50 protein-coding genes (2 of these 50 only partly in view) are annotated in these 57192 nt (G+C 72.4%); 15 read left to right on the top strand and 35 right to left on the bottom strand.

Annotated features, from left to right (window positions below):
• From ACILRH_RS12895 to ACILRH_RS12875, 5 genes are all read right to left on the bottom strand, one after another.
• On the bottom strand, nt 1-704 hold the 5' portion of the coding sequence (locus ACILRH_RS12895; protein WP_395693873.1) for a hypothetical protein. The gene continues 355 nt to the left of window position 1, outside the view; only the first 704 of its 1059 coding nucleotides appear in the window; the start codon lies at nt 702-704; its stop codon lies beyond the left edge, outside the window.
• A 70-nt stretch (nt 705-774) separates the two neighbouring features.
• Nucleotides 775-1809, bottom strand: a complete 1035-nt coding sequence (locus ACILRH_RS12890) for an endonuclease/exonuclease/phosphatase family protein (protein ID WP_395693872.1) — start codon at nt 1807-1809, stop codon at nt 775-777.
• A complete protein-coding gene (locus ACILRH_RS12885; protein ID WP_395693870.1) occupies nt 1802-2902 on the bottom strand; it encodes a hypothetical protein in 1101 nt (366 codons plus the stop codon). The genes ACILRH_RS12890 and ACILRH_RS12885 overlap by 8 nt, the downstream gene beginning before the upstream one ends.
• Nucleotides 2895-3137, bottom strand: coding sequence for a DUF6752 domain-containing protein (locus ACILRH_RS12880; protein WP_395693869.1), 243 nt, complete (start codon nt 3135-3137; stop codon nt 2895-2897). Before ACILRH_RS12880 ends, ACILRH_RS12885 begins: the two co-directional genes overlap by 8 nt.
• Nucleotides 3128-4660: a hypothetical protein gene (locus ACILRH_RS12875; protein ID WP_395693867.1), complete on the bottom strand. Its 1533-nt coding sequence runs from the start codon at nt 4658-4660 to the stop codon at nt 3128-3130. Before ACILRH_RS12875 ends, ACILRH_RS12880 begins: the two co-directional genes overlap by 10 nt.
• 304 nt (nt 4661-4964) lie before the next feature.
• Between ACILRH_RS12875 and ACILRH_RS12870 the strand changes: the two genes are divergently transcribed.
• The 5 genes from ACILRH_RS12870 to ACILRH_RS12850 are packed head-to-tail and all read left to right on the top strand — an operon-like array spanning nt 4965 to nt 10238.
• A complete protein-coding gene (locus ACILRH_RS12870) occupies nt 4965-6863 on the top strand; it encodes an alkaline phosphatase family protein (protein ID WP_395693865.1) in 1899 nt (632 codons plus the stop codon).
• Between the two features lie 57 nt (nt 6864-6920).
• On the top strand, nt 6921-8177 hold the full coding sequence (locus ACILRH_RS12865) for a magnesium transporter MgtE N-terminal domain-containing protein (protein ID WP_395693864.1): 1257 nt from the start codon (nt 6921-6923) through the stop codon (nt 8175-8177).
• Nucleotides 8174-8707 carry a DUF1003 domain-containing protein gene (locus ACILRH_RS12860; protein WP_395693862.1) on the top strand — a complete coding sequence of 178 codons (534 nt, stop codon included), beginning with the start codon at nt 8174-8176 and terminating at the stop codon, nt 8705-8707. The genes ACILRH_RS12865 and ACILRH_RS12860 overlap by 4 nt, the downstream gene beginning before the upstream one ends.
• A gap of 22 nt (nt 8708-8729) precedes the next feature.
• A complete protein-coding gene (locus ACILRH_RS12855) occupies nt 8730-9893 on the top strand; it encodes an Mrp/NBP35 family ATP-binding protein (protein ID WP_395693861.1) in 1164 nt (387 codons plus the stop codon).
• 9 nt (nt 9894-9902) lie between these two features.
• A complete protein-coding gene (locus tag ACILRH_RS12850) occupies nt 9903-10238 on the top strand; it encodes a sec-independent translocase (RefSeq protein WP_395693859.1) in 336 nt (111 codons plus the stop codon).
• A 19-nt stretch (nt 10239-10257) separates the two neighbouring features.
• Here the strand turns inward: ACILRH_RS12850 and ACILRH_RS12845 are convergent, their stop codons facing one another.
• The 3 genes from ACILRH_RS12845 to ACILRH_RS12835 are packed head-to-tail and all read right to left on the bottom strand — an operon-like array spanning nt 10258 to nt 12955.
• Nucleotides 10258-10788, bottom strand: a complete 531-nt coding sequence (locus tag ACILRH_RS12845; RefSeq protein WP_395693857.1) for a hypothetical protein — start codon at nt 10786-10788, stop codon at nt 10258-10260.
• A gap of 29 nt (nt 10789-10817) precedes the next feature.
• Nucleotides 10818-12218, bottom strand: coding sequence for a DUF2252 domain-containing protein (locus ACILRH_RS12840; protein WP_395693856.1), 1401 nt, complete (start codon nt 12216-12218; stop codon nt 10818-10820).
• Nucleotides 12215-12955 carry a hypothetical protein gene (locus ACILRH_RS12835; protein ID WP_395693854.1) on the bottom strand — a complete coding sequence of 247 codons (741 nt, stop codon included), beginning with the start codon at nt 12953-12955 and terminating at the stop codon, nt 12215-12217. The genes ACILRH_RS12840 and ACILRH_RS12835 overlap by 4 nt, the downstream gene beginning before the upstream one ends.
• Nucleotides 12956-13123: 168 nt before the next feature.
• Between ACILRH_RS12835 and ACILRH_RS12830 the strand changes: the two genes are divergently transcribed.
• On the top strand, nt 13124-13735 hold the full coding sequence (locus ACILRH_RS12830) for a LysM peptidoglycan-binding domain-containing protein (RefSeq protein WP_395693852.1): 612 nt from the start codon (nt 13124-13126) through the stop codon (nt 13733-13735).
• Between the two features lie 11 nt (nt 13736-13746).
• Complete coding sequence (locus tag ACILRH_RS12825; protein WP_395693851.1) at nt 13747-14280, top strand: Rv3235 family protein; 534 nt, start codon at nt 13747-13749, stop codon at nt 14278-14280.
• A gap of 188 nt (nt 14281-14468) precedes the next feature.
• Here the strand turns inward: ACILRH_RS12825 and secA are convergent, their stop codons facing one another.
• Nucleotides 14469-17279 carry a preprotein translocase subunit SecA gene (gene secA, locus ACILRH_RS12820; RefSeq protein ID WP_395693849.1) on the bottom strand — a complete coding sequence of 937 codons (2811 nt, stop codon included), beginning with the start codon at nt 17277-17279 and terminating at the stop codon, nt 14469-14471.
• Between the two features lie 140 nt (nt 17280-17419).
• Here secA and ACILRH_RS12815 point away from each other — a divergent pair, with 140 nt between their 5' ends.
• Nucleotides 17420-18007: a TetR/AcrR family transcriptional regulator gene (locus tag ACILRH_RS12815; protein ID WP_395693847.1), complete on the top strand. Its 588-nt coding sequence runs from the start codon at nt 17420-17422 to the stop codon at nt 18005-18007.
• 13 nt (nt 18008-18020) lie between these two features.
• On the top strand, nt 18021-19130 hold the full coding sequence (locus tag ACILRH_RS12810; RefSeq protein WP_395693845.1) for a glycosyltransferase: 1110 nt from the start codon (nt 18021-18023) through the stop codon (nt 19128-19130).
• Here ACILRH_RS12810 and ACILRH_RS12805 read toward each other — a convergent pair.
• The 14 genes from ACILRH_RS12805 to ACILRH_RS12740 form a co-directional block, all read right to left on the bottom strand.
• A complete protein-coding gene (locus ACILRH_RS12805) occupies nt 19084-20280 on the bottom strand; it encodes a winged helix-turn-helix domain-containing protein (protein WP_395693843.1) in 1197 nt (398 codons plus the stop codon). The two genes, ACILRH_RS12810 and ACILRH_RS12805, sit on opposite strands and share 47 nt — an antisense overlap.
• Before the next feature lie 218 nt (nt 20281-20498).
• Nucleotides 20499-21182, bottom strand: a complete 684-nt coding sequence (locus tag ACILRH_RS12800) for a response regulator (RefSeq protein ID WP_395693842.1) — start codon at nt 21180-21182, stop codon at nt 20499-20501.
• A 115-nt stretch (nt 21183-21297) separates the two neighbouring features.
• On the bottom strand, nt 21298-21930 hold the full coding sequence (hpf, locus tag ACILRH_RS12795; RefSeq protein ID WP_395693840.1) for a ribosome hibernation-promoting factor, HPF/YfiA family: 633 nt from the start codon (nt 21928-21930) through the stop codon (nt 21298-21300).
• A gap of 361 nt (nt 21931-22291) precedes the next feature.
• On the bottom strand, nt 22292-23074 hold the full coding sequence (locus ACILRH_RS12790; RefSeq protein ID WP_395693838.1) for a ComF family protein: 783 nt from the start codon (nt 23072-23074) through the stop codon (nt 22292-22294).
• An 83-nt stretch (nt 23075-23157) separates the two neighbouring features.
• The gene (locus ACILRH_RS12785; RefSeq protein ID WP_395693836.1) at nt 23158-24888 is read right to left on the bottom strand and encodes an LpqB family beta-propeller domain-containing protein; all 1731 of its coding nucleotides are present in this window, start codon (nt 24886-24888) and stop codon (nt 23158-23160) included.
• 44 nt (nt 24889-24932) lie between these two features.
• Nucleotides 24933-26564 carry an MtrAB system histidine kinase MtrB gene (gene mtrB / locus ACILRH_RS12780; RefSeq protein ID WP_395693834.1) on the bottom strand — a complete coding sequence of 544 codons (1632 nt, stop codon included), beginning with the start codon at nt 26562-26564 and terminating at the stop codon, nt 24933-24935.
• Nucleotides 26565-26571: 7 nt separating this feature from the next.
• Complete coding sequence (gene mtrA / locus ACILRH_RS12775; RefSeq protein ID WP_395693833.1) at nt 26572-27297, bottom strand: MtrAB system response regulator MtrA; 726 nt, start codon at nt 27295-27297, stop codon at nt 26572-26574.
• A 235-nt stretch (nt 27298-27532) separates the two neighbouring features.
• On the bottom strand, nt 27533-28975 hold the full coding sequence (gene ahcY / locus ACILRH_RS12770; protein WP_395693829.1) for an adenosylhomocysteinase: 1443 nt from the start codon (nt 28973-28975) through the stop codon (nt 27533-27535).
• 54 nt (nt 28976-29029) lie between these two features.
• Nucleotides 29030-29959, bottom strand: a complete 930-nt coding sequence (locus ACILRH_RS12765) for a DUF808 domain-containing protein (RefSeq protein ID WP_395693828.1) — start codon at nt 29957-29959, stop codon at nt 29030-29032.
• A gap of 24 nt (nt 29960-29983) precedes the next feature.
• Nucleotides 29984-31072, bottom strand: coding sequence for an acyltransferase family protein (locus tag ACILRH_RS12760; protein ID WP_395693826.1), 1089 nt, complete (start codon nt 31070-31072; stop codon nt 29984-29986).
• A gap of 76 nt (nt 31073-31148) precedes the next feature.
• A complete protein-coding gene (locus ACILRH_RS12755) occupies nt 31149-32180 on the bottom strand; it encodes an SIS domain-containing protein (RefSeq protein ID WP_395693824.1) in 1032 nt (343 codons plus the stop codon).
• Between the two features lie 11 nt (nt 32181-32191).
• Nucleotides 32192-32356, bottom strand: coding sequence for a Trm112 family protein (locus tag ACILRH_RS12750; RefSeq protein ID WP_395693822.1), 165 nt, complete (start codon nt 32354-32356; stop codon nt 32192-32194).
• Nucleotides 32353-33726 (bottom strand): phosphomannomutase/phosphoglucomutase, encoded by a 1374-nt coding sequence (locus tag ACILRH_RS12745; protein WP_395693820.1) that lies wholly within the window; start codon nt 33724-33726, stop codon nt 32353-32355. The genes ACILRH_RS12750 and ACILRH_RS12745 overlap by 4 nt, the downstream gene beginning before the upstream one ends.
• Before the next feature lie 34 nt (nt 33727-33760).
• Nucleotides 33761-34120, bottom strand: coding sequence for a DUF3499 domain-containing protein (locus tag ACILRH_RS12740; RefSeq protein WP_395693818.1), 360 nt, complete (start codon nt 34118-34120; stop codon nt 33761-33763).
• A gap of 49 nt (nt 34121-34169) precedes the next feature.
• Here ACILRH_RS12740 and ACILRH_RS12735 point away from each other — a divergent pair, with 49 nt between their 5' ends.
• Nucleotides 34170-34598, top strand: coding sequence for a metallopeptidase family protein (locus tag ACILRH_RS12735; RefSeq protein ID WP_395693816.1), 429 nt, complete (start codon nt 34170-34172; stop codon nt 34596-34598).
• Between the two features lie 526 nt (nt 34599-35124).
• Here ACILRH_RS12735 and ACILRH_RS12730 read toward each other — a convergent pair.
• From ACILRH_RS12730 to ACILRH_RS12720, 3 genes are all read right to left on the bottom strand, one after another.
• Nucleotides 35125-36546 (bottom strand): DUF5719 family protein, encoded by a 1422-nt coding sequence (locus ACILRH_RS12730; protein ID WP_395693814.1) that lies wholly within the window; start codon nt 36544-36546, stop codon nt 35125-35127.
• Complete coding sequence (locus tag ACILRH_RS12725; RefSeq protein ID WP_395693812.1) at nt 36543-39407, bottom strand: glycosyltransferase family 2 protein; 2865 nt, start codon at nt 39405-39407, stop codon at nt 36543-36545. The genes ACILRH_RS12730 and ACILRH_RS12725 overlap by 4 nt, the downstream gene beginning before the upstream one ends.
• A 108-nt stretch (nt 39408-39515) precedes the next feature.
• Entirely contained in the window at nt 39516-39806 is a 291-nt protein-coding gene (locus tag ACILRH_RS12720) for a WhiB family transcriptional regulator (protein ID WP_395693811.1), read from the bottom strand.
• Nucleotides 39807-39975: 169 nt separating this feature from the next.
• Here ACILRH_RS12720 and cofD point away from each other — a divergent pair, with 169 nt between their 5' ends.
• The 3 genes from cofD (at nt 39976) to ACILRH_RS12705 (ending at nt 42793) form a co-directional block, all read left to right on the top strand.
• Nucleotides 39976-40989 carry a 2-phospho-L-lactate transferase gene (cofD, locus tag ACILRH_RS12715; RefSeq protein WP_395693809.1) on the top strand — a complete coding sequence of 338 codons (1014 nt, stop codon included), beginning with the start codon at nt 39976-39978 and terminating at the stop codon, nt 40987-40989.
• Nucleotides 40986-41960 carry a coenzyme F420-0:L-glutamate ligase gene (gene cofE / locus ACILRH_RS12710; protein ID WP_395693807.1) on the top strand — a complete coding sequence of 325 codons (975 nt, stop codon included), beginning with the start codon at nt 40986-40988 and terminating at the stop codon, nt 41958-41960. Before cofD ends, cofE begins: the two co-directional genes overlap by 4 nt.
• Before the next feature lie 65 nt (nt 41961-42025).
• Nucleotides 42026-42793, top strand: coding sequence for a DUF3105 domain-containing protein (locus ACILRH_RS12705; RefSeq protein ID WP_395693805.1), 768 nt, complete (start codon nt 42026-42028; stop codon nt 42791-42793).
• 175 nt (nt 42794-42968) lie between these two features.
• Here the strand turns inward: ACILRH_RS12705 and ACILRH_RS12700 are convergent, their stop codons facing one another.
• Nucleotides 42969-44060, bottom strand: a complete 1092-nt coding sequence (locus ACILRH_RS12700; protein ID WP_395693803.1) for a mannose-1-phosphate guanylyltransferase — start codon at nt 44058-44060, stop codon at nt 42969-42971.
• Between the two features lie 17 nt (nt 44061-44077).
• Between ACILRH_RS12700 and ACILRH_RS12695 the strand changes: the two genes are divergently transcribed.
• Entirely contained in the window at nt 44078-44803 is a 726-nt protein-coding gene (locus ACILRH_RS12695) for a TIGR03089 family protein (RefSeq protein ID WP_395693802.1), read from the top strand.
• A 30-nt stretch (nt 44804-44833) separates the two neighbouring features.
• Here ACILRH_RS12695 and ACILRH_RS12690 read toward each other — a convergent pair whose 3' ends face one another.
• From ACILRH_RS12690 to ACILRH_RS12660, 7 genes are all read right to left on the bottom strand, one after another.
• A complete protein-coding gene (locus tag ACILRH_RS12690; protein ID WP_395693800.1) occupies nt 44834-47677 on the bottom strand; it encodes an FG-GAP-like repeat-containing protein in 2844 nt (947 codons plus the stop codon).
• A 388-nt stretch (nt 47678-48065) separates the two neighbouring features.
• Nucleotides 48066-48857 carry an ABC transporter ATP-binding protein gene (locus tag ACILRH_RS12685; RefSeq protein ID WP_395693798.1) on the bottom strand — a complete coding sequence of 264 codons (792 nt, stop codon included), beginning with the start codon at nt 48855-48857 and terminating at the stop codon, nt 48066-48068.
• Nucleotides 48857-49768 carry an ABC transporter permease gene (locus ACILRH_RS12680; RefSeq protein ID WP_395693796.1) on the bottom strand — a complete coding sequence of 304 codons (912 nt, stop codon included), beginning with the start codon at nt 49766-49768 and terminating at the stop codon, nt 48857-48859. Before ACILRH_RS12680 ends, ACILRH_RS12685 begins: the two co-directional genes overlap by 1 nt.
• Nucleotides 49761-51809, bottom strand: a complete 2049-nt coding sequence (locus ACILRH_RS12675; RefSeq protein ID WP_395693795.1) for a glycosyltransferase — start codon at nt 51807-51809, stop codon at nt 49761-49763. The genes ACILRH_RS12680 and ACILRH_RS12675 overlap by 8 nt, the downstream gene beginning before the upstream one ends.
• Nucleotides 51806-52996 carry a UDP-galactopyranose mutase gene (gene glf / locus ACILRH_RS12670; RefSeq protein WP_395693793.1) on the bottom strand — a complete coding sequence of 397 codons (1191 nt, stop codon included), beginning with the start codon at nt 52994-52996 and terminating at the stop codon, nt 51806-51808. The genes ACILRH_RS12675 and glf overlap by 4 nt, the downstream gene beginning before the upstream one ends.
• A gap of 6 nt (nt 52997-53002) precedes the next feature.
• Nucleotides 53003-53905, bottom strand: coding sequence for a glycosyltransferase family 2 protein (locus tag ACILRH_RS12665; RefSeq protein ID WP_395693791.1), 903 nt, complete (start codon nt 53903-53905; stop codon nt 53003-53005).
• Nucleotides 53902-54861, bottom strand: coding sequence for a glycosyltransferase (locus tag ACILRH_RS12660; RefSeq protein WP_395693790.1), 960 nt, complete (start codon nt 54859-54861; stop codon nt 53902-53904). Before ACILRH_RS12660 ends, ACILRH_RS12665 begins: the two co-directional genes overlap by 4 nt.
• 245 nt (nt 54862-55106) lie before the next feature.
• Here ACILRH_RS12660 and ACILRH_RS12655 point away from each other — a divergent pair, with 245 nt between their 5' ends.
• Nucleotides 55107-56330: an IS110 family transposase gene (locus ACILRH_RS12655; protein WP_395692498.1), complete on the top strand. Its 1224-nt coding sequence runs from the start codon at nt 55107-55109 to the stop codon at nt 56328-56330.
• Between the two features lie 75 nt (nt 56331-56405).
• Here ACILRH_RS12655 and ACILRH_RS12650 read toward each other — a convergent pair whose 3' ends face one another.
• Nucleotides 56406-57192: the 3' portion of an LCP family protein gene (locus ACILRH_RS12650; RefSeq protein WP_395693788.1), read on the bottom strand. The gene runs 659 nt beyond the window's last position; only the last 787 of its 1446 coding nucleotides appear in the window; its start codon lies off the right edge, out of view; the stop codon is at nt 56406-56408.

Here is a 57192-nt window from a genome sequence, read left to right as displayed (position 1 = left end):
AACGGCCGGACCGCCAACCGGTACTTCTTCGGGGCGACGTCGGGCAGGTGCTCGTTGAGCCCGCGCAGGTAGTCGCACGACGCATAGCCGAGCGAGGGGTTCGCGCGCAGCGCCCCGAGGTCGATCTGTGGGACCGCGATGCCGGCCGCCTCGCAGAACCTGGACCAGAGCACGTCCGGAGCAGCACCCGGCGGTGGGACGGTCACGACGGTGACCGCGGTGCGGGTGCACCACTCGTCGAGGATCTCGGGCACGTCCTGCGCGCGGTGGAAGGTCCGCCAGGCCCGGGTACGGCGCTTGCGCCTGATCGCGCGCAGGTACTCCGCCCAGGAGTCCGTGCCCATGTTGCGCACCAGGGTCTGCCACTGGGCCGGCAGCACCCGGGTCTGGTCGCGCACCGTGAGGAGCACCCGGACGTCGAGCCCGGCGAGCTCGGCGAGCGCCCGCTCGACCGGTGCACCCCGGGCGAAGCTGAGGAACTCCATCGAGACCAGCACGGTCTCCGCGTCGCTCTCGCGCGCGGCGCGGGCCAGCTCGGACCACCGGTGGGGTCGCTTCGGCGGGTCGGCGCTCCCGAACCGCAGCAGGTCCAGGGTGGCCCGGGTCTGCACGCCGAAGTTCTCCAGGAACTCCACCCCACCGTGCGCGAGCGCCGCAGGGTCGGCCTTGAGCGCGGACTGGACGAAGCTGGTCCCCGTCTTCATGGCACCGATGTGCAGGACGATCCGGTGAGCCATGGGGTGCTGTCGCTGCCTTCCTCGACGGGTTCGGGGGTCAGGGCCCCTCGACCTGGGACGGACCGACCGAGACGTCAGCGTAGAGGAACGGGTGGTCGGAGGTCCGAGCGACGAGACCGCCGCGCTGCACGACGAACCGGTCGAACGAGACGTCCGGCGTGCCGAGGATCCAGTCGACCCCCACGCCGGCCGGCGGGTGGCAGCCACCGTCGTGGTCGCCCCCCGCTGCGGCGTGCAGCTCGGTGAGGGCGGTGATCGCGCAGAAGAAGTCGGCGCGGTCGTTCATGTCCCCCGTGAGCACCACGGGGATGTCCGTGGCCGCCAGGGACGTCACCAGGTTCGCCTCCCGTCGCACCGCCTCGGCGCGCCACTGCTGCGCCGGGCCGTGCGCGTCGGCCGGGTTGTGGGCGTTGACGAACCAGACCGGGAGCCCGGTCGCCCGGTTCTCCAGCAGCACGTAGGGCATCTGCACCGGGTGACCGAAGAAGTACGGCACGGGGAAGGTGTGTCCCTGCAGCAGGCTCCACCTGGTGGAGTCCCACGTGATCGAGTTGGCCCGCGAGATCCGAGCGGCGCCAGCGGTCGGGAACAGGTCCCAGCCCGGGGCCAGTCGGCGCAGGACGTCGATCTGCGGAGGCTGCAGCTCCTGCAGCCCGGCGACCTCCACCCCGGCGGACCGCAGCAGGCCCAGCGCCCACGGCATCCGGACCTGGCCCGCCGCGAAGCCCGAGTGCCGGCCACCGGCGACGGTGTGGCTCGCGCCGAGGACGTTGAACGTCGCGACGCGGAACGACGTCGTGGTCATCCCGTCGGCCATCGACTGGGTGAGGTCCCGCAGCTGGCGCAGGGACTGGCGTGAGCCCTTGCCCGGCAGGGTCACCGGCGACGGCGGCGCACCACCGGGTGCCCCCGTGGCCGGGCCGCCCGGTGCGCCGGGAGCGCCCGACGCCGGCGCGGTCGACCCGACGGGTGACGGCGGCTGCTGCGAGGCCTGGCTCACCGACGCGGGCGAGCACCCCGCGGCGACGGCGACCACGGCCACGACGGTGGAAAGCGCGCGGGCACTACGCACGCGTCCTCCCCCGTCCGGGGCGCAGCCGACGTGCGAGGCCGGACACGCCGGTGGTCGGCGGCGGCGCAGGCGCCGGAGCCCGGTGCGGGCCGGCCGGCGAGCGCTCCCGCAGGTCGGACATCAGCTGGGCGATGACCCGCGTGGCCGCCTCCAGCATCTCGCCGTCGGTGACCTCGCCGGGCTGCCGCCGGTCGCTCACGTCCGAGGGCCGCAGCCACTCGACCTCGCCCCGCAGGTCGTAGCCGTCGGCGAGCCGGGCGACCGCCCGCTCGCCCCGCAGCTCGAGCTCGGCGAGGGTGTCGTCACCGGGTCGGATCCGCTCGCGGCCCGACGCGATCACGCCCGCCAGGTAGCCGCGGATCCAGGTCCCGCGGTCCGACGCGCTGCGGAAGCCGCGGAGGTGGCGGTTCACGCGCCGGAGCAGCTCGACCTCGACCAGGCCGAGGGTCTCGTTGGACGGCCGGTCGCGCAGCCGCAGCCCGGCCGGGTCCTGGCCGAGCACCCCGAGGAAGCGCTCGAGGAGCTCGACCGGGGGGCTGCCGGGCGCGAGCGGGAGCACGTGGATCCGGTCGTGGTCGATCACCGACCCCCACCGGCGCAGCACGTCGTCGAGGTCGAAGCTCCCCCAGCCCCACTCGTCGGCCGGGTCGTAGCCCGCACCCGGCGGGTAGTCGTCGATGGCGCCACGGGCGCCGTTCTTGATCCACTCCTGCCAGCGGGAGATCCCGAGGTCGACCATCGGGCGGGCGGTGACCAGGACCTCGACCCGCGACCCGGGGAAGGCCGCCACGGCCCGGCGCACCTGCTCCTGCGAGGCGGCGCCGAAGAACTCGTGCGTGACGAGGACGTCACCGTCGAAGCGGCCCGCCTCGGTGACCAGGTCGGTCCAGGGTCGGGCGTCCGGACCGGCCCGGCGAGCCAGGCTCGGGTCCTCGCGCAGCTCGAGCGAGGCGAGCAGGTGGGCCCGGTGACCCGAGCCCGGCAGCAGCAGCCCCCGCTCGCGCAGGAGCTCCCGGTTCGCCCAGAGGGACCGCTGGAGGTACGTCGTCCCGGTCTTGGGGAGCCCGATGTGGAGGAAGACCCGGTCAGGCATCGCCCGAGGAGCCCGAGTCCGGGGACAGCCCGGCCCGGTAGCGGGCCAGGAGCTCGCGGGCCTTCTCCTCGTCCCGGTCGGCGATCGGGATCAGCAGCTCGGTGACGACGTCGTACAGCTCGGCGAGCCGCAGCTGGAGCTGACGGCACTCCTGCACCTCGCCCTCGAGCCGGGCGATCCGGGCGTCCACGTCGCCTCGCGGCAGCAGCCGCCGCGCAGCACTCTTCACTCCCATGTGATCACCAATCTGCAGACGGACGCCTCGTGCGGGTCGTCCAGGAGCCGGTCGTCCTCGTCGAGCCACGCCACGTGCTCCACGCGCCCACCGGACTCGTCGACGAGCTTGCGGAGGACCTTGATCCTAACCGGGCGGACGTCGGTCGCCGCCGCGGCCGGCGTGGCCCGGACCTGCACCTCGGCGTAGAGGCGGCCTCCTCGGCGGGTCGCCATCCGCGCCAGACGCAGCAGGTTGCGCTTGCCGGTCCGGTCGGTGGCGTCGAGGACGTGCCGGGCGGTCACGATGCACGGCCCGGGCTCCCGCGCCAGCCAGGCCCCGGTCGAGAGCGTCGAGCGGAGCTCGCTGAGGTTGAGCCACCCAAACCGCGCGTCCAGTCCGCGTCGCCGCGCGACGCTCGCCGACCGGCGGTAGAGGCGCGGCATGTAGTCCAGCCCCGTGGCCGCGGCACCGCGGCGCGCCAGCCACAGGACGTCTGCTCCCGACCCGCACCCGACGTCGACGAAGCGGGTCGCGTCCGGCTCCTGGCGACGCACCCAGGCGACGAACGCGCTCGGCTTGCGCCCGACCTCGAGCTGGCGCTCGCGGCGCAGCTCGTAGCGCCGGTCCAGCCCCACGCGGGTGCCGCGGAACCAGCCGTTGAGCCGACGCACCGTCTCGGGGGGCGTCTCGAACTTGTACGCCGGGTCCGGCACCCTCCAGCTCGGTCCGTACATGGCCTCGAGCAGGCGTTCGGGGACGGCCGGCGCCGGCAGCTGCCGGTCGGCCAGCGTGACGGTGCGCAGCGGCCAGATCCACTCGGTCCGGAACGGGTGGCCGACCTCGCCCATCAGGTAGAGCTTGCCGTCGGTGACGAAGCCGCCGAAGACGTCCAGGCCGCGGGAGCGGCCGTCGGACTCGCGCACGACGACCTTGAAGGCCAGGCCGCTGTAGCGCACGACCGGGAAGCCCTGGTCCTGCAACAGCCGCTGGAGGCGGAACGACTCGATGATCACGTCGACCGGGGTCTGGTGGTGGCTGACGTAGCCGATGTCGGCGTCGGAGTCGTGGCCGATGAAGTTCTGCTCGCGGACGGCCCCGAGGAGGGTCCCGTAGGCGATGAAGGGCTCGACACCGGCCTCCCGGAGCGCGGCCAGCACCGTCTCGGTCGCGTCCAGCAGCGGCACCAGGTGGGCGCTGCTGCGCTCGCCGAACAGGCGCATCAGCTTGCCGGCCTTGTCCAGGCCCAGGGGGTTCCCGCTGGAGTCCTCGACACGGATCCGTCCCGTGCCGGTGCCGATCCGGGCGGTCGCCGACACCCACGTGCTGCCGTCGTCCGGATCGCGCAGGGAGACCTCGGTCTCGCCGTCCAGGTAGGGAAGCAGCACCGGCGGCCAGGCGAGGAACCGCCGGCTGCGGCGGGCCACCGTGTCGCGGCGCAGCCAGAAGGAGAAGATCCGGCGGTCGTCGAACCAGACGTCGACGGGGAAGTCACCGGATCCGGCGACGACCAGCCCGTCGGTCTCGACGACGACGTCGGTCACCGCACCGTCTCGTCGACCCACCCGGTCCCCTCACTCGATCGCGCACCCCGCGCGGACTGCCCCGAGGGTAGCCGAACCGCCCGGCGCGCCCGACCGCGGGCAGCACCGCGGGTTGCGCGCCGATCTTCTAGCACTCCTAGCGAATTACATCGGTGTAAGACACGCAATGGAAAGGTCACGAATCGATAACGATCGGCCTGCGCCGTAGGCCGGGGCTCAGGCAGTTCTTAGGGTGACTCGTGTGACTGGCGGGTCTGATGTGACTCGTCGTGCTCGGACGATTCTGACGACGAAGGACCTCCTCATGCCGCTTCCCCAGCTCCGGTCCGCCTCCACCCGACGCCTGCGGCGGGGGGTGCGCGCGACGGTCGTCCCGGCCCTCGCCGCCGGCGCGGTCGGGGTCGCCGGAGTGCTCGCCTCGACCGGTGCCGCGGTCGCCACCGTGCCGGCCGCTCCCGGCACGGCGCCGTCCTACGACCGGCCGACCACGGTGCGCGTGAGCTCCTTCAACACCCTCGGCGCCGGTCACACCGGCAAGGGCGGCCGGAGCAAGTTCGCCGACGGCGTCACCCGCACCGGCTACATGGTGCGGATCCTCGACCAGCTCAAGCCCTCGGTGGTGGGCCTCCAGGAGTTCCAGAAGCCTCAGTTCCAGCGGTTCAAGCAGCTCACGAAGAGCACCTGGGGCATCTTCCCCGGCGACCAGCTGTCCAGCGCGGCCATGCAGAACTCCATCATCTGGCGCCGCAGCAGCTGGACCCTGGTCGAGTCCCACACGATGAAGATCCCGTACTTCCACGGCAACGAGCTGCCGATGCCGTACGTCCTGCTGCGCAACGTGCAGACCGGCCGCCAGCTCTGGGTCTACAACTCCCACCAGCCTGCCGACGCCCGGGGCAACGCCCAGAAGTGGCGCAACATCGCCGCCGCCCGGGAGGTCGCCCTGGTCAACCGGTTGCGCGCGCAGTACCCGCTGATCCCCGTGATCGTGACCGGGGACAAGAACGACCGCGACGCCTACTTCTGCCGGGTGGCCCGGGACGCCCGCATGAGCGCGGCTGCCGGAGGCGGCCTGGTCGGCGACCGGTGCCAGATGCCCACCCAGGCCCGCGTCGACTGGGTGATGGGCTCCCCCGGCCTGCAGTTCGTCGGCTACCAGATGGTGCAGACGCCGCTGGTCAAGCGCACCACCGACCACCCGGTGATCATCGGCGACGCCCTCCTCCCGTCCGCGGAGTCCGAGGCCGCCGGCATCACCAACGTCGTCGTCGTCGACGCACCCGGACTCACCGCCCAGGCGGTGCGGAGCACCAAGATCGCCTCCACCCCGGCGCTGCACGACCTGATGGCCGAGGGAGCGTTCGCGCTCAACGCCCGCTCCGACGCGACCAGCGCGTCGCCGCTCGGCGGCGCGGTCAGCATCCTCACCGGTCGCCCGACCGAGCTCGCCGCCGGCGGCACCGGGGTCGGCACCTCGACAGACCCCGGGACCACGGTCGCCGCGGCGGCCGGGGCCTACGTCCCCAGCGTGTTCGACGTGGCGCACGACCACGGCATGCGCACCGCGTTCTTCGGTGACGTCCCGGGCGACGAGCGCATCGTCTCGAGCTACGACGTCACCAACGGGGCACCGGACACCAGCGGCGTCAGCAGCGGCACCAACAAGATCGACACGTCCTACGTCGGGACGTCGGACGCCGACGTCGTCTCCCAGGCCACCGCCAGCCTGACCGACGACCCGGCCCACGTGACGTTCGTCCACCTGCGGGGCCTGATGAGCGCCGGCAACAACGCGGGCTACACCAGCGCGACCTACGGCAGCGCGGTCGCGGCGTTCGACAGCCAGGTGGCGGCGCTGCGCTCGGCCATCGACTCGTCGAGCACCCTGGCCGGGCACACCCTGCTGGTGGTGACCGCCGACGTCGGCGGCACCCGCCAGTCCGCACCGGAGACCCGGCTGACGTCGTACCGGATCCCGATCATCGTCGCCGGGCCCGGTGTCGCCCCGCACGCGACGCTCTACAACCTCAACCGGCAGTACGCCCGCCCGGTCAGCGCCCAGCTCGGCAACACCGGTCCGCAGCCGCTGCGGGGCTCGGCCATCGCGAACCTGGTGACCAAGTACCTCGGGCTGCCGCCGGTCGAGGGCAGCGTGGCCGACCCCGGCCAGCTGTCCACGCTGCTGCCCCCGCCGGCCGGCTGAGCCGACCGGCCGCACGGCTGCCCGGGTCGGCGCACGACTTCTCGCTACGGTTGCCCCGTGAGCTCCACCCCCGCCCGCGTCTACGCGGCCCGCATGGTCGGGCTGCCGATCTTCGACCCGCAGGGCGACCAGGTCGGCAAGGTGCGCGACCTGGTGGCGGCGGTGCGCTCGGAGGTCCACCAGCCGCGGGTCCTCGGGCTGGTCGCGGAGGTGTTCGGCAGGCGGCGGATCTTCGTCCCGATGACCCGCATCACCAACATCGACAGTGGCCAGGTCTACACGACCGGACTGCTCAACATGCGCCGCTTCGAGCAGCGGCCGACCGAGACGCTGGTGATGGGTCAGATGCTCGACCGCACCGTCCGGGTCCCCCATACCGGGGTCACCGGCACGGTCTACGACGTCGCGATGGAGCAGGCGCGCAACCGTGACTGGGTGCTCAGTCGGGTGGCCATCCAGGAGCCGGCCAAGGGGCTGCGACGGCGGGGCCAGACGCACGTCGTGGAGTGGCGCGACGTGGAGGGCCTCACCGGGCGCGAGGAGTCCCAGGGCGCGACCCACCTGATCGCCGCGCTGAACGAGATGCGACCCGCCGACGCGGCGAACATGCTGCACGACCTCCCCCTCGAGCGCCGCTCGGCGGTGGTCGCCGCCCTCGACGACGAGCGGCTGGCCGACGTCCTGGAGGAGCTGCCCGAGGAGGACCAGGTCGACATCCTGGGCCACCTCGACCACGAGCGGGCCGCCGACATCCTCGAGGAGATGTCGGCCGACGACGCAGCCGACCTCATCGCCGACCTCCCGCCCGAGACGGCCGAGGCGCTGCTGAGCCTGATGGAGCCGGACGAGGCCGAGGACGTGCGCCGACTGATGTCCTACGAGGAGGAGACCGCGGGCGGCATGATGACGCCCGAGCCGGTCATCCTCGGACCGGACGCCACCATCGCCGACGCGCTCGCCCACGTCCGCAACCCCGAGCTCACGCCGTCGCTGGCCGCGCTCGTCTACGTGTGCCGCCAGCCCCTCGAGCCGCCGACCGGCAAGTTCCTCGGCGTCGCGCACATCCAGCGGCTGCTGCGCGAGCCGCCCTCGACCCTGGTCGCCGGGGCGCTCGACGACTCGATGGAGTCGCTGCGCCCCGAGGCGAGCATCGACGAGGTCGCGGCCCACCTGGCGACGTACAACCTCGTGGCCGCGCCGGTGGTGGACGACAACGGCCACCTCCTGGGCGCGGTGACCGTCGACGACCTGCTCGACCACATGCTGCCCGAGGGGTGGCGCGACCGCCCGGTCACGCAGGGGGCGGACGGATGAGCGACCGGACCCCCCGCCTGGACACCCCCAAGGACCTGCGCCGCCCTCCGTTGGTGCGGCGCCCGTCCTACAACTCCGACACGTTCGGCGTCTTCGCCGAGCAGTTCGCGCGGTTCATGGGCACGGCGCAGTTCCTCATCTACATGACCCTGTTCGTGGCGTTCTGGGTCGTCTGGAACATCGCGGCGCCGCCGGACCTGCGCTTCGACGAGTACCCGTTCATCTTCCTGACCCTGATGCTCAGCCTGCAGGCGTCGTACGCCGCCCCGCTCATCCTGCTCGCCCAGAACCGCCAGGAGGCGCGTGACCGGGTGATCGCCGAGCAGGACCGGCAGGCCGACGCCCGGGCGCACGCCGACATGGAGTTCCTGGCCCGCGAGGTGGCGTCCCTGCGGATGTCGGTCGGCGAGGTCGCGACCCGCGACTTCCTGCGCTCGGAGCTGCGCGGCCTGCTCGAGGACCTCGAGGAGCGGGCCGGGGAGCGCGGACCCGCGCGCCCGGACGACGAGCCGGAGAGCGTGCCCACCTAGGCCCCCCGTAGACTCGGGGATCATGAGCAACACCCTCCTCGAGCAGGTCGACGCCGCGCTCGCGACCGTCAACGACCCCGAGATCAAGCGTCCGATCACCGAGCTCGGCATGGTCGAGTCGGTCACCGTCGACGAGGCCGGCGTCGCCCGCCTCACGGTCCTGCTGACGGTGGCCGGGTGCCCGATGAAGGACACCATCAACCGCGACGTCACCGCTGCCGTCGGGGCCGTCGCCGGCATCACCGGGGTCGACCTGACCCTCGGGGTGATGAGCGCCGAGCAGCGCGCCGGCCTGCAGGAGACGCTGCGTGGTGGGCAGGCCCAGCGTGAGATCCCGTTCGCCCAGCCCGGCTCGCTGACCAAGGTCTACGCGATCGCGAGCGGCAAGGGCGGGGTCGGCAAGTCCTCGGTCACGGTCAACCTGGCCCTCTCGCTGGCGCAGCAGGGCCTGAAGGTGGGCATCGTCGACGCCGACATCTACGGGCACTCGGTCCCCGCGATGCTCGGTGTCGCCGACCAGCGTCCGACCCAGGTCGAGGACCTGATCATGCCGGTGCCCACGCCATCGGGCGTCTCGGTCATCTCCATCGGCATGCTCAAGCCGCGCCGCGACCAGGTGGTCGCGTGGCGCGGCCCGATGCTCGACCGAGCGTTGGTCCAGATGCTCGCCGACGTCTACTGGGGCGACCTCGACGTCCTCCTGCTCGACCTGCCGCCCGGCACCGGCGACGTGGCCATCTCGCTGGGGCAGCACCTGCCCGGCGCCGAGGTCGTCGTGGTGACCACGCCCCAGGAGGCCGCCGCCGAGGTCGCCGAGCGCGCCGGGACGATGGCGTCGATGATGCACCAGCGGGTCGTGGGCGTCGTGGAGAACATGAGCTGGCTGCCGTGCCCCCACTGTGCGGAGGAGGGCGTGGAGCACCGGCTGGAGATCTTCGGCACCGGGGGTGGCGAGCGCGTCGCCGCCACGCTGTCCGCGCGGTTCGGCTACGACGTTCCCGTGCTCGGCCAGGTGCCGATCGACCCGTCCCTGCGTGAGGGCGGCGACGTCGGCAAGCCGATCGTGGAGGCGGACCCCACCTCACCGGGTGCCCGGGTCCTCTCCGCCGTGGCCGACCGGCTCGCCGGGCGGGGTCGCGGCCTGGCCGGGATGCAGCTCGGCCTGACCCCCGCCAACAAGCTCTAGGCTGGTCGCGTGTTCGGGGTCGGCCTGCCGGAGCTCGCGGTCCTGGTGTTCATCGCGGTCCTCGTCTTCGGCCCCGACCGCCTCCCCGACCTCGCCAAGCAGGCGGGCCAGATGGTGCGCAAGGGCCGGCAGCTGGCGCGCTCGGCGCGCGACGAGCTGCGGGCGGAGCTGGGGCCTGATTACGCCGACCTCGAGCTGAGCGACCTCGACCCCCGCGAGATCGTGCGTCGTCACATCGCCGAGGCCCTCGAGGAGGACGACGAGGAGCCGGTCCGGCCGACCCGCCGGGGGCTGCGACCGCTCGCCGAGGGCGAGCTGCCGCCGTACGACGCCGACGCCACCTGAGCCCAGCCCCCGGCGACCGTCAGCGGCTCTGGACCGCCGCCACGCTCGCGAGGGCGAGCAGCACCGGCCGGCCCTCCCCGGCCACGGCGTCGACGAAGTCCGCACCGACGCGGCGCGGCGCCACGTCGTAGGACGTCCCGTCCCGCAGGTGCACCACGCAGCGCTCCCCCGCCTCGGCGATGCGCCGCAGCGCCGAGCCGAGCCCGAGCCGGGCGACCGGCGACCACGCGACCTCCGGTACCGAGCGCGGCCCGGCGCCGAGGACGGCGGTCACGGCGGGCAGCGAGACCACCCAGTCCTGGCCAGAGCCGCCGATGAGGCACCAGCCCTCGCCGACCCGCTCGAGCATCCCCTCGACCGGCCCCACCCCGGTCACCTCGAGCCGGACCGCCGCGCCGACGGACGCCATCAGCCGCGAGGCGAGCGTCACCTCGCGGTAGACGCTCCGGCTCCGGTCCGCGAGCTCGGCGTCACGCTCGGCGCCGAAGGCGGCCTCCGCCTGCTGCTCGAGCTCGTCGAGCACCGCGAAGAGGTCCTCCTCCCACGCCATGTGACCCAGGGTGCCCGGCCGGAGCGACCTCAACCCTCCGCGGCCGGGAGCGCCCCGCCGGCGATCGCGGCGACGACCGCCGCGTGGTCCTGGTCGTTGAGGTCGGCGTAGCCCTGGGCGAACTCGGCGATCGCCTGCTCGAACCGGTCGCTCTTGCCCAGGTAGGCGGCGATGGTGACGCGGTCGCCCGAGCGGGCGTGGGCGCGCGCCAGGGTGGTGCCGCACAGCCGTCCGTAGAGGTGCATGCCCGTGGGCAGCATCTGCTCGACGGGGAGGGACGCCTTCCAGTCGCGCAGCTGGCGCAGGTAGTAGTCCCGCTGCACGCCGGTGACGTCGACGCTGCGCTGCCAGCCCAGGAACGGGTCGCTGACCGCCTGCATGAGCAGCTGCCCGGCCACCACCCGTTCGCCCTGGTTCTCGAACGCGCTCGCTCCCGCGTAGGGCGCCAGCACCGACTCCTGGGCCTCCTTCGCCTGCAGGAACAGCCAGTCGGTGCCGTCCAGCGACTCCAGGAGCAGGACCCAGGCGCGGGTGCCGACGCTGCCGACACCGACGACCTTGCGGGCGACGTGGACCAGCCGGTACTGGTGCAGCAGGTGCCGCCGGTTCGACGGCAGGGTGGCGGCGTAGTCGTCGATGACCCCGTTCAGCACCTCGTAGATGTCGTCGACCGCGTGGTCGGGCAGGAGCTCCTCGACGGGGACGACCAGGGGCGGGTCGCTGAGGATCCGGCGCCGCCCGTCGACGACGGTGGTCAGCTTGCGCATCGCCTGGGCGGTGTCGCGACTGCGCGCCTTCTTGAGGATCGCCACGACCGCCTCGTAGCGCTCCGGCACGAGGTGCTCCTTCGCCCGCGCCAGGTCCTCGTCGATGCGCACGTGCGAGTACCAGACGTCGCGCAGCGGCTGCCGGGCGAACTCGCGCATCGCCACGCGGTACGCCGCCGCGGTGGCCGTCAGGATCCTGCGCCGCTCCTTGCGACCGTAGCCGTTGGCGCGGCCCGCGATCTCGATGCTGGTCACCAGCCGCTTCACGTCCCACTCGAACGGGCCCGGGAGCGTCTCGTCGAAGTCGTTGAGGTCGAAGACCAGGTTGCGCTCGGGCGAGGCGTAGATCCCGAAGTTCGCGAGGTGCGCGTCACCGCAGAGCTGGACGGCGATGCCGCTGCTGGGGGTCCTGGACAGGTCGGCGGCCATGGGCAGCGCCGCCCCGCGGTAGAAGGCGAACGGGCTGGACGCCATCCGGGCGTGCCGCACCGGCAGCAGCTCCTGCACCCTGGTCTCGCCCTGGGCGGCGATGAGGGCCACCACGTCGCGGTCGTCCCCGGGATCCAGACGCGCCAGCTCCTCGAGCGGGACCTCGGCGCGGTTGGCCTTGCCGCGCCGCACCATCTCCTCGCGGGACCGCGAGGTCGTCTCGGTGGTCGTCATGCGCCTCCTCCTTCGGGGGTGGCGGCCCGCACCTCGTGGCGCCAGGCCGGGAGCATCAGGGCGGCACCGATGAAGAAGCACACGGCGCCGAACAGGGTGCCGCTCACCGCGAGTGCGTCGTCCACGAGGTTCCCGCTCGGGAGCACGAAGGCCGCGACGGCGGACAGCATGAACAGCACCGAGCCCAGCATGTTGACCCACGCGATCTGCCCGGGGAGGGTCCGGAGCTGGGCGCGGATCCGATGCTCCTCGAGGGCGAGCAGGGCGAACGCGCTCGCGACGAGGAACAGCGTGGAGCCGAGGAAGTCCGGGCGCCAGACCTGCTGGTCCTCGTCCTGGAAGCTGGTGTAGTCGGCCAGGGCCGCGAACGTGGAGACGTTGAAGAAGAGGGTGCCGGGGAACTGCGTCACGGCCGCGAGCCAGTTGCGGTCGTGCGGGAGCCACGCCCGCCAGCGCACCCGCGTGGGCCGGTGCTGCCCCACCTCGTCCACGCCGGTCATCTCCGGCGTCTGGGCCTGGAGCAGCTGCCCGAGCGAGGCCGAGGTGAAGAAGATCGACCCGACGAAGTAGGTCACCCCGTCGACGGTGGTCCCGACGGCGTCCAGGTACGCCGGCACCGAGCCGATGACGAAGCAGGCAGAGCCGATCATGAACAGCACCGCGACCAGCCCGTTGAGCCGGATCGGGGTCAGCCAGCGCGCTGCACGGGCCTGCTGGACGTCGCCGCCCTGGGACATGGCGCTCCTCTCGAGAACAGGTCGCAGTGTCGTCGCCCCACGGGTCGCCCGCACCACCCGGACCGGGTGACGCGCCGGGTCGCACCGCTGTGGACGAACAATTGACTCCGAGCGTTGACTGACGCAGAGTGAAGCAAACGTACGCAAACGCAATGAACGGGTCTCGGGATGGTCGCTCCGCTTCACCGGTGTCTCGCCACCTGGTGCGCGACGACCGCGCCGACGGTCGCCCTCGGGCTGTGGCTGGCCCGGGTCGCCGCGGCACCCGCCGGCGGCTTCGACGGGGCGCTGGTCCGCTGGTGTGCCGTCGTGGGGGCGGTCGCGACCTGCTGGCTGGTCGTCGTCGCCACCGCCGTCGCACTCGAGGCCCGGGGCGGCCCGGCCGCCCGGGTGCCGGGGGTGCCCGCACCGCTGCGGCGGATCCTGCTGCTGGCGTGCGGGGCGGTCACCGTCGCCGGCCTGGCCGTGCCGGCGAGCACCGCGTCCGGCGGTGGCGAGGCACCGCCGCGGACCGCTGCTCGCGTGGTGGCCGCCGCCCTCGCCGGCCTCCCGCTGCCCGACCGCCCTCACGGGCGCGCGCACCAGCGGGGGCCCGAGCAGCGACCGACCGTCACCGTCCGCCCCGGGGACACGCTCTGGGACCTCGCCGCCGAGCACCTCGGCGACGGCGCGCGGTGGCCCGAGCTCTACGCCGCCAACCGGGACGCGGTCGGCGCCGACCCCGACCTGATCCGGCCGGCCGTCCGGCTGCGGATCCCCGGCCACCCGACGTCTCGGTGAAGGAGAGACCGATGCACCAGCGAACCCGGCACGACGGCAACGACAACGTCCTGCGGATGCCGTCGCCGGCCACCCCGCTCGCGAGCGTGCAGGGCACGCTGGCGCTGGACCTGCAGCCCCGCTACGAGCGACCGGACCCACCCCGGCCCGGGGCGCGACGCCCGGTGGCGGACGTGATCTCGATCGACGCTCCGCTGCGCCGCGGGCTCGAGCAGTGGGCGGGCCGCTACGTGCAGGCCGCGGTCGAGATCGTCGGCGGCGACCGGCCGGTCACCCAGCTGCTGCGGTGGAGCTCCCGGGAGGTCTACGAGGACCTCGACCGGCGCGCACAGCTGGTCGCCCGGGCCGGTCGGCACCAACCCGGCCACGGACGCGTCCAGCCGGTCCGGCCACGGGTGGTCGGGGTGCACACCTGCTTCCTGGACCACGACCTGGTCGAGGTCAGCGCGCACGTCCGCTACGGCGACCGCTCCCGTGCGGTCGCCGCCCGCTTCGTCCACCTCCCCGACCAGCGCTGGCGCTGCACCGCCCTGGAGTTTGCTTGAGCAGCGTCGCTCAGGCAGGTCGAGTGCGCCCGCGACCGACGCAGGAGGTCGCGACGGCGAGTATCGAGACCCGGTGGGTCGACCGACAGCAGTGACCGCTGCGGTCACCGCCGTCCGTCGGCGCACCTGGTCTCGATACACCGCCTCGTCCCTCGGCGGCACTCGACCAGCGACGGACGACGGTCCACCTAGCTGACCCGCGCGGTCAGCCCCGTCGGCCCGCCCGGGCGGCCGTGGCACTGCTTGAACTTCTTGCCCGAGCCGCAGGGGCACTTCTGGTTGCGGCCGACGCCGGCGTACTCGTCGTCCTCGATCGCGACCGCACCACGCACCTCGGCCTCGCCGTCCTCGCTGGGCGCGGAGTAGGCGAGACCGCGCGGCTGGTTCGGCCGCTCCAGCCCCTTGGCCCGGATCTGCGGCGCCTCGCGCGAGGCACCGGCGTCGGGGACGGGCTGACGCATCGGCTCGACGACCTGCGGCTCCTCGACGACCTCCTCCTCGGCCTCGACCTGCACGTCGAGGTTGAACAGGAAGCCGACCGACTCCTCCTTGATGCCGTCCATCATCGCCGTGAACATGTCGAAGCCCTCGCGCTGGTACTCCACCAGCGGGTCGCGCTGGGAGTACGCACGCAGGTAGATGCCCTCGCGCAGGTAGTCCATCTCGTAGAGGTGCTCGCGCCACTTGCGGTCGAGCACCGACAAGACGACGCGACGCTCGAGCTCGCGCATCACCTCCGAGCCGATCTCGGCCTCGCGGCGCTCGTAGGCCTCGTGGGCGTCCTTCTGCAGGACCTCGACCAGCTCCGCGCGGTCGAGCCCGTCGCGGCCGCCGGCCTCCTTCTCCAGGACCTTCCAGTCCACGCCGACCGGGTAGATCTGGCGCAGCGCCGTCCACAGGGCGTCGAGGTCCCACAGCTCGGGGAACTCCTCGGTCGCACCCTCGACGTAGCCGCGCACGGTGTCGTCGAGGAAGCCGCGGATCTGCTCCTGCAGGTCCTTGCCCTCGAGGACCTCGCGCCGCTCGGCGTAGATCACCTTGCGCTGGCGGTCCATCACGTCGTCGTACTTGAGGACGTTCTTGCGGGAGTCGAAGTTCTGCGACTCGACCTGTCCCTGGGCGCTGGCGATCGCGTTGGTGACCCGCTTGTTCTCGATCGGGACGTCGTCCGGGATCTTCAGCACCTGGAGCACGCGGTCGACCCAGTCGGACTTGAACAGCCGCATCAGCTCGTCCTGCAGCGACAGGTAGAAGCGGGACTCGCCCGGGTCGCCCTGGCGTCCGGAGCGGCCGCGCAGCTGGTTGTCGATGCGGCGCGACTCGTGCCGCTCGGTGCCGACGACGTAGAGGCCGCCGGCCGCACGGACCTCGTCGTGCTCGTTGCCCACCTGGGTCTTGATCCGCTCGACGGTCGCCGGCCACTCCGACTCGTACTGCTCGGCGGTCTCGCCCGCGGGCTCGAGGCCCTTCTTGCGCAGCTCGAGGTCGGCGAGGAACTCGACCGAGCCGCCGAGCATGATGTCGGTGCCTCGACCGGCCATGTTGGTCGCGACGGTGACCGCGCCCTTGTGGCCGGCCAGCGCGACGATCTTCGCCTCGTCGGCGTGCCGCTTGGCGTTCAGGACCGTGTGCGGGATGCCGCGCTTGGTCAGCTTGCCGGAGAGGTGCTCGGACTTCTCGACCGACACGGTGCCGACCAGGACCGGCTGGCCCTTCTCGTGCCGCTCGGCGATGTCCTGGACCACCGCGTCGTACTTGGCCTCCTCGGTGCGGTAGACCAGGTCGGGCTGGTCGACGCGGGCCATCGGCTTGTTGGTGGGGATCGGCACCACGCCGAGCTTGTAGATCTTGTCGAACTCCGACGCCTCGGTCATCGCCGTGCCGGTCATGCCCGAGAGCTTGTCGTACATGCGGAAGTAGTTCTGCAGCGTGATGGTGGCGAGGGTCTGGTACTCCTCGCGGACCTCGACGCCCTCCTTGGCCTCGATCGCCTGGTGCAGGCCGTCGTTGTAGCGGCGGCCGGCCAGCATGCGGCCGGTGTGCTCGTCGACGATGAGCACCTCGCCGTTCATCACCACGTACTCCTTGTCGTGGTGGAACAGCTCCTTGGCCTTGATCGAGTTGTGCATGAAGGAGATCAGCGGCGTGTTGACCGAGTCGTAGAGGTTGTCGATCCCGAGGTGGTCCTCCACCTTGGTGATGCCGGGCTCGAGCACCGAGATCGTCCGCTTCTTCTCGTCGACCTCGTAGTCGACGTCGCGCTCGAGCCGGCGCGAGATCTTCGCGAACTCGTCGTACCAGTGGACCTCGTCCTGGGTGGGGCCGCTGATGATCAGCGGGGTGCGCGCCTCGTCGATGAGGATCGAGTCGACCTCGTCGACGATCGCGTAGTGGTGGCCGCGCTGGACGCACTCCTCGATCGAGCCGGCCATGTTGTCGCGCAGGTAGTCGAAGCCGAGCTCGTTGTTGGTGCCGTAGGTGATGTCGCACGCGTACGCCGCGCGGCGCTCGGCCGGGGTCATCTCGGGGAGGATCACGCCGACCTCGAGCCCGAGGAAGTGGTGGATCCGGCCCATCATCTCGGACTGGAACTTGGCGAGGTAGTCGTTGACGGTGACGACGTGGACGCCCTTGCCCTCGAGGGCGTTGAGGTACGCCGGCAGCGTGGAGACCAGGGTCTTGCCCTCACCGGTCTTCATCTCGGCGATGTTGCCGAGGTGCAGCGCGGCACCGCCCATCACCTGCACGTCGAAGTGGCGCTGGCCGATGACCCGCTTCGCGGCCTCGCGCACGGTCGCGAACGCCTCGGGCATCAGCGCGTCGAGCGACTCGCCGCCGGCGAGCCGCTCCCTCAGCTCGGCGGTCATGCCCTGGAGCTCGGCATCGCTCATGGCGACGAAGTCGTCCTCGATGGCGTTGACCGCCTGCGCGACGGCCTCGAGCCGGCGAATGATCTTGCCCTCGCCGATGCGGAGGATCTTGTCGAGAATGGCAGGCACGTGAGTCGGACTCCCTGAAGTCGTAGGCGCCCGCCACTCTACCGAGCCGGTGAAGCCGGCCCTAACCGCGAGCGCGGACCAGCAATTTCATGTGCATCACCGTTGACACGAACCATCATTCGGTGTCAACTGGGACTCTCATGAAAACCACCCGCCGCTACACGATGACCGCTCGCGCCGAGTCTGCCGAGCGCACCCGGGTGCGCATCCTCGACGCCGCGGTCTCCCTCGCCGACACCGCGTTGCTGGCCGACATCTCGCTGGAGGACGTCGCGACCGAGGCCGGGGTCAGCGTCCAGACGGTCCTGCGCCGCTTCGGCAGCCGGGCCGGGCTCTTCGAGGCCGCCCGCGACCACGCGGTCGCGGACGTCACCGAGGAGCGCCGGACCCCGGTCGGCGATGTCGACGCCGCCGTCCGCACGGTGGTCGACCACTACGAGCGTCGCGGCGACGGCGTCGTACTGAAGCTGGCCCAGGAGCGGACCGACGAGATGATCCGCACGATCACCGCCGAGGGTCGCGCCCTGCACCGCACCTGGGTGGGTGAGGCGTTCGCGCCGTACCTGCCCGACGATCCTGAGGCGCACGAGGCCCTCGTGGATCTGCTCGGCGTCGCCACCGACGTCTACACCTGGAAGCAGCTGCGCCGCGACCGCGGTCTCAGCCGGGCCGACACCGAGGCGCGGATGACCTCGTTGGTCCGGGCCCTCCTCCCCCACGCCCGCTGACCCGGAGGTCCTCATGTCCCGCATCCTGTTCGTCACCTGGGACGGCGGTGGCAACCTGCCGCCGGCCACGGCCCTCGCCCACGAGCTCGTGCGGCGTGGGCACTCCGTCCGGTTCCTGGGTCACGCCACCCAGGCCGCACAGCTGCGCGCCGAGGGCTTCGAGTGGGTGCCGCCCCAGCACGCCAGGTCGTTCGACCGCTCCCGGGACTACCACCCGCTGCGGATGCTCAGCGTGTTCGCCGACACCGGTCTGGGGCACGACCTCCTCGAGGCGGTCGCCGAGCGGCCGACCGACCTCGTCGTCGTGGACTCGTTCATGTTCGGCGCGATGGACGCCGCCCGCCGCGCCGGGGTCCGGTACGCCGTGCTCGAGCACATGTACGCGGCGGCGTACCGGTCCGGCATCCTCGGCGGACCGATGGGACTGAACCTGCGCGTGCGCCGGCTGCGGCCCCAGCTGGCCCTCGACGCCGCCGGCCTGCGGCTCCTGATGACCCTCCCCGAGCTGGACCCCGCGCCCGCGGTCCCGAACCTGCGGCAGGTCGGGCCGCTGGCCACCTGGTCGCCCGCCGTGGAGCGCGAGCCGACCGTCGTGCTGGGCCTGAGCACCTTCGGCTACCCGGGCATGACGCCGGTCCTCCAGCGCCTGGTCGACGCCACCGAGGGACTGCCCGCCCGGGTCCTCGTCTCGACCGGGCCGTTGGTCGACCCGGCGGCCATCCGGGCGCGACCCGGCGTCGAGGTGCACCGGTGGCTCCCGCACCACGAGACGCTGCCCGGAGCCTCGGTCCTGGTCACCCACGGCGGACACGGCTCGACGATGGCCGGCCTGGCCCACGACCTCCCGCTGCTCGTCGTCCCGCTCGACGGCAAGGCCGACCACCGGTTCGTGGGGCGCAGCATCGAGGCTGCAGGGGCCGGACGGGTGGTGCCCCGGCGGGCGCCCGTCGACAGGCTCCACGAGGCGCTGCGCAGCCTGGTGGAGGAGCCCTCCTACCGGGCGGCGGCGGGCCGCCTGGGGGCGGCGGTCCGGGCGACCGACGCGGTCGGCGACGGCGTCCGTGCGCTCGAGGCGCTCATGGACGCAGCACCGGCGCCAGGTCGCCCCGCGGCTCGACCGTGACCGTCGCCAGGCCGAGCCAGTCGGCGAGCCGGCGCAGCTCGGTCGCGAGCTCGTCGGCGGTCTCGGCGGGGGCGCCGGGCTCGGCGTACGCCGCCTTCACCACCAGGCGGCCGGCCCCGGCGTCGTGCTGACGGTCCGCCTTGAGGTCGACCCGCGCGGCGATCCGGTCGCCGAGCAGGAAGGGCAGCACGTAGTAGCCGTGCACCCGCTTGTCGGCCGGGACGTAGATCTCGATGCGGTAGTGGAAGTCGAACAGGGCCTCGGTGCGCGCCCGCTCCCACACGACCGGGTCGAACGGGCTCAGCAGCGCGCGGGCGTGGAGCCGGCGCGGCAGCCGGGCGTCGCGGTGGAGGTAGGCGGGCCGGCGCCAGCCCTCGACGCGGACCGGCAGGAGCTCACCCTCCTCGACCAGCTCGTCGACCGCGGTGGCGGTGTCCGCGACCGACATCCGGTAGTAGTCGCGCAGGTCCTGCACGGTCGCGACGCCGTGCGAGCGGGCGGCGCGCCGCACCAGCTCGCGGTGGGCGTCCGCGAGCGGCGGCGTGGGCGCGGCGAGCACCTCGGCGGGCAGCACCCGCTCGGGCAGGTCGTAGCGGATCTCGAACTGGGTGTTGCGGCCGGCGATCGCCACCTCGCCCGTGAGGTACAGGTAGTCGAGCGTCTTGCGCGTCTCCGACCAGTTCCAGCCCCAGTTGTCCTTGGCCCGCGGCAGCCCGTCGTCCAGATCACGCGCGGTGGACGCCCCTCGGTCGCGGATCTCGGCCAGCAGGTTGCGCTCGAGGTCGTGGTCGTCGGCGACGAACCCCCACTTGCCGCGCTTGGCGCGGTACGACGCCATCCGGTGTCGCATCACCGGCCACAGCTCGACCGGCATGAACGCCTGCACGTGCGCCCAGTACTCCACCAGCCGCCGCGGGCGGCGCTCCGCCGCCCGGCGCAGCAGCTCGACGTCGTAGGGCCCCATGCGGGAGTAGAGCGGCATGAAGTGCGCCCGCTGGAGGACGTTGACCGAGTCGACCTGGAGCACCCCGGTCCGCTCGACGGTGCGCTGCAGGGTGCGCATCGTCGGCGGCTCGTGCGGGCGGTCCAGGAAGCCCTGGGCTGCGAGCGCGACGCGGCGCGCCTGGGCGAGGCTCAGGGACTCGGGCACGAGGTGACCCTAGGCGGAGGGACCGACAGCAGACGACCTCCGGTGGTCGAGCAGCGAAGGCGTTCTGCGCCTGAGCGCGCGTCGAGACCCCTGACGGCCCTCATGCTGCTTCCCGGCTCGCCGCTGTCTCGATACGCCGGTCGCGACCTCGTTCCTCGGTCGCGCGCCTACTCGACCTGGCTCCTGGGCCTAGGACTGACCTCGTTCCTCGGTCAGTCCTAGGGGAGCTCAAGCAGCTTCTCGCGGACGGCGTACATGACCGCCTCCATGCGTGAGTGCAGCTGCAGCTTCTCCAAGATGTTGCGCACGTGGTTCTTGACCGTGTTCTCGCTGATGAACAGCTCCTTGGCGATCTCCCGGTTGTTCATGCCGCGCGCCACCAGCCGCAGCACCTCGAGCTCGCGGTCGGTCAGCCGCAGGCCCGGGACGTGGTCGCGCTCGGGACGCGACATCTGCTTGAACTCGTCGATCAGCTTGACCGCCATCGACGGGCTGATCAGCGACTGGCCGTCCGCAACGACCCGCACGGCCTGGGCGACCTCCTCGATCGAGGAGTCCTTGAGCAGGTAGCCGGACGCCCCGCTCTTCACCGCCTCGTAGAGGTCGGCCTCCTCGTCGGAGACCGTCAGCATGATGATCTTGGTGATCGGCACGGCCTCCTTGATCGCCAGGCACGCCTCGATCCCCGACCGCTTGGGCATCCGGATGTCGAGCAGGACGACGTCGGGTGCGGTGGTGGCCGCGAGCGTGGTGCCCTCGACCCCGTCCCCCGCCTCGCCGACGACGTCGATGCCCGGTTCGACCGCCAGCAGCATCGTCAGGCCCCGCCGGAAGAGCTCCTGGTCGTCGACGACCAGGACGCGGATCGGCTCGCGCTCGGCGTCGGTCCTCTGCTCGGCCACGGGGGCATCATGACACGAACGGGTGGCCCGTGGGGGTCGCCTCGGAGGGTGGGAACGGCGAAGGGGTGGCCCGTTCGGGCCACCCCCAGCTCTGTCGCGACGCTCTGGCAGCCGCTCAGGCCTCGCCCCCCAGGTCCAGCGAGATCACGCCGTAGTCCCAGCCGCGGCGGCGGTAGACGACCGACGGGCGCTCGCTCTCCTTGTCGACGAACAGGTAGAAGTCGTGGCCGACCAGCTCCATCTCGTAGAGCGCCTGGTCCAGTGTCATCGGGTCCGCGACGTGGGTCTTCTCGCGCACCACCAACGGGCCGTCACCGGTCATCCCGACCGGCCCGACGGACCGGTCGGTCGTGGTCACCTGGTCGTCGTCGAGGTCACCCTCGACGGCCTCGCCCGGCGTCCCGGCGAGCGCCTGCCCGACCGAGACCGGCGTCCGGCGGCCGCGGTGCACGCGCCGGCGGTCGGCAGCGCGGCGCATCTGGGCGGCCATCTTGTCGACGGCGAGGTCCAGGGCGCCCATCTTGTCGGCGGCAACCGCCTCGGCGCGGATCACCGGTCCCTTCGAGAGCGCCGTCAGCTCCAGGCGCACCGCTCGATCGGCCTGCCGCGGGTTCTTCTCGCACTCCACCTCGACGTTCATCCGGATGATGCGGTGGTCGTGCTTCTCCAACCTCGACAGCTTGTCCTCCACGTGACTGCGGAACCTGTCCGACAGCTCGCAGTGACGTCCGGTGACCACAACTTCCATCTGAACCTCCCGTTGCAACAGTTGGTCTCGGCAGCTACCTGCGTCCGAGGGCTCTGAGCGCCCCGACGACAGGAAGAGGAGTCCGTCCGGCCGACCTGGTCTTCGACCCCACAACCGCCTGCTGAGACGTTCGCAGCTTCTCTGCCACTACTGGCCTTCTCCCGGCCGGCGTCGCATCTGACGACGAGGACGGGGCAGGACTTACCACTAAGCCGCACCGTGATCCCGCACCCCGCGTGAGCGGAGCACGGTTACGTGGACCGTTTCGCCTGCGACTGGCATCGGCTTGCCGACCACTCGCCCGGGACCCGGGCGCCTGGACGACGCAACCACGGACCCGGACGGACTCCATGCATAGACGTTAGTCCGTGGGCCCTGACGACGAAAGGGGCAGGGGGCCCGCACCCGCCTCGGCACCGGCGTCGTCGGCCCGGTTGCCGCCGTCCCGGGGCGCCCGGGTCCGGCGGGTGGCCGCGACGGCCGCCACGGCGGCCACCGGCAGGCCGACCGCCTCGAGCGCGCGCTGGGCCTCACGAGCGGTCGCGCCGGTCGTGATGACGTCGTCGCAGACGACGAGCCGGGCTGCCGGACGCAGCCGGGCCAGCCGGCGCAGGGCCGGCGCGGGGCAGCGCAGCGAGCCGTCGAGGTTCCGCGCCCGCGCCTCGGCACCGAGCCCGGACTGGTCCTGCAGTCCGGGCCGGGTCCGCAGCAGCGGTACGGCGAGCGCGTCGAGCCCCGCCGCCCGCAGCATCCCGGCGGCGCTCCGGGTGACCGCGGCCGTCGGGTCGTGGCCCCGGGCCCGCACGGTCGACGGCCGCGACGGGACGGGCACCAGGACGACCGTCTCGTCCACCGGCACCGCGGCGGCCACGGCGAGCACCAGCAGCCGGGCCAGCGGGCGGCGCAGGGAGAGGACCCTCTGCTCCTTGTGGGCGAGGACGAGGGCGCGCACCGTCCCGGCGTACTCGTCGGCGGCCCACGGAGGTGCGAGCCCGGAGGGGACCGGCGTGGGCCACGCCGGCCGGGCGCGGGTGGGCAGCGCCGCGTCGCACCCCTCGCACAGCGCCCGGCCGGCGCGACCGCAGCCCGCGCAGCAGCCACCCAGGAGCAGGTCGAGCGCCGCGTCCACGAGGTCCCGACTCACGCGGTCGATGCCACCAGGAGCCACCGGCACGGGCAAGCGGCCGCGTCCGTCCTGTGGAAGCCCCCCCGGACCGGCGCCGTGGATCAGCCGACGTAGACGACGGCCCGCGTGGGCCGGGCGAACGGCGTCGGGCCGCGGTCGCCCCGGGTGACGTTCACGAGACCGGACGGGGTGACGCCGTAGACGTCCTCCCCCAGCACCGGTGACCCGGCCAGGGAGAGCACCCTCCCGTCGACGGCGGTGGCGGCCGTGTCCGGGTTCATCGGCGCGCCGTCGACCGAGGCCGGTGCCACCTCGGCGAGCGACGGCGTGAGCGCGTTGAGCACGTCGATGCTGGCGCTGGTGCGCCAGGTGATGTCGCGGATGGGGAGCGTGACGTCGTCGCCGAGCTGGATCCGCTCGGCCGGCACCGCCCCGGTCACGCGACCGTTCGACGCGTGCTCGATCCGGCTGACCAGGAGCACGTCGGTGCCGGCCCGGCGCACGACGGCCAGCAGGCGGGTCCCGTCGCGCGAGACCAGGAACATCCGCACCTGGGCACCGGTGATGCCCGGCACCCGCAGGATCGTGGGCGCGACCGATCCGTGGTCGTCCGCGTAGGAGACGACGGCGCCCTTCGCGGTCCGGTCGACCATCCACATCCGGTCGGAGAAGTCCCAGGCCGGTCGCAACAGGTCGGTCCCGCTCGCGACGGTGCGGACGGCGCCTCCCTCGGCGGCCACCGGGGCCACCACCACCGACCTGCCCTGGGCGGTCACTCCGGCCGCGGTCGTCGCGTCCAGGCTGACCCCGACCGAGCGCAGGCCGTAGGACGCCTGGCCGAGCGGGCCGCCCACCGGCACCAGCGCGGAGGGGGTGCCGGCCACGAGCCGGCCGCGGCTCAGGCCGTAGAGCAGGGCGCTCGCCTGGAAGCCGGCCGGGTCGTACTCGGCACCGCCGTCGACGCGGTAGGAGCTCACGCCGTCGGGCAACGGCACGGGCTCCCCGCCGATGGACAGCCGGATGCTCTGCACCTGCGGCTCCTGGCGCAACGTCCAGGCGAACTGCGCCATCATCAGCTCCACCGTCTTGGCCGAGAGCCGGCCGGCGTCACCGTCCAGGATGACGTCGGCGACACCGTCGTCGGACACGGTCACACCGACGGCGACCGAGAGCCCCGGGGGCACGAACGTCTGGGTGACGTGCTCGAGCCCCGGGCCCGGTCCCAGCAGGAGCGCCTGGGTGAGCGTCGTGGCGAGCTGCTCGCCGCGGGGCACGAAGACGGGCTCGGGCACCAGGATCTGGGCGGTGGGGTCGAAGAAGTAGACCGACACCTGGCGGAACAGGTTGGCGTACCAGTCCTGCGGGACGATCAGCGCGTCCGGGGCCCGCTCGATGCGCCACTGCCCGTCCTCGAGCGCCATGGGGAAGCTGACGGTGCTCTGGGACGCCGGCAGCGGGCCCTGCCAGGCGCCGCGAGCGTCGAGCCGGTCGGCCCCGACGAGCCGGACCACGACGTCGCCGCCGACCCCGCGCGGCGTGGGCGGCTCGGCGTACGTGATCGTCTCCTGCTGCGGATTCCACCGCTCGGCGGCGTCGTCGGTGAGGAAGAGCTTGGCCGTGCGGGTCTGGCTCGGGATCGCGACCATCGCGTTGATGAAGCCGCGGACGATCTCGGCGCGCGACGCGTCCTGCTGCGGCGGCAGCGGGTCGTAGTTGGGCGGTCCCTGGTCCGACGTGGCGACGGCGCTGGACCCGATCTGGTGGACCGGCCCGCTCGTCGGCATGCCGGCGCAACCCGCCAGGACCAGGCTCGCCAGGAGGACGAGGAGCACCGCCGACGGTAGGGCGACACCTCGGTCGCGGGTCGTCCGGCGGCTCACGACACCGGCTCCGTGACGTCGCCCGGCACGAGCGGGAGCGGGCTGTGCCGCAGCACGCCACCCGCGCGACGGGGCAGGGTCAGGCGGAACTGTGCCCCCTCACCGGGGCGGCCCCACGCCTGCAGCCAGCCGCCGTGCAGGTGGGTGTCCTCCAACGCGATGGAGAGGCCGAGCCCGGTGCCGCCGCTCGTCCGGGCCCGTGCCGGGTCGGCACGCCAGAAGCGGTTGAACACCATCGACGCCTCGCCGGGCGCGAGGCCGACCCCGTGGTCGCGCACGGCGATCGCCGCCGCCTGCTCGTCACCGGCCACGTGCACGACGATCGGGTCCGGCCGGTCGGCGGCGGCGTGGTCGATGGCGTTGGTGACCAGGTTGCGCACGATCCGCTCGACCCGGCGGACGTCCGCCTGCGCGAGGCACGGCTGGTCGGGGGCGTCCACGACCACCTGGACGCCGCGTTGGGCCGCCAGCGGACCGGTCGCGTCCACGATCCGGTGGGCGACGTCGACGAGGTTCACGTCGTCCAGCTCGAGCACCGCGGCCCCGGCGTCGAAGCGGCTGATCTCCAACAGGTCGGCCAGGAGGGTCTCGAACCGGTCGAGCTCGGTCTGCAGCAGCTCGGCGGCCCGGGCGGTCACCGGGTCGAACTCGGACCGGGCGTCGTGCAGCACGTCGCTGGCCATCCGGACCGTGGTCAGCGGCGTGCGCAGCTCGTGGGAGACGTCGGAGACGAAGCGGCGCTGCACCCGACTGAGCTCCTCGAGCTGGCGGATCTGGCGCTGCAGGTTGCTCGCCATCTGGTTGAACGAGGTCGCCAGGCGGGCCAGGTCGTCCTCGCCGGAGACCTTGAGCCGCTCCTGGAGCTGACCGGCCGCCAGTCGCTCCGCGACCCGGCGCGCCATCCGGATCGGCGTGACCACCTGCCGGGTCACCACCCAGCTGACGCCCGCCACCATCACCAGGAGCAGGACCGCGGCGGTGAGCAGTGCCCGGGTGACCAGGGCGAGCGTCTCCTCCTGCTCGTCGAGCGGGAAGAGGTAGTAGAGCGTGTAGCTCTGCCCGTCGGCGGGCAGCAGCACCTGGGACCCGACCACGATCCCCGGCTCCTGGACCGGGGTGCCGTCGGTGGTGGTGCGGCGGATCGTCGTGTAGGTCCACGCCGTCTCCGAGGAGCTGTCGAAGTGCTCCTCGAGCGACGTCGGCACGCTGCTGGTGTCCAGCCCCTGGGTGAAGTTCACGCCGCCGTCGGAGATCCGGCCACCGGGCAGCGCCGGGCCCACGAGGACGACCGAGAAGCCGCGGGTCTCCCCGCGCTGGATGATGATGCCGGCCAGGCTCCGTTGCTGCTGGACCGGGTCGTTGCCCGTGTCGACCGAGGTGGCGAGCAGCTCCCGGGCGCCGGTCGTCTCGTCGTTCGCCTCGGCGACGACGGCGTCGGTGCGGTGCTGGAGCAGCCCGTCCCGGGTCTGCTGGACCAGCAGCCAGCCGACCACGCTGATGACGGCCGCGGACAGCAGCACGGTGCTGATGACGACGCGGGCCTGGATCGACCGGCGCCAGAACGTGAGCCCCCGGCGGACGGACTCCGGGAGCTTCCGGGACCCGGCCGGGGAGCGGAGGTGCAGCATGACGGGCCTACGCGGTCCCGGCCTTGTAGCCCACGCCCCGGACCGTCACGACGATCTCGGGGTTCTCCGGGTCGTGCTCGACCTTGGAGCGCAGCCGCTGCACGTGGACGTTGACCAGGCGGGTGTCGGCGGCGTGCCGGTAGCCCCACACCTGCTCGAGGAGCACCTCGCGGGTGAAGACCTGCCACGGCTTGCGGGCCAGGCAGACCAGCAGGTCGAACTCCAGCGGCGTCAGGCTGATCGGGGCGCCGCCCCGGTAGACGCCGTGCCCGGCGACGTCGATGGTCAGGTCGCCGACCGCGAGGGTCTCCGGGGTCGGGGCGTCGAAGCGCCGCATCCGGGCCCGGATCCGGGCGACCAGCTCCTTGGGCTTGAACGGCTTGACGACGTAGTCGTCGGCGCCGGACTCGAGACCGACGACGACGTCGACGGTGTCGCCCTTGGCGGTGAGCATCACGATCGGCACGCCCGACTCGGCGCGGATCTCCTTGCAGACGTCGATGCCGTCGCGGCCGGGCAGCATCAGGTCGAGCAGGACCAGGTCGGGACGGTACTCGCGGAACGCACCGAGCGCCTGGTCACCCCGCGTCACCATCCGGCTCTCGAAGCCCTCCTGGCGCAGCACGATCGTGAGCATCTCCGCCAGCGAGGCGTCGTCGTCGACCACCAGGATGCGCCCCTTGGCGGCCTGGTCGACGGGTGGGCCCGACGGGGCACCGACGGCTTCGCTCATGGGGTCCATAGTGCCTCAGCCGGTGTTGACGAACCTGAGAGAGGCGGGAAAACCGGCATGTCCCGGCTCGGTGGTCGAGTAGCCCCGCGAGGAACGAGCGGGGCGTATCGAGACCCTCGGCGTCCGCGTTCGGCTCGCCGCGGTCTCGATACGCCGGTCGCGACCTCGTTCCTCGGTCGCGCGGCTACTCGACCTGGCTGCTGGAACCGGCCCGAGCAAGCTCGGGCCGGGCAGCTCAGTAGCGGTACTGCTCCGGCTTGTACGGGCCCGCCTTGTCGATGCCGAGGTACGACGCCTGGCTGTCGGTCAGGGTGGTCAGCCGCACGCCGAGTGCGTCGAGGTGCAGCCGGGCGACCTCCTCGTCGAGGTGCTTGGGGAGCACGTAGACGCCGACCGGGTACTCCTCGGGCTTGGTGAAGAGCTCCACCTGCGCGAGCACCTGGTTGGTGAAGGAGTTCGACATGACGAACGACGGGTGGCCGGTCGCGTTGCCGAGGTTCATCAGTCGGCCCTCGGACAGGACGATGATCGCCTTGCCGTCGGGGAAGGTCCACTTGTCCACCTGCGGCTTGACGTTCTTGCGGACGACGCCCTCGTAGGACTCCAGGCCGGCCATGTCGATCTCGTTGTCGAAGTGGCCGATGTTGCCGACGATCGCCTGGTGCTTCATCTTCGTCATCTGGTCGACGGTGACGACGTCCTTGTTGCCCGTCGCGGTGATGATGATGTCGGCGACGTCGAGCACGTCGTCGAGGGTGGCGACCTGGTAGCCGTCCATCGCCGCCTGCAGCGCGCAGATCGGGTCGATCTCGGTGACGATGACGCGAGCACCCTGGCCGCGCAGCGACTCCGCGCAGCCCTTGCCGACGTCGCCGTAGCCGCAGACGACCGCGACCTTGCCGCCGATGAGGACGTCGGTGGCGCGGTTGATGCCGTCGACCAGCGAGTGGCGGCAGCCGTACTTGTTGTCGAACTTGGACTTGGTGACCGAGTCGTTGACGTTGATGGCGGGGAAGAGCAGCGAGCCCTCGCGCATCATCTCGTAGAGACGGTGGACGCCGGTGGTGGTCTCCTCGGTCACGCCCTGGATGGCGTTGGCCTTGGGCGTCCAGTAGTCGGCGTTCGCCGCGAGCTGCTCGACGAGCACGTCGAAGATGACCTTCTGCTCGTGGCTGGTGGCGGTCGCCGGGTCGGGTGCGGTGCCGGTCTTCTCGGCCTGGACGCCGAGGTGCACCAGCAGGGTCGCGTCCCCGCCGTCGTCGAGGATCATGTTCGGCTGGCGGCCCGGCTCGTCGTCGGTGCCCCAGTCGAGGATCTGGCGGGTGCACCACCAGTACTCCTCCAGCGTCTCGCCCTTCCACGCGAAGACCGGGACGCCCTGCGGGTCGTCGACGGTGCCGTGCGGGCCGACCGCGACGGCGGCGGCGGCGTGGTCCTGGGTCGAGAAGATGTTGCAGGAGGCCCAGCGCACCTCGGCGCCGAGCTCCACCAGGGTCTCGATGAGGACGGCGGTCTGGATCGTCATGTGCAGCGACCCGGCGATCCGGGCGCCGGCGAGCGGCTTCTCGGCGCCGTAGCGCTCGCGCATCGCCATCAGGCCGGGCATCTCGTGCTCGGCGAGCTCGATCTCGGTGCGGCCGAAGTCGGCCAGGGAGAGGTCGGCGACCTTGAAGTCCATGTGTGCTCCTGGTCCGGGGTGCGGAAGATCCTTGGGACTCGAGCGTAGGACCCGCTAGGACTTTCCGATAAATCCTCGACGCACCCTCGTCGCTCCCGCCACCAGGGCGACCAGCACCGCTCCGAGGGCCAGGCCGAAGACCAGCGAGCACGCCGTGTTGACCAGCCAGCCCGGCACGCCGTGGTGGACGGCCGCCTCCCAGTCGTGCACCAGGTCGTACGGCGCGTGCCAGCCGAGCTCGTCGATCCCGTTGAGCACGATGTGTCCGCCGACCCACAGCATGGCCGCGACGCCGACCACCGAGATGACCGAGAGCAGGCGCGGAGTCCCGACGACCAGCGCCCGGCCGACCTTCTGCGACAGTGACGACGAGCGCTGCGCCAGCGAGAGGCCGATGTCGTCGAGCTTCACGATGACCGCGACCACGCCGTACACGGCCGCGGTGATGACCAGCGCGACGACCAGCAGGATCAGCAGGCGGCTCACGAACGGCTCGTGCGCGACCTCGTTGAGCGCGATCACCATGATCTCGGCCGAGAGGATCAGGTCGGTGCGGATCGCCCCGGAGACCATCGAGCGCTCGGCGTCCGGGCCGTCCTCGGCCGCGGTGTGGTCGTGGTGCTCGCCGCCGCGGACCGCGTGCCACACCTTCTCCGCGCCCTCGAAGCACAGGTAGGACCCGCCGAGCATGAGGATCGGCGTCAGCAGGCCGGGCAGGAACTGGCTGAGCAGCAGCGCCACCGGGAGGATGATCAACAGCTTGTTGCGGATCGACCCGACCGCGATCTTGCGGATCATCGGGAGCTCGCGGTCGGCGGTGACGCCGTGGACGTACTGCGGCGTGACGGCGGTGTCGTCGACCACGACGCCCGCGGCCTTGGCGGTCGCCCGACCGGTGGCGGCGCCGACGTCGTCCAGGGAGGCCGCGGCCATCTTGGCCAGCACCGCCACGTCGTCCAGCAGCGCGAACAGCCCTCCAGCCATGTCCGGGAGACTATCCGGGCGGCCTCAGCGGACGGCGGGCTCCCCCGCGGTGACCGTCTCGACCTCGGCCTGGACCTCGGGCTGCACCAGGTCCTTGGCCGCGGTGAGCTCGACGGCGTGGCGTACGTGCCGCTCGGCGAACCCGAGCGGGTCGACCAGGTCCTGCAGCCTCGAGGCCACCGGCTCCCAGGCCAGCAGCAGGGCCAGGCCCACGGCGGCGAGCGTCGTGATCGCGAGGGCGACCGCGGCGTGGTGCTCGGTCCACCCCGGGTAGCCGGCGTACTCGGCGCCCTTCACCGCGAACCCGTGGAAGAGGTAGACCACCAGCGTGAAGGCGCCCATCCGGGTGAACCAGCCACCCACCCGCGGGACCAGGGCGAGGAACGCCCAGGCACCGAGGGTCCCGACGGCCAGGACGAGCGCCCGGGTGAGCAGGGCGTGCAGGTCGTCGGCGTAGCCCATCTCGTCGTAGCGCGACCGGTAGTAGAGCCACTCGGTGCTCGCCCACGAGTCGGTCCACGTGGTCATCACGAAGATGCCGAGCATGACCAGGACCGCGGCCACCTGGGCGGGGCGGCGGCGGAGGAGCTCCAACCGCTCGGGCGTCGCCTTGAGTCCCATCACGAAGAACGGCAGCAGGCCCAGGACCCGGGCGACGTCGAGGGTGTCGCCGGCGTACATGCCGGCCACGAGGCTGACGACGACCGCGACCAGCAAGCCGGCCGGCAGCGGCCGGAAGACCGGCGTGAGCAGCCGCCAGAAGAAGAGCGCCGAGAGGTACCACATCGGCCAGTGCGGATCGCGGAACAGGTCGGCGAGCTGCTCACCACCCACGTAGATGCGGAACAGCGCGAGCACGGTCTCGAAGATCAGGTACGGGACGACGACCGTGCGGAACAGCTGCCACATCCGCACGCGGGTCCACGCGAAGCGCTGGGAGAGGTAGCCGGTGACGAGGACGAACGCCGGCACGTGCCAGGCGTAGAGGAAGTCGTAGAAGTGGTCGTCGACGGCGTTGTGGGGCAGCAGCGTCCACGAGTGACCGACGACGACCAGCGTGACCAGCGCCATCTTGGCGTTGTCGAACAGGGGGTCACGGGCAGAGGCAGGCACCCTGTCCGGATACCCAGGCACCCGGGGGTTCAGTCCCGCGGGTGACCGGCGCCTCAGCCGTCGGCCGGGCGCCCGATCAGTCCTCGACGAGGCCGATGCGGAGGTACTCGGCGGCGTACGTCCCGCTGAGCAGCAGCGAGGCGTAGCGGGCCACCTCGGTCGGCGCGTCGGTGGTGACCGTCTCGACGCGGATGCCCCGCGCAGCGGCCGCGGCCTGCAGCCGGCCCCGCTGCTCACGCACGACGGGGTCCTCGGCACCGTCGTCGAGCACCAGCAGGATCGGGCGCCGCTCGCTGTCCCCCTCGGCGAAGGGGTCGTCGAAGACGTCGCGCGGGCGGGCGGCCTCGAGCACCGGCAGCAGGTGCTCGGCGTCACCGGCGAGCGCGGTCTGGCCGCTGGCCCGCCGGACCGACTCCGCGACCCGTCGCGCGGCCCGCGCAGCGAGCACCGAGCCGCCCCAGACCAGCGGGTTGGCGTCCGCGAGCGCGATGGCCAGCATCTTGGCGGGGTTCACCGCGAGGTCGCGATGAGGGGAGCAGGCGATCGCGACCTGGTCCAGGGCGTCGGCGACCTGGTCCGCGTCGGCGTCCGGCCCGAGCGAGACGCGGTGCAGGTACTCCAGGACGACCACCGCGGTGGCGAGCTGGTCACGGGTCGCCGAGGGCAGGATCGTGCTCCAGCGTCCGGCCGCGTGCTCGGCGACCAGCGACCCGGGCGGACAGGCCACCACGACCTGGCAGCCGCGGCGCACCGCCTCGGCCACTGCCGACGCGCTGCCGGTGTCGACGCCGTCGGGCGCGAGCACGACCACCAGGTCGAGGCTCCCGGCCCACCCGGGCAGCGCCGGCGCGGGCCAGGCCACGAACGGCACCGGGCACCACGGCTCGAGCACGGCACGGAGCAGGCGGGAGTCCGGACCGGCGGCCACGACCGCGCGGGGACGGTCGAGCTCCTCGGCGCGGCGGACCGCCTCCGCGGTCGCGCCGGCAGCGTCGTCGGCCGCCCGGCGCACCCGGGCGCCGGCCTCCGCGAGCGCACGGAGCCGGCCGTCACCGACCTCGAGGACGGCGTCGTCGTCGAGTCGCGACTCGTCGAACCAGGTGGCCATGGCGGACCCGGTCAGGCCGGCTTGCGGGCTTCGTCGACCAGGAGCACGGGGATGTCGTCGCGCACCGGGTAGGCGAGGCCGCACCCGGAGCACACGAGCTCCTCGGCCTGCACCTCCAGGTCGGAGCGGCAGGCGGGGCACACGATGATCGCGAGCAGCGCGGGGTCGAGGTTCATCGGTCACTCCTGATCCGGGCGAGCACGTCGTCGCGGACGCGCTCCATCGTCTCCTGGTCACGGCCCTCGGCGTTGAGGCGCAGCAGGGGCTCGGTGTTGGACGGACGGACGTTGAAGGTCCAGTCCGGGTGGCTCACGGTGAGGCCGTCGAGGCGGTCCGTGGTGACACCGTCGGCGCCGGCGTACTCCGCCTCGAGGGCGTCGATCACCGCGGCCGGGTCGGCGACCTCGCTGTTGATCTCGCCGGAGAGGACGTAGCGCTCGAACTCGGCGAGCAGACCGGACAGCGGCTGGTCGGTCTCCGCGAGCGCCGCGAGCGCGTGCAGGGCGGCGAGCATCCCGGAGTCGGCGCGCCAGAAGTCACGGAAGTAGAAGTGCCCGCTGTGCTCGCCACCGAAGATCGCACCGGTCTCGGCCATCGTCGCCTTGATGAACGAGTGGCCGACGCGGGTGCGCACCGGCGTGCCACCGAGCTCGGTGACGATCTCCGGGACCGCCCGGCTGGTGATCAGGTTGTGGATCACCGTCGCCCCCGGCTCCTTCGCGAGCTCGCGGGTCGCGATCAGCGCGGTGAGCGTCGACGGGGACACCAGGCCGCCCCGCTCGTCGACGAGGAAGCAGCGATCGGCGTCGCCGTCGAACGCGAGGCCGATGTCGGCGCCCTCGGCGACCACCCGCGCCTGGAGGTCGCGGAGGTTCGCCGGCTCGATCGGGTTGGCCTCGTGGTGGGGGAAGGTGCCGTCCAGCTCGAAGTACATGGGCACGAGCTCGACCTGGTCGCCCAGCCGCTCGAACACCGCCGGGGCCGTGTGGCCGGCCATCCCGTTGCCGGCGTCGACCACGACCTTCAGCCGACGACCGGCGACCGGGGCGAGCTCGAGCAGGTGGGCGGCGTACGCCTCGAGGACGTCGTGGTGGGAGATGTCGCCGGGCTCGCGGGCGCCGGGCGGCGGACCGCCGGCGACCAGGTCGCGGATCTCGGCGAGGCCGGTCTCCATCCCGATCGGCTGCGCCAGGCTGCGGCACATCTTGATCCCGTTGTACTGGGCCGGGTTGTGGCTGGCGGTGAACATCGCGCCCGGCACGCCGAGGTGTCCGGAGGCGAAGTAGAGCTGGTCGGTCGACGCGAGACCGATCATCACCACGTCGGCCCCCTCCGCACTCGCGCCGGCGGCGAACGCCCCCGCCATGCCCGGCGAGCTGGGCCGCATGTCGTGGCCCACGACGATCCGGCCGGCCCCGGTGACCCGGACGAACGCCGCACCGGTCACCCGCGCCAGCGCCTCGTCGACCTGGTCGGGGACGGTGCCCCGGACGTCGTACGCCTTGAAGACGGCGCGGACGTTCTGCGGGTCGAGGGTGTCGGCCATGACGTGGAGCCTAGCGAGCCGGGCGGCCGCCGGCTCAGTCGGTCGTCAGGACCCGGAGGTGACCCCGGCGAGCGGTCTCCCGGCCGGTCTCCTCGGCCGGTGCGACCCGGCGCGGTGGTGCCGGCCGCGCCGCCTCGCGGACGGCGTCGGCGAGCGCGAGCAGGTCGTCGCTCGAGGGTCCCTGGGCCGCCGGGTCGGTCGCCAGCCGCAGCACCTCCCAGCCCCGGGGCGCGCTGAGCCGCTCGCTGTGCACCTCGCACAGGTCGTACGCATGAGGCTCCGCATAGGTCGCCAGCGGGCCGAGCACCGCCGTCTGGTCGGCGTAGACGTAGGTGAGGGTCGCGACCGCGGGACGCCCGCAGGCGGTGCGCGAACAGCGGCGGGCAGGACTCACGCGGCAGACGGTACCCGCCGTCCCCCTCGGTCCCCATTAGGCTCGCGGCGTGGAGCATCAGCGGCGCCTGCGGGACCGGCGCGGACGGGGGATGCGCGGCCCGGCGATCCTGCCCCTGGTCCCCGGCCGCTCGGAGCAGCGCACCGCCCGTCAACGCTTCGACGAGCTCGCGCTCGACATCGTCACCGAGATCGACGCGCGGTGGCAGGACCGGCTCGGCCTGGTCGAGTACGCCGTCGAGGACACCCCGCAGATCCCCGACGACTGGACCTCGGGCACGGTGCCGCTGTCGTCGCTCGTGCGCGGCACCGGGACCCAGCCGACCCGGCTGGTGCTCTTCCGCCGCCCCATCGAGCATCGCTGCGACACCCGCGCCGACCTCGAGGCCATGGTCCTGACCGTGGTCGTCGAGCAGGTCGCCGAGCTGCTCGGCATCGACGCCGACCAGGTCGATCCGCGCTACGAGGCGGGCGACTGACTGACCCTGCCCGCATGCGGGTCAGGGCGCTCCGCGCTCCGGCGCCCCGGTGGTCGAGGAAGGCGCTCTGCGCCTGTCTCGAGACCCCCGCACCCGGGCGGCGGCGGGTGAGCAACCCTTCCACCCGGATCCGGTCCGCCGGCATCGAGGTGGAGGACACCTCACGGAGCGCTGCCTCTTCTGGTGACGCGGCCGAGGGTTGGATGAATCCCCGGTCAGCCGGGGATTCATCCGGGGTTGTCAGGGGTTGCGTGACGTTGTCAGGGGTTGCAACCCCTGACAACGTCATGTTCTCCCTGACCGCCCCCCGATGCGGTGGTGCCACCGCGGCCCCGCGCAGACAGGTACGCCCGGGCGGTCCGCGTGCCGAGAGAGCCGTGCGTACCGCACGACCTGCGGGCCGAGAGGACGACATGAGCCGCCCGGGGCAGCACCGCGATCCTGCGTCCCCGCAGGGTCGCGGGCGAGGTGGCCACCCTCGTGCGCCGTGGCCCCGTGAGCGGCCGCGGCCGCCCCTGAGCGGCGGTCAGGGCAGGCCCGGTCCGACGGCCGGGACCAGGCCGTCGACGGGCGCGACGGTGAGCGGCACCACCGCGGCGCCGTCGTCCTCGACGAGCACGGCACCGGCGACCGTGGTCCGCGAAGGCGTGACCGTGACCAGCGCGGCGCCGGTCGGGAGCTCGAGCGACGCGCCACGGTCCGGAGCGACCTCGACCCGGTCGCTCGAGAGTTCCCTGCCGGAGGCGGACCGCGTGACCACGTCGACGACCCCGGCCCGGACGGCCCCGGCGATCAGCAGCGTCTTCGCGGCCGAGCCGGACGTGACCTCCGGGAGCAGGACCGTCGCGGCACCCTCCACCGTGGGGTCCGGCACGGTGTGCGACAGGTCGTCGGCGGCCCGGGTGCGGAGGGTGGCGGTGACCGGCTCGGTCGAGGTGACCCGCAGGCCGGTGGCGTCGTCGCCGCGCACCAGGTCGGCGAGGGCACCGGACAGGACGAGCCGGACGGTGCTCTGCGGCGGGATCCGCAGGTCCGGTGCGTCCTTCGGGGTGAAGACCGAGCGGTCCGTCACGATCTGGACCGTGGCCCGGACCTCGTCGGGTCCGCCGTTGGCGACGGTGAGGACGTCGCGGCCGTCCTTCCCCGACGCCAGGCCCATCAGCAGGTTCGTGGTCGAGGGCTCGGACTGCCCGGGCAGCCAGTCCGTGCGGGCGGGGGCGCGCCCGACGGGGTCGGAGCTGTCGACCACGGTCGACCCGATCCGGCCACGGGCGGTGATGACCTCGAGGGTGAGCTCGTCACGGCGCGGGACCACCTGGGCCAGGTCGACCTGCACGCTCGATCCACCGGGCACCGAGACTCCCCGCAGCCGGGGGGCGTCGACCAGTCCGTCCGCGCCGTAGACGAGGACGTCGGCGACCGCGGTGCCCGCGTCGGGGTTGGTCAGCTCGAGCACCGACGTGTGACCGGCCCCGGAGCCGACTCCCGTGAACCAGGCGTCCGGCCGGGGCGGGAGGCAGGTCGCCGCAGCGGGTCGCTGCGTGCCGAACCGCGCCGCCACCAGTCCTGGGGCGGTCTCGTCCTCGCCGGTCACGGCGAGCGGTCCGCTCCCGCCGTCGGCGGTGGTGACCTGGCCGCTGACGACGTCCGCCTCGGCCTGGTCGGCCCCGAGCCCGACCCGCACGGAGCCGTCGACGTCCGCGGCGGCGGTCGTGAGCGCCACCTCCGGCGCGTCCTGCGCGGCGGACGGGCACACCACCGTCGACCGGGTCAGGGCGGTCCGGGTCGGCGGGTGGGTGGTCGCGAGCTCCTCGCCCGGACGCACGGCGAGCACGGCGAGCAGGACGACGAGCGGGAGCACCACGGCGAGGAGCATCGTGGCGTCCACGCGCCTGCGGCGCCGCGCGGACCGGCGACCGGGGGCGGACGGGGTGTCGGGCGCGCTCATGCCGACCTCCTCCTGCTGGTCGTCGGGAGGCACAGGACGAGGACCACGACGATCGCCACCCCGGAGACGACGAGGAGGACGACGCGCAACCACGAGGTCGGGCCCTCCAGCGAGGATCCGTCCACCGGGCGGTCGACCTGCCAGGCACGGGTCGTGCGGTCGGCCGCGCTGGCCTGCACCAGCCCGGGTGCGGCGTCGAGCACGGCCGCGACGTCACCGTCGGCGGGTGAGGGGAGGACGACGTACTCGATGCCGGCTCGCCCGAGCCGGTCGACGACCGCCGGGGTCGGACGGGAGACCAGGGAGCGCACGGTGCCGGTGAACGCGGTGTCCTCGGCGGTGAGGTCGAGCACCTCGTCCTCACCGGTCGTGATCCCGTCGCCACGTCGCACGGTGTAGGTCAGGCCGCCGGCCACGTCGCCGCGCACGACCAGGATCCCGTGCGCCGGCCCCTCCTCGGAGCTCTGCACCATGTAGACCGGGATGTCGGTCTCGAGACCGGCCTCGATCGCGTTGTCGGAGCCGACCAGCCACCACGCCAGGCCTCCGAGCGGCACGGCAGCGGCGACGACGGCCACGACGACCGCCACCCCCCGACGCCACGACCGCAGGTCGTGCGCGGCCCCGACGGCGCCGAGCGCCGCGGCGACGACGAAGGCCCCCTGGACGACGACCACGAGGGCGCCCAGGCCCGCGCGCGTCGTCGTCGCGGCGAGGTCGAACGACGCCTGCCCGAGGAGGGCGGCGAGGACGGCGGCCACGGCGGCGACGACCCAGCAGACGAGCACCGGGATGCGCGTCGCCCGGGGCACCAGGGCGAGCAGGGCCAGGACGACGAGGACGGCACCGATCCACCACGGCGCGCCGAGATCGCCGAGCCGGCCGAGCGCCAGGTCCGCGCCGTCGGTGACCGGGGCGGGCAGCCGCCCCACGTCGAGCAGCAGCGCCTCCGGAGCGCCCCGCTGCACGGCCGGGAGCCACCAGGGCGCCAGCAGCAGCGGCACCAGCCCGACGGCCACGGCGGGCGGGCCCCAGACCGATCGGTCGCGCACCGCCCCGCGGACCACGACCGCGGCGGCGGCCACGACGACCAGGCCGAGGACGAGCGCGACGAGCCAGAGGACGGGCGCGAACGACGACGCGACCGCGAGCAGCATCCCGGTGCGCCACGCGGCCCGCCAGCGCCGGTCGGCATCCGGGTCGGCGAAGCCCAGCGCTGCGTGCGCCAGCCACGGCAGCAGGGCGGCGACCACCACGACGCCGAGCCGCCCGTCACCCCAGGCCCCGGCGACCACCGGGACCAGTGCCCAGGTGGTCGCTCCCCAGAGCAGCACCCACCGCGACGCGCCGGTGTGAGTCACCAGCCTGCCGACCACGCGCAGGAACCGCCAGGCGCCCCAGAGGCCGAGCGGGACGGCAAGCAGCAGCACGGCCGACACGGCCGCGCCGGGGCTGCCTCCGAGGAGGGTCGCGAGCAGGGCGAGCGGGAGGACGTACGGCGGCGCGGGGACGGCGGTCCCGGTGCCCAGCGGGTGCCAGGTCGCGACCTGCAGACGCCACCAGTCCGAGAGGTCCGTGGGCGCCGGGGAGAGCCCCCCGCCGGCCACGGAGCCCAGCGCGGCCCGGCCGCCGACGAGCGCCAGGACCACCAGGACGGTCAGGAGCAGCGCGACCGGGTTGGTGAGGAACCGCGCGACCACCCCGGTGTCCTCGACCAGCTCGTCCTCCTCGGCGCGGGGCCGGGCGACCGTGCTCGCCGGCGCCCGCTCGGCCGCCGCGATGCGGCGGCGCTCGGCCACGTCCTGGGCCTGGTTGGTGGCCGCGGCGACCAGGTCGCCCAAGAAGTCCAGGCCGTGCCGGTAGGGCACCCACCAGGGGGCGAGCAGCCCCCGGGCCCGGTCCTCGTGCTCGTCGTCCTGCGCCGTACGGCGCTCGCGGCGGATCCGGCGCGCGGCGCGGATCTCCCCGGGGTGGGCGTAGAGGTTGAGGAGGGCGGCCAGGTCGTCGAGGGCCTCCCCGACCGACCGCACGAGCAGGAAGCCGACCATCCGCAGCAGCGTCCCGAGGAAGAGCCGCACCACCAGCCACGGCAGTGCTCGCGCCCGGCGGTTGACGAGCAGGGTGAACAGCGCCGCCCGTCGTTCCTGGTAGTGGGTGTGCCGGCCGGTCAGCGGCGTCCGCCGGACGCCCCGGTGGGCTGCCTCTGCGTGGAACACCACGGCCTGCGGCACCACCACGGTCCGGTGGCCCGCGGCGGCGGCCCGCCAGCCGAAGTCGATGTCGTTGCCGAAGATCGGCAGCTGCTCGTCCAGACCACCGAGCTGCTCGAGCACCGTGCGGCGCACCAGCATCCCGGCGGTGTTGACGGCGAGCACGTCGCGGATCTCGTCGTGCTGACCCTGGTCGTACTCCCCCCGCTCGAGCCCGGTCTCGCGGCGACCGGTCCCGGAGATGGTGACGCCCAGTTCCAGGAGCCGTCGCAGCGAGGGCCACTCGCGCAGCTTGGGTCCGAGGACGTCGACGCCGGGGTCGGCCGCGGCCACCTCGAGCAGCGCGGCCAGGGCCCCCGGATCGGGGTTGGCGTCGTCGTGCAGCAGCCAGACCCACTCCGCGGACGAGCCGCGCTCGCGCAGCTCGTCGAGCCCGAGGCGGACGGCCGCGGGGAACGAGGTGGAGCCGGGCGCTCGGACCACGGCGCCGAAGGCCTGCTCGAGCAGGTCGACGCTGTCGTCCTTGCTGCCGGTGTCGACGGCGACGACCTCGGCGACCGGCGTGCGCTGCGAGGTCAGCCCGGCGATGACGGCGGGGAGCCAGCGGCCGCCGTCGTGACTGACGAGCAGCGCTGCAACCGGGGAGACCACGGCCTCGACCCTAACGGCCGCCCCGCGGGTGGCCGTGCCCCGGGCGGGGAGTGCCGGGGCGACCGTCCGGCCGGGGCGCCGCTCGCGATCCCCGGCCGTCGACGGTCGTCAGACGGCGCGCTTCTTCAGCTTGCGGCGCTCCCGCTCGGAGAGCCCGCCCCAGATCCCGAAGCGCTCGTCGTTCATCAGTGCGTACTCGAGGCAATCGTCACGCACGTCGCACGTGAGGCACACCTTCTTCGCCTCACGGGTGGACCCGCCCTTCTCGGGGAAGAAGGCTTCGGGGTCGGTCTGGGCACACAGTGCCCGGTCCTGCCATCCTGCGTCCTCGGCGTCCCCGTCGAGGAGAAATAGTTCTCTCACGGCTTTCGCCCTTTCGACCCGGTGCTGCTCCCACATCCCCGACCCCTGGCGGCCCCGCCTCCGACGGGCCCGATCGCCACCACATGGGCCGTGAACGACACTGTGGGAATTACATGCCTGTCGTACCCGGGAAGTCAACCCCGGATCTGCTAAGGGGGACGACCGCCGCATGCTCCGCCTCCGCCCGTACGGCAAGGTAGGACGCATGCGGAACATCACGGTGCTGTCGGGCGGGATGGGCGGCGCCCGGTTCCTCCGCGGCCTCCTGCACGGCATCGAGCACCGGCTGCTGCCGGGCGTCGCGGCCGACGCCACGGTCACCGTCGTGGCCAACACCGCCGACGACATCTGGCTGCACGGCCTCAAGGTCTGCCCCGACCTCGACACCGTCATGTACACGCTCGGTGACGGCATCGACCCCGAGCGCGGCTGGGGCCGGCGGGACGAGACGTGGAGCACCAAGGAGGAGCTGGCGGCGTACGGCGTCGAGCCGACCTGGTTCGGTCTGGGTGACCGCGACCTGGCCACCCACCTGGTCCGGACCCAGATGCTCGACGCCGGCTATCCCCTCTCCCAGGTGACCGAGGCACTGTGCCGGCGGTGGCTCACGCCTTCCCTCGGCGACCGGGTCCGCCTGCTCCCGATGAGCGACGACCGCGTCGAGACCCACATCGCGATCGCCGACCCGGAGTCGGCGAGCGGCCGGCGCGTGGTGCACTTCCAGGAGTACTGGGTCCGCCTACGGGCGTCGGTGCCCGCCGACGCCGTCGTGGTCGTCGGCCTCGACGACGCCACCCCGGCGCCCGGGGTGGTCGACGCCATCACCGACGCCGACCTGGTCGTGCTGCCCCCCTCCAACCCGGTGGTGTCGGTCGGCACGATCCTCGGCGTGCCGCGGGTGCGCGAGGCGCTGGTCGCCACCCGCGCACCGGTCGTCGGCCTCTCCCCGATCGTCGGCGGCACGCACGTGCGCGGCATGGCCGAGCAGATGCTGACCTCGATCGGCGTGGAGGTGAGCGCCGCCGCCGTGGGCCTGCACTACGGCCCGCGCAGCGACGGCGGGGTCCTCGACGGCTGGCTCGTCGACCGCGTGGACGCCGACCAGGTGCCGCGGGTGACCGCCGCCGGGCTGCCCTGCCGCGCCGTGCCGCTGATGATGACCGACCTCGACGCCACCGCCGCGATGGCCGCCGCCGCGGTGGAGCTGGTCGGTCGATGACCGGCACGTCGAGCACGGTCGAGGTCGTCGCGCCCGACGGGGCGCCCGAGATCCACACCGGCAGCGACCTGGTCGGGGAGCTGCTGCCGCTCGTGCAGCTGGCCGACGGCGACATCGTGGTGATGACCAGCAAGGTCGTGAGCAAGGCGGAGGGCCGGGTCGTCAGGAGCAGCCGCGACGAGGCGGTGACGGCCGAGACCGTCCGGGTGGTGGCACGCCGGGGACCTACGACGATCGTGCGCAACAGGCTGGGCCTGACGATGGCCGCCGCCGGAGTCGACGCCTCCAACGTCGCCGCCGGCTCGGTGGTGCTCCTCCCCCGCGACCCCGATGGCTCGGCGCGCGGCATCCGCGCCAGCATCCGGGTCCGCACCGGCCGCAACGTCGGTGTCGTCATCACCGACACCGCCGGCCGAGCCTGGCGCGAGGGCCAGACCGACATCGCCATCGGGGCCGCGGGCCTGCTCGTCTCCGAGCCGTACGCCGGCCGCACCGACGCCCACGGCAACGAGCTCGCCGTCACCCAGCCGGCGGTCGCGGACGAGGTGGCCGGGATGGCCGAGCTCGCCCAGGGCAAGCTCTCCGGACGGCCGTTCGCGGTCGTGCGCGGCCGGGCAGACCTGGTGCTGCCGCCCCATCAGCACGGTCCCGGTGCCGCGTCGCTGATCCGGGCCGAGGAGGGCGACCTCTTCGGGTACGGCGCCCGCGAGGCGGTCGTGCGAGCGCTGCGCGGGGACCCGGGCGACCGGGCCCCGTTCGGCGCGCCCGCGGCGGCCGACGAGCTGCGGGCCGTGATCACCGACGTCCTCGGCCTGATCCCCACGCCGACCGGCCGCGACGGCGGCATGCTGACCGTGACCTTCCCCCGTGGGCTCGCCCGGGCGCTCTCGGCGCTGGCCTTCGCACACGGCTGGGAGGTGCTCGCGACCGACTCTCCGAGCGATGTCCGGTTGCGACCGGCCCGCCCGTAGAATCCGTCGTCGTCGTCCTGCCGCCCAGCCCAGGGGCCGCAGCCAGCCGTGAGGAAGACCCGCCCGTGGCCAAGTCAGGCAAGTCCGCGAAGTCCGACCGCCAGGCGGTCGTCGAGCAGATGCGCAAGCAGCAGCAGAGCGCGGAGCGTCGGCGGAGCTCGATCATCGTCGTCGTGTGCGTGGCGGTCGCGCTCGCGATCGTCGCCGTGCCGGCGTACACGATCATCAAGAACAAGCTCGACGAGCGGAAGTACACGAGCAAGGCCCTCGACCAGATCGGCGCGCCCGCCTCAGCGTGCCAGGACATCGTGACCAAGAAGGCCGACGGCAACCAGAACCACGTGCCGGTCGGGACTCCGGTCGACTACACCACCGCGCCCCCCGCGTTCGGCCCGCACTGGAACGAGGCCGGCGTCGCGCCGGCGCCGTTCGCGCGGAAGTTCTACACCGCGAAGGACCGGCCCGAGCTCGAGGCGCTGGTCCACAACCTCGAGCACGGCTACACGATCTTGTGGTACGACGCCTCGGTCGCCGATGACGCCGACCAGCTCAGCCAGGTCAAGGCGATCGCCGCGAAGTTCGAGGACTCCAGCGACAGCTTCCGCGACAAGTTCATCGCAGCGCCGTGGACCTCCGACGACGAGGGTGGCAAGGCCTTCCCCGACGGCGCGCACGTCGCTCTCACCCACTGGTCGGCGGGCGGCACCGGCGAGACCGACCAGGCCAAGCAGCTCGGCGCCTTCCAGTACTGCTCCGCCCCGAGCGGCGCGGCGCTGCAGACCTTCATGGAGAAGTACCCCTTCTCCGACACCCCTGAGCCCAACGCGATGTGAGCGCCCCTCGCCCGAGCTTGCTCGGGCGAGACCCGGGCGCCAGGTTGAGGAGCGTCGGCGCGGACAGAGCGCAGCGAGGGACGCGCGACGCGTCTCGAAACCCAGCCGTCTCCAGAACGACCCAGCCGGTCACGACCCCCGACTCAACCGGTCACGACCCTCAACTCGACGAGCCTCAGGTCAGGTCGCCCCGGCCCGACTCCTTCAGCTCGGCGACGACCTGCTTGACGTCCTGGGCCCGGGCACGGGTGGTGACGAGCAGCGCGTCGGGGGTGTCGACGACGACCACGTCGTCCAGGCCGATGACCGCGACCACCCGGCCGGCGGCGGGCAGCACGAGCCCGGTCGTGTCCACGGCGTGCACCAGGCCCGCGTCACCGAGGACCGAGGTCTGCGCGGCGTCGCCGCCGACCAGCGCGGCGAGCGAGTCGAAGTCGCCGATGTCCTCCCACCGGAACGCCGACGGCACGCACGCCACCCGGCCGGCGTCGGCAGCGGGCTCGGCGACCGCGTGGTCGAGCGCGATCTTCGGGAGCCTCGGCCACAGCTCCTCCAGCCGCTCGGGCGCCGCGGCGATGGTGCGCAGCGTGGCGGCGAACTCGGGGTGCCAGCGACCGAGCAGGTCCAGCAGCACGGTGGGCCGGACGATGAACATCCCGGCGTTCCAGCGGTAGCGACCGGTCGCGAGGTACTCGGTCGCGGTCCGGACCGACGGCTTCTCCACGAACTCCGCGACCGCGGTGGCGGCGTCGTGACCGGGCAGCGGGTCGCCGAGGTGGATGTAGCCGAAGGCCGAGGAGGGGAACGCCGGCTCGATGCCCAGGGTCACCAGCCAGTCGTCGCGGGCGACGGAGGCGGCCGCACGCACCGAGTCCGCGAACAGGTCCGGGTCCGCGATGACGTGGTCGGCCGCGAAGGACCCCATGACCGCGTCCGGGTCGTGCCGCTCCAGCAGCGCCGCGGCCAGCCCGATCGCCGCCATCGAGTCGCGGGGGGACGGCTCCGCGAGGACCCAGTCCGCGTCGAGGTCCGGCAGCTGGCGGCGTACGGCGTCGCGGTGCGGACGCCCGGTGACCACCACGACCCGCTCTTCGGCGAGCGGGGCGAGCCGGTCGAGGGTGCCCTGCAGGAGCGTTCGTCCGGTGCCGGTGAGGTCGTGGAGGAACTTGGGCTCCGACGAGCGGGACAGCGGCCACAGCCGGGTCCCGGCGCCGCCGGCCGGGATCACGGCCCAGAAGTGGTCGATCGACGCGGTTCCGCTTGCCATGCTGGCAGCCTAGGGCCGTGACCACCTTCCACGACGTCCTGGCGCGCCAGCTGCGCGGCGACTCGTCCCGGCCGCTGATCACCTTCTACGACGACGCGACGGCCGAGCGGGTCGAGCTGTCGGTGACCACCTACGCGAACTGGGTCGCCAAGACCGCGTCGCTGCTGGTCGAGGAGCACGACCTCGAGCGCGGGCAGTCGCTGTGCGTCGACCTGCCGGCGCACTGGCTGGGGCCGGTGTTCCTCGGCGCCGCGTGGACGGCTGGACTCGTGGTGACCGGGCCGGAGGACGGGACTCCCGACGCGGTGGTGTGCGGGCCGGACGGGGTGGCCACGTGGGCGGAGCGGTCGGGGGAGACCGTCGTCCTGGCCTGCTCGCTGCTGCCACTCGGCGTCCGGTTCGACCGGCCGTTGCCGGCCGGGGTCCACGACGTCGGCGTGGAGGTGTGGGGTCAGCCGGACTCGTTCGTGCCCTGGGACCCGCCGGGCGACGACGACCCTGCCACCGGCGCGTCGTTCGGCGGGGCCACGCAGGGCCAGACGTGGACGACGGCCGCCGCCGGGAGTCTCCTCACCGACGGCGGCCGCCTCCTCACGGAGGCGAACCCGGCTTCCCCACCAGGACTCGCCACCTTCACCGAGCCGCTCGCTCGCGGCGGCTCGCTGGTCCTCGTCACCCACGCCGGACCGGACCGGCTCGATGCGGTGTCGACCGCCGAGCGCGTGACGGCCCGCTTCCCTTAGCCGCGGGGTGCGACCGACCAGCCTGCCGGCTCAGCCGGCCAGGTCGTAGCCTCCCATCCCCCCGGCGAGGAAGCGCCGGGTGCCGAAGCCGCTGGTGGTGCCCGGGAGCACCCACAGCGAGCCGGAGGCGCGGTCGCGGACGATCACGTCCGCGTGTCCGCGGAGCTGCACGTCGCTGACCCCGATCACCCAGTCGTACGGCGAGACGTCGACGCTCATCGACCGGGGGCTCGTCAGGCCACCGGGACCGTTGCCGGGGTAGAGCGTCAGGCGGTTGCCGGAGCGGAGCAGGGAGTCCGGTGCGCCGTCCCCGTCCCAGCGCCCCACGGCGACCTGGCGCCCCGCGACGATCCGGCTGTGCGCCTCGTAGCTCGGGCGCAGGCCCCGGAGCCCGGCACCCGGGTAGATGCGCATGTCCCCGCCCCGCGGCTCGCCCATCAGGTCCGGCCAACCGTCGCCGGTCATGTCACCGACGGCCGCGAGCAGCCCGACACCGGCGAACCCGGTGCCGATGCGCACCCCGGTCGCGAAGTGCCCGGTGCCGTCACCGCGCCGCAGGTAGAGGGCGCCGCTCGCCTTGCTGCGGATGATGACGTCGCCGAAGCCGTCGCGGTCCCAGTCACCGGCGTTGAGCACCAGGTTGGCGTTGGACAGGTTCATGCCGGTCGGGATCGGGGCTCCGGTCTCGACCGTGCCGTTGTTGGGGTAGACCACCAGGGTGCGGCCCGTGCGGCCGACCACGTCGGGCGTCGCGTCGCCGGTCAGCTGGGCCGCGCCGAGCAGCGACCCGACGCCGGCGATCCGCGGGATCGGCCCGAAGGGGTGGCCGTAGGTGCCATCGCCGCGGGACGGGAGCACGTAGCCCTGCTTGGTGCTCTTGGAGCGGGCGAACAGGTCGGGGTCACCGTCCTTGTCGAAGTCGCCGATGCCGACCACGTTCGAGTAGGCGCTCCAGCTGCCGGCGACCCGGGTCTTGCCACCGAAGCCACCCTTGCCGGTGCTGGTGAAGCGCCACATGGTGCCGTCGGAGGCCCGCGCCAGCAGGTCGGCGCGGCCGTCGCCGTCGAGGTCGCCCGCGCCGATGAGGGACGTGTACGTCGACCAGCCGGTCCCGAGCCGCTGCAGGGCGAACCGCTCCCGGCTGCGCCCCAGGTAGAGGTCGAGCCGGCCGGTGGCGGTCGAGCGGGCGACCAGGTCGTTGCGGCCGTCGCCGTCCACGTCCCCGACCGCGGTCAGCAGGTCGTGGCCGGCGAAGGCGGACGTGGTGCGCACCGCCGGACCGAAGCCGCCCTTGCCGTCGCCGAGGCGGACCTGGGCACTCCCATCGCTCGAGAGCACGACGAGGTCGCCGACGCCGTCGCCACTGACGTCCGGCGTCACCACGACCCGCTGGCCGCCGACCAGGCCGGTCAGCGCCCGGACCGGCGCCCCGAACCCGGTCAGGCCTCCCGTGGGGATGATGAAGCCCTTGCCGTCGCTGGCGCGTCGCACGACGAGGTCGGGGTACGCCGAGCCGGCCAGGTTCGACTCCAGCTGGCGACCGGACCAGCCGCGCTGGGCCGCGGCGGCGAGCTGACGGATCTGTGGGATCCGGGCATAGAGGTAGCGACCCGGACAGGCGGTGGCCGCCGCGTCCCGGTGCCCGTTGATCGCCTGGAAGTAGCGCGAGCCGACCCACTGCTTGGTGGACGACGCGTCGACGCCGTGGAGCGAGAGCTTCCACGCGAACAGGGCGCCGTAGGCCTGGACCATCGCCTGCGACGGCTGCTTGATGTCGTAGTTGCCGATGGCCGACATCGCGAAGGAGTAGTCGTTGTAGTTCAGGGTGTGCGCTCCGACGACCGGCCGGTCGATGCCGCCGTACCGGCCCTCCCAGATCCGGCCGAACCGGTCGACGAGGTAGTTGTAGCCGATGTCGGACCAGCCGCGGGACTGCGTGTGGTAGGCGTAGATGCTGCGCAGCAGCGCCGGCACCTCCGCCCGGGTGTAGTCGTTCGCGTTGACCGTGTGGTGCACGAACCCCGCGTGGACCTCCCCGTAGTGCAGCGAGGACTTCTCGCGCATGCTCTCGTCGGCGCCCCACTGCGCACGGGAGAAGATCTGCGGCCGGGGGGTGTAGGTCGCCGCGGACAGGTCGATCCGGTCCGTCCCGTCGGTGCCCTCGCCGGCGTCCGTCGCGAGGCTGGCCGGCGCTCCGGCGGCCGCGACCGCGTCGCCGGGGGTGCCGTCCATCGTGGTGGTGTCCAGGGCGGGCTTCTCGTACGCCGAGTGCGCCGCTCGCCCGGGGTCCACGACCGAGAGCCGCAGGTCGGCGGGCAGGCCGGTGTGGGCGGTCTGCACCCGCACCTGGACGTCGTCGACGTCGCCGACGAGCAGCGCGTCGGTGCCGGGACGGGCGTGCCGCGCCTCGGCGCTCCCGGGGTCGGGCCCGTGCTCGGGGTCGTAGCCGATCGGCATCCACCCCGACCAGGCGTCGCCGGTGCGGGTGCGGACCTGGAGGGTGATGTCGTCGGTCGCGACCTCGGCACCGTGGGCCCAGGTGACGCCGACCGCTCCGTAGCCGACGACGGGCTCGGGCCGGCTCACGACCGAGGTGACGGAGCCGGCGACCGTACGCCGGCCGGCCGGCGTGGTGAGCGGGTACTCGTGGACGGTGGGGTCGACGACCTCGGTCGGCACCTTGGCCGGCGTCGTCGCCGCCCGGACGTAGGCGGCGAGGGCGCCGCGTGTCCCGGTCGCGGACCCGGCGTCGCTCGGGCTCTGCACGACATCGAGGCTCACGACGCTGGCCGCCGGCGTGAGGGCGGCCAGCACCACCGCGAGCGCCAGCAGCTGCTGGCACCCGGTGATGAAACGGATCTTGCTCGCGGGCATCGGGAAGCTCCAGTTTGTGCGCGGGGAAGGTCACACAGGACGCAACTTTCACACGCGCACCACCGGTGCGGAAGGGAATCTGAGTAACTACAAGTGTGTAATTTCCACTCGACACGCCGACACTTCTGAGATTCCCGAAAAAGTTTCAGGCGTGTAGTTCTCGCCGAGTCGGCGCTACTGCCGGCGCGTGGGGCGCCGAGTCGGCGCTACCGCCGGCCCCAGGATGCCGAGTCGGCGCTACTGCCGGCGCGTGGGGCGCCGAGTCGGCGCTGTCGCCGTTCATCCGAAGCCTTGCGGCGGTGGGGTGATCGCCGAGTCGGCGCTACCGCCTCCCCCGCTGCGCTCCTCCGGCACTAACGCCGACTCGGCTCGAATCTGACGCTGCGCGTCAGATGTCGGCGCCGAGCTCTTCGTCCGCGTCCTCGCCCTCGAGCTCCTCGGTCGTCTCCGGGTCGTCGTACTTGAGGTACCGGATGCCGGCGTTGGTCTCGCCGTCGAAGACCAGCCGGCCCTTCTCCAGGACCAGGACGCGATCGCACATCTTGCGGACCGAGGCCGCGGCGTGGCTGACGTAGAAGAGGGTCCGGCCGCTGTCGCGGATCTCCTGCATCCGGGCCAGGCACTTCTGCTTGAACGGCTTGTCCCCCACCGCGAGCACCTCGTCGGCCAGGAAGATGTCGGAGTCCACGTGGATGGCGACCGAGAAGCCGAGCCGGGCGAACATGCCCGACGAGTAGTGACCGACCGGCGAGTCGAGGAACCGCCCGATGTCGGCGAACTCCACGATGTCGTCGAACTTGCGGTTGGTCTCGGCATCGGTCATGCCGAGGACCGCGGCGTTGAGGTAGATGTTCTCGCGGCCGGTCAGCTGCGGGTGGAAGCCGGCACCGGTCGCGATCAGGCCGGAGATCCGCCCGCGGGTCAGCACCTGGCCGCTCTCGGGACGCATCACCCCGTTGATCAGCTTCAGCAGCGTGCTCTTGCCCGAGCCGTTGAGGCCCATCAGGCCGATCGACTCGCCCTGCTCGACCATGAACGACACGTCGTCGAGGGCCCGGAACGTGTCGCTGATGTCCTGGCGCTTCAGGGCGGCGACGGTCATCTGCTTGAAGGTGCGGTGGTAGCGCAGGGTGAACGTCTTGATGACGTTCTCGACCACGATCGACTCGGAGCCGCTCATCACAGGCGCTCCGGGATCTTGTTCTCGAGGCGGGAGAAGACCAGCTGTCCGAAACCGAGCACCACGGCGGAGATGCCCAGCGCGATGATGCTGCGCAGGTAGAGGTGGTCGGGCATGTGCTGGGCGACCGTCGCGGCCGGGTCGGTGGTCGTGCCGACCCAGAACGCGCGCTGCATCAGCAGGACCGCGATGGCGATCGGGTCGGCGAGGTAGAGCTCGGTGTGCCCGTGGAAGCGCTCGGCGACCAGGCTGTAGGGGTAGATCATCGGCACGCCGAAGCGGACGAAGTTGGTGAGGATCGAGGCCACGTTCGAGACGTCGCGGAAGAAGACGTTGGCGGCGCTGAACAGCAGCGCCATCGCGGTGCCGAGGGTCATGATGATCAGGATCGACATCACCATCGCCACCGGGTCGCCGATGCCGGGGGTCCACCCGAGCAGGGCGGAGAAGATCACCAGGATCACCAGCTGCGGGACCACGTGGTAGAGCGACACCAGCATCGACGCGACGGGGAACATCTCCCGCGGCATCGCCATCTTCTTGACCAGCGACTTGTTGCGCACGATGGAGCGGGTGCCCGCGTTGAAGGTCTCGTTGAAGAAGTGGACGATGATCAGCCCGCAGAACATGTGGATCGCGAAGTTCTGGACGTCCTTGTGCAGGTTGAACAGCACGCCCATCACGAAGTAGTAGATGAAGAACTGCGTGAGCGGGTTGACGTAGGACCACAGCAGCCCCAGCGCCGAGCCCTGGTAGCGGGCGCTGATCTCTCGGCGGACCAGGAGGCGCAGCAGGTAGCGGCGGCGCATCACCCCGAAGAGCCCGGTCGCCTCCGACGGCGGGCTCAGGGGTGCGTCGACGTGGTGGACAGGGCGCTCGACGGTGTGAGGCGCCGACGACACCTCAGTCATCGGCGGGCCCGTCCAGCCACGGCCCGAAGGTCTGCTCCCACGCCTCCGGGGAGGTGATCGCGGGCAGCGCACGGCGGTAGGTCTCGGCGAGGTCGTCCCACTCCGAGGCCAGCCGGCGGTGGATGTCGACGGTGCGGCGCAGCAGGTCGACGAACTTGTCCCGGTCGCGCCGGTAGAAGGCCGCCGCCGTGCCGTCGGGCATCGACACGATCGCGGAGTCGTAGCGCGCGATCTTGTGCCACTTCGCGTCCTGGGCGGTGATCTCCGCCTCCGGGTGCGTCTGGGCGAGGGCACGGGGCCGGCGCAGCTGGCGCAGTGGCTGGAGCAGCGCCTGCACGGTGGCCTGCCGACCCGAGATCACCGGGGAGGCTTCGCGGCCCTTGCGCGGCAGCTTGTGACGCTTGACCTCGGGGAAGACGCTCGGGTCGGACACCAGGGTCGCGTCGTCGTACCCCTGCACGAGCGACCTGATCTCGGGCAGCGTCGTCGGGAGGGTCTCGTGGAGCCGACCGGGGCCGCGCAGCACGTCCTCGAGCGCCCGGTGCCGCAGCTCGACGGTGGAGTACTGCATCGACACCAGGTGCTTGACCTGGTGGTTGAAGCTCTCCCGCACCAGCCGACCGCCTCGCGGGTACTGGGAGTGCAGCAGCGCGGCGATCATCCGGTTGCGGACGTGGAAGTAGGACTGCCAGTCCAGCGCGTCGTTCTTGTCGGTCCACGGGACGTGCCAGACCGCCGACCCCGGCAGGCTCACCGTCGGGATGCCGGCCGCCTTGGCCCGCAGGCCGAACTCGGAGTCGTCCCACTTGATGAACAGCGGCAGGGACAGGCCCACCTCGCGCAGGGTCGAGACGGGGATCAGGCACTCGAACCAGCCGTTGTAGTCGACGTCGACCCGCTTGTGGAGCCAGCGCGTCGAGCGCAGGTTGCGCTCGGCGAAGTCCCAGGAGGGGATCACGTCTGGCGCGGGGCCCCACCAGAACGAGTACGGCGACACCCGCTCGCCGAAGCTGTGCAGCTGGGTCTTCTGGAAGATGCTGAACATGTGCCCGCCGACGATCGTCGGGCGGCGGCACAGGTCGCCGAACGTGATCGCCCGGACGATGCCCTCGGTCTCGCACTCGACGTCGTCGTCGAGCATGAGGACGTACGTCGACCGCCCGCCGCGCAGGGCCTCGTACTGCCCCCGGGCGAAGCCGCCGGAGCCACCGATGTTGCCCTGCTCGATGATCCGCAGCCGGCTGCCGAGCGCCTGCTTCGCCGCCGGGAACACCTCGGAGTCGGCGACCTTCTGGGTGCCCTGCTCCATGACCACGACCTCGTCGACGAGGTCACGCAGCAGGATCGAGCGGCCCAGCTCGAGCAGCAGGTTCGCGCAGAAGTCCTGCCGGTTCATGGTGGTGATGGCGATGGTCGCGGTGCCGCGGTCGGCCCGGTCCGCCGGCACCTCTGCGGTCCACTCCGCCGACTCGACCACGGCGTCCTCGTCGGCGGCGACGACGTCGTACCAGTACCAGCCGCCGTCGACGAACGGCTTGAGCGGCAGGTCGAACGAGAACTCTCCGGAGCCGCTGGCGTTGATCGCGCTGTCCACGCGCTGGGACCGGCCGTTGGCCAGCGACCGGTAGACGATGACGGTCGCTCCCTCACCGCGGACCCGGACGGTCAGCCGGACCTCGTCGACGATCGTGTGCCGGCGCCAGTAGGACGCGGCGAAGCCGTTGAAGTAGGTGCCGAACGACATCGTCTCGCCCTGCACCACCCGGAAGGCCGTGCGCGACTCGACCTGATCGGGGTGGATCTGCGACACGCCCCGGGCCGCGCTCTGGATGCGGTTGGCGATCGCGTTGGCCTCGTGGGCCGCCCGCGTGTGGCCGATCTCGTACTTGTCGGCGTCCAGCGCCGCGGGGTCCGGGTCGACGTAGAGCTTGATCACGTCGGTGTCGCGGTCGCGCGGCATGATCTGCCGCTGCAGCAGGACCCGCACGGTGCCCGGGCGGTCCTCGGTCGCGGGGTCGACCTGGGTGTGGGTGACCGTCACTCGTCGACTCCTCCGCTGGCCAGCGGCGCCTGTCCGGTGAAGTGGGGCCGCAGCTTGTTCTCGAACATCGAGAGGGCCGAGCCGATGGCCATGTGCATGTCGAGGTACTTGTAGGTGCCGAGGCGTCCACCGAACAGCACCATCGGCTCCTTCTTGGCCAGGTCGCGGTAGCGCAGCAGCTTCTCGCGGTCCTCGGCCGTGTTGATCGGGTAGTACGGCTCGTCGTCCTCGCCGGCGAATCGAGAGTACTCGTGCACGATGACGGTCTTGCCGGGCAGGTGCGTCCGCTCGGGGTGGAAGTGCTTGAACTCGATGATGCGGGTGAAGGGCACGTCCTGGTCGTTGTAGTTCACCACGCCGGTGCCCTGGAAGTCGTCGACCTCCTCGACCGACCGCTCCAGGTCGACGGTGCGCCACGACAGGCGGCCCTCGCTGTGGCCGAAGTACTCGTCCACCGGCCCGGTGTACACGATCGGGACGCTGCCCTTGAGCTCGTCGGCCAGGTCGAAGAAGTCGGTGCCGAGCCGGACCTCGATGTTCGGGTGGTCGGCCATCCGCTCCAGCCACGCTGCGTACCCGTCGGTGGGCAGCCCCTCGTGGGTGTCGTTGAACCAGCGGTTGTCGAAGGTGTAGCGCACCGGCAGCCGCGTGATGATGTCCGCGCTCAGCTCGGTCGGGTCGGTCTGCCACTGCTTGGCCGTGTAGCCCTTGATGAACGCCTCGTAGAGCGGCCGGCCGATCAGGCTGATCGCCTTCTCCTCGAGGTTCGTGGCGTCCTCGGTGCGGATCTCGCTGGCCTGCTCCGCGATCAGGGCACGGGCCTCGGCCGGGGTGTGGCTGCGGCCGAAGAACTGGTTGATGAGTCCCAGGTTCATCGGCAGCGAGTAGACCTGGCCCTGGTACTTGCCGAACACCCGGTGCTTGTAGTCGGTGAACGACGTGAACCGGTTGACGTACTCCCAGACCTTCTCGTTGGAGGTGTGGAAGAGGTGGGCGCCGTACTTGTGGACCTCGATGCCCGTCTCCGGGTCGCGCTCGGAGTAGGCGTTGCCGCCGAGGTGGTCGCGCCGGTCGAGCACGAGCACCTTGAGCCCGAGCTCGGTGGCGCAGCGCTCCGCGACGGTCAGGCCGAAGAAGCCGGAGCCGACGACGACGAGCTGAGCGGGGTCTGCGACAGGGGACGACACGAGGGGTCAGTCTACGGACCGACTCGGCTCGATCCGCATTCCCCGCGCGTCGCGCATGGCACGGATCACATTGCGCGCCTCCGCCGCCCCGCCGCGGCCCGGACTGAGCGCGACCACCGCCGCCGTGACCAGCCAGGGCTTGGCCCGGACCAGCGCGTTCTCGCCGTACCGCAGGTGGACCACGAACAGGTTGCGGTACATGTAGTAGCCCTTCCACCCGCTCAGGTCGTGCTGCTGGTCGAAGTCGAGCTGGCGGACCAGCACGGCGTCGCGGATCCCCCAGATCCGGAAGCCGGCCCGCCGCGCGCGCACGGCGTAGTCCACGTCGTCGTAGAAGATGAAGAACGTCGGGTCAGGCAGGCCGATCGCGTCGACGACCTCCCGGCGCACCATGAAGCCCTCGAAGGCGACGTTCTGGAGCTCGACGCGTCGCGGCATCCGGTCGCGGGCGCGGTAGACCGTCTCCACCATCGCCGTCTTGGGGCGGATGGAGAACGGGTTGCGCAGGTCGAACCGGGTCGCGGCCTTCTCCACCAGCCGGCCCGAGGTGTCCTCGCGCACCGCCATCAGGCAGGCCTCGTCCTGGGCCATCAGCACGGTGAGGCAGTCCGGCGCCGGCACCACGTCGTCGTCCATCAGCCAGATCCGGTCGAAGCCCCGCTCGTACGCCGTGCGCACGCCGAGGTGGAAGCCGCCTGCACCGCCGAGGTTCTCCGCGGGCCGCACCACCTCCAGAGCGGGGTTCGTGGCAGCAGCCAGCACCTTGGGCGTGCGGTCGGTGCTGGCGTTGTCGACGACGATGACCGCGTCGGGCAGGCGGTCGAGCCGGCCGAGCCCGGCCAGCATCTGCTCGAGCAGGTCGGCCCGGTTGAAGGTGACGACGACGACCGCCACGGTCTCCGACCTCACCGCAGGTACCTCCGGTGGCCGGAGAAGTCACCGCGCAGGCCCGCCCACATGGCGCGGAGGCTCAGCCCGAGCCGGCGCGGGGACGGTTGCGTCAGCGTGTAGAACCAGAGGGTCTTCGCCACGAACGCGAGGGCGTGCGGCCAGCCCCGGTACTCGCGCAGGTTGAGCAGGTTGTTGCGGGCCATGCAGTAGTGCTTGAGGTCGCTCGGGCTGTGGTTGTAGGTGGTGCGCCCGAACATCATCGGCGTCCCGAGGCTGCCGACGGCGGGGTGTCGGACCTGGGCGGCGACCACCGTGGCGATCCGGGCGCCGGCGGCCTCGGCGCGCAACCGGTACTCGTGGTCGTCGCCCCAGATGAAGTACTCCGCGCGCGGCAGGCCGATACGCTCCACGAGGTCCCGCGTGACCAGGACCCCGTTGAACGGGATGACGATCCCGTCGATCCGGTCCCCGCGGGCAGCGGCGCGCACGTCGGCGAGCCGGTGGACCACGCGGGTCCCGCCGGGCAGGCGGATGGGGAAGACCAGTCGTCCGGGGTCGGCCTCGTCGACCACGAGGGGCCCCCAGAAGTCCAGGTCGGGCTCGGCGAGCAGCCGGGACAGGCAGTCGACGTCGGGGAGCCCGTCGTCGTCCATCAGCCAGACCAGGTCGGCCCCGCGCTCGAGCGCCCAGGCCATCCCGTCGTGGAACCCACCGGCGCCGCCGCCGTTCTCGGCCAGGGTGCGGCCCAGGACCGGCACGACGAGGTGGTCGTCGCCCGGGTCCCGGTCGGCCAGACCCGCCAGCCACTCCCCCGTGCCGTCGGTCGAGGCGTTGTCGACGACCAGCACCTCGGCGAGCCCCGACACCTCGTCGAGCCGCTCGAGCAGCCGCTCCAGCAGGTCGAGGCGGTTGTAGGTGACGACGACCGCAGTCACCCGCGCGCCGGCGTACGGCGCGGCAGGCTGGTCGGTCACGGCGACCACCCTAATGGGGCTGCACCGGTCGGGTTTCGGCCAGAGTGGTGTCCGAGTCCGCCGGTGGGTGAGCACTGTTCCACCCAGGCCCGGGAGGTCTAGCTCTAGATCGTGCCCCCGCCGGTGACGAGGAGGCGTTGATGGCTGCTGGGATGACGAGCCCCGCTGTGTGCGGTGAGCACTGAACCATTAGGTCGCCTGCGAGCCTCTTCTGGACGATCCGTTCGCGACTGAGGAGAGATCGGGTGCTGTTCCTGGGTGATGACTGGGCCGAGTCCCATCACGACATCGAGCTCCAAGACGAGCGTGGCCGGGTGCTGAAACGGTGTCGGCTGCCCGAGGGGGTGACCGGGCTGGGCCAGCTCCATGCGCTGATCGCCGATCACCTCGCCGACCACGATGAGCCGGAGTCGGTCCTGGTGGGGATCGAGACCGACCGCGGCGGCTGGGTCCACGCGCTGGTCGCGGCCGGCTACACGGTCTATGCGATCAACCCGAAACAGGCCTCCCGCTACCGCGAACGGCTCACCACCTCCGGCGCCAAGAGCGACCCCGGTGACGCGCACGTGCTGGCCCAGATCGTCCGCCTGGACCGTGAGCACCACCGGGTCATCGCCGGGGACAGCGAGCAGGCCGAGGTCGTCAAGACCGTGGCCCGCACCCACCAGACGATGATCTGGACCCGGCAGCGGCAGGCCAACCAGCTGCGCTCGATGCTGCGAGAGTTCTACCCCGCCGCCCTCGAGGCGTTCGGCGAGGACCTGGCCAGCCGCGACGCGCTCGCCGTGCTCGCGGTCGCTGCGACACCGGCCGCTGGGCGGGCACTCTCCACGGCACGGCTGGTCAGTGTGCTGCGCAAGGCCGGAAGACAGCGCAACCTGCAGGCCCGGGCCCAGGAGATCTCCACCGCCCTGCGCGCCGAGCACCTCGGGCTGTCCGACGCGCTCACCGAGGCCTACGGCGTCAGCGTGACCTCGCTGGTGGCGGTACTGACCACGATGGTCGCCCAGGCGGCTGCCCTCGAGGGCGAGGTGGAGCGGTGTTTTGGCCAGCACCCGGACGCTGAGATCATCACCAGCCAGCCCGGCCTCGGTGTGGTCCTCGGTGCCCGGGTGCTTGCCGAGTTCGGTGACGACAAGGACCGCTACGCCGACGCCAAGGCCCGCCGCAACTACGCCGGGACCAGCCCCATCACCAAGACCTCGGGCAAAAGCAAGGTCGTCCTCGCCCGCTACGCCCGTAACAAACGACTGGCCGACGCGCTGCACCAGCAGGCCTTCTCCGCCCTCAGCGCCTCACCTGGCGCACGGGCCTTCTACGACCATCACCGAGCCCGCGGCGCCACCCACCACCAAGCACTCCGCGCCCTGTCCAACCGCCTCGTCGGCATCCTCGACGGCTGCCTACGCAACCAGACGACCTACGACGAGACCACCGCCTGGGCACACCGCCAACCCGCAGCCGCTTGACGCCCTGCACCCCTGGGATATCTAGGGGGACGCCCCCGACCGCGCGCCGCGGGCCGAGCCGGGCGGCGTCCTCGCTCAGCAGGCAGTGCCGAGGTCGTCGGCCTCGTTGGCGGCGTAGCCGGTGCTCTTGGAGCCGATCGACCCACCGGTCACGGTCGTGCTGCGGTGGCTCGGCGACTTCGACGGGGCGGGCGCGGAGCCCTCGGCACGATCGATCGCCTGGGCGACCTTGGCCCGGATGAGCGGGAAGTCGGGGTGAGCGGTGTCGATCATCGGTGGCACCAACGACAGCGTCGACACCTTCTGGCTGCGTGCCTTCATCGCCAGCTCGATGAACGTGCTCACCTCGCTGGCCGGGATGTCGGTGGAGATCATCGCCGAGCTCGCCTGCGCGATCTTCTCGAAGTTCGTGACCGCGACCTGCGGGCTGATCTGCTGGAGCATCGCGCTCATCACGCACTTCTGCCGCGCCATCCGCGAGTAGTCGTCGGAGTCGTCCCGGGCCCGGGCGAACCAGAGCGTGTCGTGACCGTCGAGCTTGCGCACGCCGGGCTTGATGTAGCCGGTGACGTCGTCGCCGAGCCCGCCGACCGGGATTGGCTGGCGCACGTTCAGCGTCACGCCGCCGACGGCGTCCACGAGGTCCTTGAAGCCCTCGAGGTTGACCATCGCCCAGTAGTTGATCTTCAGCCCGGTGATCCCCTCGATCGCCATGATCGTGGCGTCGACGCCGGGGTTCTTCGAGCCCGGGAAGAGCTCGGTGTTGTCACCGGCCCAGGTGCTCACTCCGTTGAGGTAGTCGGCGTCGAAGCCGTGCGGGAACTGCTGGTGCATGACCGACCCCTTGACGAAGGGGAAGTGC

The sequence above is a fragment of the Nocardioides sp. genome, assembly GCF_044226765.1.
Taxonomy (GTDB): domain Bacteria; phylum Actinomycetota; class Actinomycetes; order Propionibacteriales; family Nocardioidaceae; genus Nocardioides.
The sequence above is the reverse complement of the archived record's forward strand: the minus strand, read 5'-3'. Positions and strand labels throughout refer to the sequence as shown.

What these genes read in the sequence shown, in the direction of transcription:
- ACILRH_RS12885 (WP_395693870.1), bottom strand. Translation starts at nt 2,902, where the DNA reads ATGCCTGACCGGGTCTTCCTCCACATCGGGCTCCCCAAGACCGGGACG.
- ACILRH_RS12880 (WP_395693869.1), bottom strand. Translation starts at nt 3,137, where the DNA reads ATGGGAGTGAAGAGTGCTGCGCGGCGGCTGCTGCCGCGAGGCGACGTG.
- ACILRH_RS12870 (WP_395693865.1), top strand. Translation starts at nt 4,965, where the DNA reads ATGCCGCTTCCCCAGCTCCGGTCCGCCTCCACCCGACGCCTGCGGCGG.
- ACILRH_RS12860 (WP_395693862.1), top strand. Translation starts at nt 8,174, where the DNA reads ATGAGCGACCGGACCCCCCGCCTGGACACCCCCAAGGACCTGCGCCGC.
- ACILRH_RS12855 (WP_395693861.1), top strand. Translation starts at nt 8,730, where the DNA reads ATGAGCAACACCCTCCTCGAGCAGGTCGACGCCGCGCTCGCGACCGTC.
- ACILRH_RS12845 (WP_395693857.1), bottom strand. Translation starts at nt 10,788, where the DNA reads ATGGCGTGGGAGGAGGACCTCTTCGCGGTGCTCGACGAGCTCGAGCAG.
- ACILRH_RS12840 (WP_395693856.1), bottom strand. Translation starts at nt 12,218, where the DNA reads ATGACGACCACCGAGACGACCTCGCGGTCCCGCGAGGAGATGGTGCGG.
- ACILRH_RS12835 (WP_395693854.1), bottom strand. Translation starts at nt 12,955, where the DNA reads ATGTCCCAGGGCGGCGACGTCCAGCAGGCCCGTGCAGCGCGCTGGCTG.
- ACILRH_RS12830 (WP_395693852.1), top strand. Translation starts at nt 13,124, where the DNA reads ATGGTCGCTCCGCTTCACCGGTGTCTCGCCACCTGGTGCGCGACGACC.
- ACILRH_RS12825 (WP_395693851.1), top strand. Translation starts at nt 13,747, where the DNA reads ATGCACCAGCGAACCCGGCACGACGGCAACGACAACGTCCTGCGGATG.
- ACILRH_RS12815 (WP_395693847.1), top strand. Translation starts at nt 17,420, where the DNA reads ATGAAAACCACCCGCCGCTACACGATGACCGCTCGCGCCGAGTCTGCC.
- ACILRH_RS12810 (WP_395693845.1), top strand. Translation starts at nt 18,021, where the DNA reads ATGTCCCGCATCCTGTTCGTCACCTGGGACGGCGGTGGCAACCTGCCG.
- hpf (WP_395693840.1), bottom strand. Translation starts at nt 21,930, where the DNA reads ATGGAAGTTGTGGTCACCGGACGTCACTGCGAGCTGTCGGACAGGTTC.
- mtrB (WP_395693834.1), bottom strand. Translation starts at nt 26,564, where the DNA reads ATGCTGCACCTCCGCTCCCCGGCCGGGTCCCGGAAGCTCCCGGAGTCC.
- mtrA (WP_395693833.1), bottom strand. Translation starts at nt 27,297, where the DNA reads ATGAGCGAAGCCGTCGGTGCCCCGTCGGGCCCACCCGTCGACCAGGCC.
- ahcY (WP_395693829.1), bottom strand. Translation starts at nt 28,975, where the DNA reads ATGGACTTCAAGGTCGCCGACCTCTCCCTGGCCGACTTCGGCCGCACC.
- ACILRH_RS12765 (WP_395693828.1), bottom strand. Translation starts at nt 29,959, where the DNA reads ATGGCTGGAGGGCTGTTCGCGCTGCTGGACGACGTGGCGGTGCTGGCC.
- ACILRH_RS12755 (WP_395693824.1), bottom strand. Translation starts at nt 32,180, where the DNA reads ATGGCCACCTGGTTCGACGAGTCGCGACTCGACGACGACGCCGTCCTC.
- ACILRH_RS12750 (WP_395693822.1), bottom strand. Translation starts at nt 32,356, where the DNA reads ATGAACCTCGACCCCGCGCTGCTCGCGATCATCGTGTGCCCCGCCTGC.
- ACILRH_RS12745 (WP_395693820.1), bottom strand. Translation starts at nt 33,726, where the DNA reads ATGGCCGACACCCTCGACCCGCAGAACGTCCGCGCCGTCTTCAAGGCG.
- ACILRH_RS12730 (WP_395693814.1), bottom strand. Translation starts at nt 36,546, where the DNA reads ATGAGCGCGCCCGACACCCCGTCCGCCCCCGGTCGCCGGTCCGCGCGG.
- ACILRH_RS12720 (WP_395693811.1), bottom strand. Translation starts at nt 39,806, where the DNA reads ATGTGGGAGCAGCACCGGGTCGAAAGGGCGAAAGCCGTGAGAGAACTA.
- cofD (WP_395693809.1), top strand. Translation starts at nt 39,976, where the DNA reads ATGCGGAACATCACGGTGCTGTCGGGCGGGATGGGCGGCGCCCGGTTC.
- cofE (WP_395693807.1), top strand. Translation starts at nt 40,986, where the DNA reads ATGACCGGCACGTCGAGCACGGTCGAGGTCGTCGCGCCCGACGGGGCG.
- ACILRH_RS12700 (WP_395693803.1), bottom strand. Translation starts at nt 44,060, where the DNA reads ATGGCAAGCGGAACCGCGTCGATCGACCACTTCTGGGCCGTGATCCCG.
- ACILRH_RS12690 (WP_395693800.1), bottom strand. Translation starts at nt 47,677, where the DNA reads ATGCCCGCGAGCAAGATCCGTTTCATCACCGGGTGCCAGCAGCTGCTG.
- ACILRH_RS12685 (WP_395693798.1), bottom strand. Translation starts at nt 48,857, where the DNA reads ATGAGCGGCTCCGAGTCGATCGTGGTCGAGAACGTCATCAAGACGTTC.
- ACILRH_RS12680 (WP_395693796.1), bottom strand. Translation starts at nt 49,768, where the DNA reads ATGACTGAGGTGTCGTCGGCGCCTCACACCGTCGAGCGCCCTGTCCAC.